This window comes from Acinetobacter sp. P8-3-8, assembly GCF_000214135.1.
Taxonomy (GTDB): Bacteria; Pseudomonadota; Gammaproteobacteria; order Pseudomonadales; family Moraxellaceae; genus Acinetobacter.
The window spans coordinates 1-57671 of the sequence record NZ_AFIE01000018.1 but is presented as its reverse complement, the minus strand read 5'-3'; the positions used below and the strand labels follow the sequence as shown (position 1 = coordinate 57671).

General features: G+C 36.2%; 46 protein-coding genes and 5 pseudogenes (1 of these 51 running past the window's edge). 35 read left to right on the top strand and 16 right to left on the bottom strand.

The window, feature by feature from the left end; translation table 11 throughout:
• Positions 1–769 carry the 5' portion of a DUF262 domain-containing protein gene (locus tag GGG_RS19670; protein WP_010114216.1) on the bottom strand. 245 nt of this gene lie to the left of the window's left edge, so 769 of the gene's 1014 nt are visible here — the first part of the coding sequence; the start codon lies at positions 767–769; the stop codon falls past the left edge of the window.
• Between the two features lie 97 nt (positions 770–866).
• Positions 867–2923, bottom strand: a pseudogene (gene metG, locus GGG_RS19665) (methionine--tRNA ligase).
• Between the two features lie 165 nt (positions 2924–3088).
• On the opposite strand from metG, the gene GGG_RS0109570 reads away from it, so the two are divergent.
• The 6 genes and pseudogenes from GGG_RS0109570 to GGG_RS0109545 all read left to right on the top strand — a co-directional run bounded on the left by GGG_RS0109570 (position 3089) and on the right by GGG_RS0109545 (position 6887).
• A complete protein-coding gene (locus tag GGG_RS0109570; RefSeq protein WP_010114214.1) occupies positions 3089–3889 on the top strand; it encodes a hypothetical protein in 801 nt (266 codons plus the stop codon).
• A 104-nt stretch (positions 3890–3993) separates the two neighbouring features.
• The gene (locus tag GGG_RS0109565) at positions 3994–4497 is read left to right on the top strand and encodes a hypothetical protein (RefSeq protein WP_010114213.1); all 504 of its coding nucleotides are present in this window, start codon (positions 3994–3996) and stop codon (positions 4495–4497) included.
• Between the two features lie 99 nt (positions 4498–4596).
• Positions 4597–4748 (top strand): annotated as a pseudogene (locus GGG_RS19660) (putative quinol monooxygenase); the annotation flags it as partial.
• Positions 4749–4850: 102 nt separating this feature from the next.
• Complete coding sequence (locus GGG_RS0109555) at positions 4851–5288, top strand: MarR family winged helix-turn-helix transcriptional regulator (protein WP_010114211.1); 438 nt, start codon at positions 4851–4853, stop codon at positions 5286–5288.
• Between the two features lie 318 nt (positions 5289–5606).
• Complete coding sequence (locus GGG_RS0109550; RefSeq protein ID WP_010114210.1) at positions 5607–6350, top strand: SDR family oxidoreductase; 744 nt, start codon at positions 5607–5609, stop codon at positions 6348–6350.
• A gap of 342 nt (positions 6351–6692) precedes the next feature.
• On the top strand, positions 6693–6887 hold the full coding sequence (locus tag GGG_RS0109545) for a hypothetical protein (RefSeq protein ID WP_010114208.1): 195 nt from the start codon (positions 6693–6695) through the stop codon (positions 6885–6887).
• Between the two features lie 70 nt (positions 6888–6957).
• Here GGG_RS0109545 and GGG_RS0109540 read toward each other — a convergent pair whose 3' ends face one another.
• The gene (locus tag GGG_RS0109540; protein ID WP_010114206.1) at positions 6958–7257 is read right to left on the bottom strand and encodes a hypothetical protein; all 300 of its coding nucleotides are present in this window, start codon (positions 7255–7257) and stop codon (positions 6958–6960) included.
• Positions 7258–7514: 257 nt separating this feature from the next.
• Between GGG_RS0109540 and apbC the strand changes: the two genes are divergently transcribed.
• Positions 7515–8768, top strand: a complete 1254-nt coding sequence (gene apbC / locus GGG_RS0109535) for an iron-sulfur cluster carrier protein ApbC (RefSeq protein ID WP_010114205.1) — start codon at positions 7515–7517, stop codon at positions 8766–8768.
• A gap of 405 nt (positions 8769–9173) precedes the next feature.
• Here apbC and GGG_RS0109530 read toward each other — a convergent pair whose 3' ends face one another.
• On the bottom strand, positions 9174–9725 hold the full coding sequence (locus GGG_RS0109530; protein ID WP_010114204.1) for a DUF2062 domain-containing protein: 552 nt from the start codon (positions 9723–9725) through the stop codon (positions 9174–9176).
• Positions 9726–10190: 465 nt separating this feature from the next.
• Between GGG_RS0109530 and GGG_RS0109525 the strand changes: the two genes are divergently transcribed.
• The 5 genes from GGG_RS0109525 (at position 10191) to GGG_RS21355 (ending at position 16025) form a co-directional block, all read left to right on the top strand.
• Positions 10191–10784, top strand: coding sequence for a LysE family translocator (locus GGG_RS0109525; protein ID WP_010114203.1), 594 nt, complete (start codon positions 10191–10193; stop codon positions 10782–10784).
• Positions 10785–10931: 147 nt separating this feature from the next.
• The gene (gene dcd, locus GGG_RS0109520) at positions 10932–11501 is read left to right on the top strand and encodes a dCTP deaminase (protein WP_010114202.1); all 570 of its coding nucleotides are present in this window, start codon (positions 10932–10934) and stop codon (positions 11499–11501) included.
• A 342-nt stretch (positions 11502–11843) separates the two neighbouring features.
• On the top strand, positions 11844–13253 hold the full coding sequence (locus tag GGG_RS0109515) for a hypothetical protein (RefSeq protein ID WP_010114200.1): 1410 nt from the start codon (positions 11844–11846) through the stop codon (positions 13251–13253).
• 332 nt (positions 13254–13585) lie between these two features.
• A complete protein-coding gene (locus GGG_RS0109510) occupies positions 13586–15010 on the top strand; it encodes a hypothetical protein (protein ID WP_010114199.1) in 1425 nt (474 codons plus the stop codon).
• Between the two features lie 247 nt (positions 15011–15257).
• Positions 15258–16025, top strand: coding sequence for a DUF4882 family protein (locus GGG_RS21355; RefSeq protein WP_029574525.1), 768 nt, complete (start codon positions 15258–15260; stop codon positions 16023–16025).
• A 118-nt stretch (positions 16026–16143) separates the two neighbouring features.
• On the opposite strand, the gene GGG_RS0109500 is transcribed toward GGG_RS21355, so the two are convergent.
• Entirely contained in the window at positions 16144–16920 is a 777-nt protein-coding gene (locus GGG_RS0109500) for a DUF4882 family protein (protein ID WP_010114197.1), read from the bottom strand.
• Between the two features lie 779 nt (positions 16921–17699).
• On the opposite strand from GGG_RS0109500, the gene GGG_RS0109495 reads away from it, so the two are divergent.
• The 4 genes from GGG_RS0109495 to GGG_RS19655 all read left to right on the top strand — a co-directional run bounded on the left by GGG_RS0109495 (position 17700) and on the right by GGG_RS19655 (position 23979).
• Complete coding sequence (locus tag GGG_RS0109495; RefSeq protein ID WP_010114196.1) at positions 17700–19052, top strand: hypothetical protein; 1353 nt, start codon at positions 17700–17702, stop codon at positions 19050–19052.
• 252 nt (positions 19053–19304) lie between these two features.
• On the top strand, positions 19305–20810 hold the full coding sequence (locus tag GGG_RS0109490; RefSeq protein WP_010114195.1) for a hypothetical protein: 1506 nt from the start codon (positions 19305–19307) through the stop codon (positions 20808–20810).
• A 15-nt stretch (positions 20811–20825) separates the two neighbouring features.
• Entirely contained in the window at positions 20826–21515 is a 690-nt protein-coding gene (locus GGG_RS0109485) for a hypothetical protein (protein WP_010114194.1), read from the top strand.
• A 40-nt stretch (positions 21516–21555) separates the two neighbouring features.
• A complete protein-coding gene (locus GGG_RS19655; RefSeq protein WP_010114192.1) occupies positions 21556–23979 on the top strand; it encodes a DUF6160 family protein in 2424 nt (807 codons plus the stop codon).
• Between the two features lie 57 nt (positions 23980–24036).
• On the opposite strand, the gene GGG_RS0109475 is transcribed toward GGG_RS19655, so the two are convergent.
• Positions 24037–25752: a proline--tRNA ligase gene (locus GGG_RS0109475; RefSeq protein WP_010114190.1), complete on the bottom strand. Its 1716-nt coding sequence runs from the start codon at positions 25750–25752 to the stop codon at positions 24037–24039.
• Positions 25753–26046: 294 nt separating this feature from the next.
• Complete coding sequence (locus GGG_RS0109470; protein WP_010114188.1) at positions 26047–26685, bottom strand: hypothetical protein; 639 nt, start codon at positions 26683–26685, stop codon at positions 26047–26049.
• A 285-nt stretch (positions 26686–26970) separates the two neighbouring features.
• Between GGG_RS0109470 and pilG the strand changes: the two genes are divergently transcribed.
• From pilG to GGG_RS0109440, 6 genes are all read left to right on the top strand, one after another.
• On the top strand, positions 26971–27354 hold the full coding sequence (gene pilG / locus GGG_RS0109465; RefSeq protein WP_004827613.1) for a twitching motility response regulator PilG: 384 nt from the start codon (positions 26971–26973) through the stop codon (positions 27352–27354).
• 25 nt (positions 27355–27379) lie between these two features.
• Positions 27380–27748, top strand: coding sequence for a response regulator (locus tag GGG_RS0109460; RefSeq protein WP_010114187.1), 369 nt, complete (start codon positions 27380–27382; stop codon positions 27746–27748).
• 3 nt (positions 27749–27751) lie between these two features.
• Entirely contained in the window at positions 27752–28288 is a 537-nt protein-coding gene (locus tag GGG_RS0109455) for a chemotaxis protein CheW (protein WP_010114185.1), read from the top strand.
• 43 nt (positions 28289–28331) lie between these two features.
• Entirely contained in the window at positions 28332–30401 is a 2070-nt protein-coding gene (locus GGG_RS0109450; protein ID WP_010114183.1) for a methyl-accepting chemotaxis protein, read from the top strand.
• 145 nt (positions 30402–30546) lie between these two features.
• Positions 30547–34971: an Hpt domain-containing protein gene (locus GGG_RS0109445; RefSeq protein ID WP_010114181.1), complete on the top strand. Its 4425-nt coding sequence runs from the start codon at positions 30547–30549 to the stop codon at positions 34969–34971.
• A gap of 8 nt (positions 34972–34979) precedes the next feature.
• Positions 34980–35447 (top strand): hypothetical protein, encoded by a 468-nt coding sequence (locus tag GGG_RS0109440; protein WP_010114180.1) that lies wholly within the window; start codon positions 34980–34982, stop codon positions 35445–35447.
• 109 nt (positions 35448–35556) lie between these two features.
• Here the strand turns inward: GGG_RS0109440 and dapE are convergent, their stop codons facing one another.
• From dapE to GGG_RS0109400, 7 genes are all read right to left on the bottom strand, one after another.
• The gene (dapE, locus tag GGG_RS0109435; protein WP_010114178.1) at positions 35557–36690 is read right to left on the bottom strand and encodes a succinyl-diaminopimelate desuccinylase; all 1134 of its coding nucleotides are present in this window, start codon (positions 36688–36690) and stop codon (positions 35557–35559) included.
• A gap of 167 nt (positions 36691–36857) precedes the next feature.
• Positions 36858–36998: an entericidin A/B family lipoprotein gene (locus tag GGG_RS0109425; RefSeq protein WP_010114176.1), complete on the bottom strand. Its 141-nt coding sequence runs from the start codon at positions 36996–36998 to the stop codon at positions 36858–36860.
• Positions 36999–37126: 128 nt separating this feature from the next.
• The gene (locus tag GGG_RS0109420) at positions 37127–37972 is read right to left on the bottom strand and encodes a DUF1853 family protein (protein ID WP_010114174.1); all 846 of its coding nucleotides are present in this window, start codon (positions 37970–37972) and stop codon (positions 37127–37129) included.
• 170 nt (positions 37973–38142) lie between these two features.
• Positions 38143–38883, bottom strand: coding sequence for an NUDIX domain-containing protein (locus tag GGG_RS0109415; RefSeq protein ID WP_029574524.1), 741 nt, complete (start codon positions 38881–38883; stop codon positions 38143–38145).
• A 358-nt stretch (positions 38884–39241) separates the two neighbouring features.
• The gene (locus tag GGG_RS0109410) at positions 39242–40738 is read right to left on the bottom strand and encodes a nicotinate phosphoribosyltransferase (protein WP_010114170.1); all 1497 of its coding nucleotides are present in this window, start codon (positions 40736–40738) and stop codon (positions 39242–39244) included.
• Between the two features lie 50 nt (positions 40739–40788).
• Positions 40789–41673: a ribose-phosphate diphosphokinase gene (gene prs, locus GGG_RS0109405; RefSeq protein ID WP_010114168.1), complete on the bottom strand. Its 885-nt coding sequence runs from the start codon at positions 41671–41673 to the stop codon at positions 40789–40791.
• A gap of 286 nt (positions 41674–41959) precedes the next feature.
• On the bottom strand, positions 41960–42664 hold the full coding sequence (locus GGG_RS0109400) for a nitroreductase (protein ID WP_010114166.1): 705 nt from the start codon (positions 42662–42664) through the stop codon (positions 41960–41962).
• A gap of 421 nt (positions 42665–43085) precedes the next feature.
• Here GGG_RS0109400 and GGG_RS0109395 point away from each other — a divergent pair, with 421 nt between their 5' ends.
• The 4 genes from GGG_RS0109395 (at position 43086) to GGG_RS0109375 (ending at position 48393) form a co-directional block, all read left to right on the top strand.
• Complete coding sequence (locus tag GGG_RS0109395) at positions 43086–44324, top strand: DcaP family trimeric outer membrane transporter (protein ID WP_010114165.1); 1239 nt, start codon at positions 43086–43088, stop codon at positions 44322–44324.
• 599 nt (positions 44325–44923) lie between these two features.
• A complete protein-coding gene (gene gltS, locus GGG_RS0109385) occupies positions 44924–46159 on the top strand; it encodes a sodium/glutamate symporter (protein WP_010114163.1) in 1236 nt (411 codons plus the stop codon).
• 344 nt (positions 46160–46503) lie between these two features.
• Positions 46504–47442, top strand: coding sequence for a patatin-like phospholipase family protein (locus tag GGG_RS0109380; protein WP_319795936.1), 939 nt, complete (start codon positions 46504–46506; stop codon positions 47440–47442).
• Positions 47443–47871: 429 nt separating this feature from the next.
• Positions 47872–48393: an acyl-CoA thioesterase gene (locus GGG_RS0109375; protein ID WP_010114158.1), complete on the top strand. Its 522-nt coding sequence runs from the start codon at positions 47872–47874 to the stop codon at positions 48391–48393.
• 66 nt (positions 48394–48459) lie between these two features.
• On the opposite strand, the gene GGG_RS0109370 is transcribed toward GGG_RS0109375, so the two are convergent.
• The gene (locus GGG_RS0109370; protein ID WP_010114156.1) at positions 48460–48804 is read right to left on the bottom strand and encodes a hypothetical protein; all 345 of its coding nucleotides are present in this window, start codon (positions 48802–48804) and stop codon (positions 48460–48462) included.
• 94 nt (positions 48805–48898) lie between these two features.
• Between GGG_RS0109370 and GGG_RS21530 the strand changes: the two genes are divergently transcribed.
• A complete protein-coding gene (locus tag GGG_RS21530; protein WP_264650123.1) occupies positions 48899–49030 on the top strand; it encodes a hypothetical protein in 132 nt (43 codons plus the stop codon).
• A 53-nt stretch (positions 49031–49083) separates the two neighbouring features.
• Here GGG_RS21530 and GGG_RS0109360 read toward each other — a convergent pair whose 3' ends face one another.
• A complete protein-coding gene (locus GGG_RS0109360) occupies positions 49084–49332 on the bottom strand; it encodes a hypothetical protein (protein ID WP_010114154.1) in 249 nt (82 codons plus the stop codon).
• Between the two features lie 442 nt (positions 49333–49774).
• Here GGG_RS0109360 and GGG_RS0109355 point away from each other — a divergent pair, with 442 nt between their 5' ends.
• From GGG_RS0109355 to GGG_RS0109320, 8 genes and pseudogenes are all read left to right on the top strand, one after another.
• Positions 49775–50788, top strand: coding sequence for a GTP-binding protein (locus GGG_RS0109355; RefSeq protein ID WP_010114152.1), 1014 nt, complete (start codon positions 49775–49777; stop codon positions 50786–50788).
• A 61-nt stretch (positions 50789–50849) separates the two neighbouring features.
• Positions 50850–51380, top strand: a complete 531-nt coding sequence (locus GGG_RS0109350; RefSeq protein WP_010114150.1) for a YaeQ family protein — start codon at positions 50850–50852, stop codon at positions 51378–51380.
• Positions 51381–51542: 162 nt separating this feature from the next.
• Positions 51543–51881 (top strand): annotated as a pseudogene (locus GGG_RS19650) (FKBP-type peptidyl-prolyl cis-trans isomerase).
• Positions 51882–52481: 600 nt separating this feature from the next.
• A pseudogene (gene pgaB, locus GGG_RS0109340) lies at positions 52482–54389 on the top strand (poly-beta-1,6-N-acetyl-D-glucosamine N-deacetylase PgaB); the annotation flags it as partial.
• A gap of 7 nt (positions 54390–54396) precedes the next feature.
• Complete coding sequence (pgaC, locus tag GGG_RS0109335; RefSeq protein ID WP_010114145.1) at positions 54397–55662, top strand: poly-beta-1,6-N-acetyl-D-glucosamine synthase; 1266 nt, start codon at positions 54397–54399, stop codon at positions 55660–55662.
• A 16-nt stretch (positions 55663–55678) separates the two neighbouring features.
• Positions 55679–56092: a poly-beta-1,6-N-acetyl-D-glucosamine biosynthesis protein PgaD gene (pgaD, locus tag GGG_RS0109330; RefSeq protein WP_010114143.1), complete on the top strand. Its 414-nt coding sequence runs from the start codon at positions 55679–55681 to the stop codon at positions 56090–56092.
• A gap of 57 nt (positions 56093–56149) precedes the next feature.
• Complete coding sequence (locus GGG_RS0109325) at positions 56150–57289, top strand: acyltransferase (protein WP_010114142.1); 1140 nt, start codon at positions 56150–56152, stop codon at positions 57287–57289.
• A 173-nt stretch (positions 57290–57462) separates the two neighbouring features.
• Positions 57463–57671 (top strand): annotated as a pseudogene (locus GGG_RS0109320) (hypothetical protein); the annotation flags it as partial.

Below are 57671 nucleotides of genomic sequence, written 5' to 3'. Positions count from 1 at the left end.
TAAGCGAGTCATTTAAGAAATCAGAAAAACCATGATCTTTGCTTTTTTTGTATAATTCATACCGATTATTCTTTAATGCAAAAAATCTTAAAACTATTTCAACATCTTCCATTTGTTTAACTTTATTGTTAGTTTCAGGTAGTTCATTATTGATTTGTAGTAACTCTCTGAAATTATTATCTTTTGATAACTCTTTTATAAGGTTATTAAATGGGCCACTATAAATTGCATTTCTAAGCTCTTGAGCCTCTAATTTAACTGATCCTGAATTTAAACGTTCAAAAATATCAAGTTTTACTTGAGCATCTAATGTAGAATCTATTCTTAGACATTTAATACTGCGTTCTTCTAATCGTCTTGTGAGAAAGGGTGGTAAATCATTATAATTACAGCCATTAAGCTCACTAAGAGTTTCTAGTCCTTCTAATGTAAACTTTCCTTTCATAAAATTTTTTATAGCTGTGAGACGCTGTTGACCATCAATTACAGAATAACGAAATTCATCATCATAAGTTTCTTGATCAACATCAACATCTTGCGAAATATAAACGATAGGTATTGGTATGTTAAGAATTAGACTCTCAATAAGTTTAGAGGATGTTTTATTATCCCAACGATGCCTTCTTTGATATTCAGGATCAAGTTTTATAATATTTTTATCTAATTTTTTAATAAGTGTTTCTATATCATATTCAATGCTTTGAGTTTTTACAGTCCGCTCTTTTGCTTTTTCTTGAAGTACAGAAAGATTATATTTTAAGTTTTCCATAAATTATTTCCTAAGTTAAAGAGAAAAATAATATCTTACTCTTTAACTTTAAAATTTGAGTTCATTTGTTAGCGATAGGTTCTTTGCTACTTGAAAATCAAGAAACCTTATCGCCCGCTTTAGCACCAGTTTCAGGTGAAATTACCCAAACACCTTCGCCATTACCCGCAGCGAGTACCATACCATTTGAAATACCAAAACGCATTTTACGTGGTGCAAGGTTAGCAACCATAACCACCAATTTGCCTTTTAAATCTTCAGGTGCATAAAACTCACGAATACCACTAAACACATTACGTGGTTCAGCTTCGCCAACATTTAAAGTGAGTTGAAGAAGCTTGTCAGAACCTTCAACATGCGCTGCTTCAAGGACTTCCGCAACACGAAGATCAACCTTCATAAAGTCTTCGATACCAATCACTTCTGCCTCACCGACTTTAGGTTCAGCCTTCTTCTCAACTTTTTTTCTTTCTTCTTCTCAGCCTTTACAGGTTCAGCCGCAGCAGCCAAAGAGTCTTTAGACGCATCAACCATAGCAGTAACTGCTTTCGGGTCTACACGTTGCATTAACGGTTGGAATAACGCAATTTCATGATTCACTAAAATTGTTTTAGTTGAAGCAAAATCAAAAGATTCTAACTTTAAGAAATCTTGAACTTGAGCCGCTAAAGTTGGAAGTACAGGTGCTAAGTAAACCGCCAATTGACGGAATAAATTAATACCCACAGAACACACGTCATGTACTTGCTGTTCTTCGCCTTCAATTTTTGCTAAAGCCCAAGGCTTTTTCTCATCAATATATTGGTTGGCCTTATCCGCAAGCGCCATGATTTCACGAATTGCAGCTGAGAATTCACGTGCTTCATAGGCTTGAGCAATTGATTCGCCAGCGTCAATAAAGCTTTGTACCAATTCAGGTTCAGCACAGTTTGCACTTAACTTATTATCAAATTTAGTATTGATAAATTTTGCACAACGACTGGCAATATTCACGACTTTACCCACTAAGTCTGAATTCACTTTTTGTACGAAGTCGTCTAAGTTTAAATCTGAATCTTCAACTTTATCAGACAGTTTAGATGCAAAATAATAACGTAAATATTCAGGATTCAAGTGCTGTAAATACGTTTCAGCTTTAATAAACGTACCACGTGACTTCGACATTTTTTGACCATTTACAGTCAAGAAACCATTCACAAACAAACCAGTCGGTGTACGGTAGTTTGCACCTTCTAACATCGCAGGCCAGAACAATGCATGGAAATAAACGATGTCTTTACCAATGAAGTGATAGACCTCATTTTTAGAATCTTTTTTCCAATAGTCTTCAAAGCTCAGTTCTGGGCGTTTGGTTTTGATGTAGTTTTCAAAACTTGACATATAACCGATTGGTGCATCCACCCAGACATAGAAATATTTGTTCGGTGCATCTGGAATTTCAAAACCAAAATAAGGTGCATCACGGGAAATATCCCAATCGTTTAAACCATTATCAAACCATTCATCAAGCTTGTTGGCGATTGAAACAGGTAGACGACCTTCATCACGTGTCCATTTCTGTAAGTATTCTGCGAAATTCGGCAGTTTAAAGAAGTAATGATCAGATGATTTTTCTACAGGTGTTGCACCACTTAAAGTAGAACGTGGATTTAATAATTCTGTTGCATTATAAGTTGTACCGCATACTTCACATGAGTCGCCGTACTGGTCTTCAGACTTACATTTTGGGCAAGTACCCTTAATGAAACGGTCTGAAAGGAACATGCTTTTTTCAGGATCAAACAATTGTGTGACAGGGCGAATTGCAATATTGCCTGCTTCACGGTTTTTGATATAAATTTCAGAAGAACGGTTTTTATTTTCTTCACTATTGGTTGAATCATAGTGGTCAAAATGTACACCAAAGCCATCAAAATCACGGATATGTTCTTTTTGAACATTGGCGATTTGCGCTTCTGGCGTAATGCCATTCGCTTCTGCACGGAGCATGATCGCTGTACCGTGTGCATCATCCGCACATACATAAGTCACGTCATGTCCCATTGCACGCATGGCACGAACCCAGATATCTGCTTGGATGTAGCCGAGTAAGTGACCCATATGAATTGGACCATTTGCGTATGGAAGGGCGTTAGTGACTAAAATATTTCGCACGGATATAACTCTCTTTCTCAAAGTTAATGCAAGGGCAATGATTTTAGCTTAATTGCTATGAAGTTGCACAAAAGAATAAGTGAATTCTTATCAAAAGTAGCTTTTTATGTCACGGCGATCGATTATGATAAAGAATAGAAAGCAATCCCCAAGAGCGACAAGTATATGATTGATGACGAAGATTTTGATTTCGACCAAGCTGTAACCCGTATTCCACAAAATCAACAGTCTAAAACACAACTTGGGAAAAGTATTCTCAATGAGGCTGAGCGTTATCTTGATGGAATTTCTGAGAGCGAACATCAATACTTAATTGAAACACTACAAACGCTTGCGCAAAATGAGCCTTATTTTAATGTCCTTGCCGATGAATTAGATCAACCTGTAGGTGCAAAGGTTGCCAATGATGCTTTGAATTTATTGTATTTTTGGCAGGAAATTCATAACTTTGACGATGTATCTCAATTTAATTTATTAGACTTGATCAATGCTGAGCATTTTCAAACAAAACTATTTAAAGCTTTTGATGCATTGGAAATAGGTGAATCTAAAATACAGCGCCGTCAAGTGATTGAAGAAGCGTTAAAGCTATATGAATTAAAATTTTTTGCAGGTTGTATCCCGCTTCTCTATGCTCAGTTGGAAGGCTTATTGACTGATGTATTAATTCAAAATGGTTTTTTAAAACAACATGACACCAAGTTTGTTGATGTTTATAAAATTGTACCCGGTTTAAAAGGGCATGAAATTAAAAGTTTGTGGCATAAAGCTAAAATTGCCCATGAATTAAATCCGTATTTTTCAGAATTACCAGCTTATAAAATGGACAGCAGTTCAACTGTGACGATGACTCGCCATAACATTTTACATGGCACTGATATGAATCATTTTAATCAAGAACGTAGCTTTGTTTTGTTTATTTGGTTGTTTGCAGCAATTAGTTTTATGAGCACAGTGAGATCGTAAAATATCCATCAATATTTAAAACTTCACTTAAATTTCACATAGACCACGTTCAATACACATTTTAACTTTAGACAATACAACCAAGATCGAAAAAGGAGAATATCATGCGGTCTTGGGCTTTATTCTTTTCGGCAATATTTGCAAGTTTGAGTTCGGTATTGAGCTTGGTTGTCCCATTCTGTTCTTTGCTCCACTTTTATCATGGCAACTTATTTGTTGTGGCCTCGGAACGAATATCTAGTCGTGGCATTGAAGTGATGCTTTATCTAACGCCATTTTTAATGTTTTTTGCCTTTATTATTTTTTTAATCATTTTGAGTGGATTAAAAGCACCAAGTAAAGTATTTGAAATAAAACAAATCCTTAAAGTTGTTGTAATCGTTACTTTGAGTTGGTTGAGCCTCATCTTTTTTATTCAGTTTTTAGATGGCATGATCAATGATGTATTAGAGAGCTTAGTTTTTGGTGTGATTGGTTTATTCATTATTCTACCACCGCTCATTGTAGGTTTAATTAGTGGAAATACGATGTATCTTATTGTCAATAAAAGACGATTTGATCGTTTGCAAGACAATGCAATCAGTAAATATAAATCTTCTCCACTCTGAGCTAAGCTTTGTTAAATTTGAGCTACGTTTTGTTAAAATGAAATATTCACCTGTACAGCTTTAAAAAGAGTTCTGAATAAAATATTGAGAGAAAGTTAAATGTTAAAGCTTGTTGCAGAAGACTTTATTCAAGTGGATCAGATTGATTTAGTCTTACCACTGTACCTAGAACTCGTTGAGAAAACTAAACAAGAACAAGGCTGTCTTGCTTATGACCTTTTTCATGTTTAAGAAACAAAGGACATTTTGTTTTATCGAGGAAAAGTGGGACTTCATGAACCTATTAATCTTTGTACGGATTACACTCATTTAGAGCTATAATAGACTTTGTTTTTACTTTTGGAGATCTAAAATTGTCTGAAAAAGATGCGCTTACTAAGCTCGATAGCCAATTGTTTTTTGCATTTTATGCAACAAATCTTTCTTTAAATAAATACTATAGGAAATTATTAACGCCTTACGGCATCACTTACCCTCAGTATTTGGTGATGTTAATCTTATGGGAAAATGACCAATTGACGGTTTCAGAAATTGGTAAAAAAATATTTTTAGAATCATCTACGCTTACGCCTTTACTAAAAAGATTAGAAACATTGAATTTAATCGAGCGCAAACGTTCATTAACTGATGAAAGAATGGTCTTTATTTCAATCACTGAAAAAGCTAGAGATTTGGAAAAAAAAGTAGCTTACATTCCAGAAAAAATTCTCTCTTCAGTAAAATGTGAACCAGAAAAAATCAATGCGTTAACTGAGGATCTTAGAGTCATTCGCGCTAATTTAGGTGAATAGAAGTAAAAGAATAAAATGAATATTTATCTTTTAAATTGACTCGTTTTTATTCTTTTGTATCGAATTAGACATGTAAATAACCCCAAAAACTTCACTATTTAAAAACAATTATATAAATCTATGTAAATAATTTCATGATTTTACAATGAGTTATATGGTTTTTTATTTTTTCATTAGCCAATCTGCTATCTGAACATAAGCTGTGTTACATAAAATCACTGTAATTTTAGTCGTGCGCGATATAATCATGGGATATTTAATAGTGCATCATATGAATATGCACAGTTCTCCTGAATCCATATCAAAGTGAGTATTTAAATGAATCAATCATTGCAAGGTAAAAGAGTTTTAGTGACTGGTGGTAGTCGTGGTATTGGCGCGGCGATTGTACAAAGACTGGCTCTAGAGGGTGCTGATATTGCATTTACATATCACAGTCGGGAAGCGGATGCTGAAAAGACGATTCAGTCAGTACACGAAGCGGGTCAAAAAGCTGTCGCTATTCGCGCAGATAGTGCAGATCCACAAGCCATTATTAGTGCAGTTCAGCATACCGTACAAGAACTCGGAGGGCTGGATATTCTCGTGAATAATGCTGGAATCGGTACCTTTGCATTAGTTGATGACGTTAGTTTAGCTGAGCTTGATCGTATTTGGGCAATCAATGTCCGTGCTGTCTTTTTAGCAACACAAGAAGCGATTAAACATATGCCATCAGGCAGTCGTATTATTAATATTAGTAGTTGTAATGCTGAACGTATGCCTTTTGCTGGCGGTTCTATTTATGCAATGAGTAAGTCTGCATTAACAGGTTTAGTCAAAGGTTTATCCCGTGATTTAGGTCCAAGGGGAATTACGATTAATAATGTTCAACCTGGTCCCGTTGCAACTGAAATGAATCCAGAAGATGGCGAATTTTCAGATATGATGAAGAGTGTAACCGCAGTATCACGTTATAGTGTTCCAGAAGAAATTGCAGCTTTTGTTGCTTATCTCGCTGGCCCAGAAACAGGCTTTATTACTGGTGCAGGTCTGAATATTGATGGTGGTTTAAGCGCTTAATTTAATATTTTAAGGTTATAATTTATTCGTCTATATGATTATAAATTAATAAATTTTTATAAAGAGTCGAGTTAAATAATTAACTCGACTCTTTTGTTTTTATGGTTAAGAATCTTTAGGTATTATTCAATTTTATGAACTTGATTGTTGATAAAAGAAACAATCATACAAATGAATCGATACATTATGTCGCTATGTAGCTCGATTGTTTCAAATTGCAGTTTTCTCACATTAAACAAGTTTCTCTTGCTATAAATAAATCTCGCTATGACTCAATGAGGAATGTGCTGTTCACTAACGTAGTTTATTTGAACGTTTAATTCGAACAACAGGAAAAAGCCTATGACAAAACTAGATGATCTAAAAAATAAAGCCTCAGAAGTTGCAGATGATTTGAAGCTGAAAGCAAAAGAAGCCAAATTAGGTGCTGAAAAAGCGGCAGATGATTTAAAGCATAAAGCGCAAGAGGCATTACTCAAAGGAGAAAAAGCGATTAACGATTTGAAACACAAGAAAGATGATGATCAAGCCAACTAAGTTGAATTCCATAACATAAAAGCCTTTGTTGTTTATCAGCAAAGGCTTTTATTTTGATCATTTTTTGTCATTAAGGATCTTTACGAACCCATTCAATTTTACGGACCTGATTATTGATGACAGTCAATGTATAAAGAACATTATCAATGTCATAAGTATAATCTGAGGCGGTTACAGTCAGATCACCTTCTTTTACTTCATAAGAATTCATTGAAACGGGTGATTGCGCTATACGCATCATCATTTCAGAGGCAGTGTCGCCAACGTTAACGATTTGTCCAGAAGAGGTTCGGACAGCACTAGTCGATGTCGCTGCAATCACAAAACTAGAAATGAATAAGGAGAGGATTAAAGCTAAAATGCGATTCATAAATTCACCTTCTTATTGTTAGTAGAAAATATTTAAATATGGGAAACAATATAGCGGAAGCTTAACCTCCATTTGTAGCGAAATTGTTGTGCAATATCTGGATGTTTTAATGTATGAAAATCAATAAAATTCAGACTAAATAGGTAGGATAAATAACAACATTCAAAAAGCTGATGAGAACTGAGCTTAACCTAAATACAAAATACAGTTAAACTAGCATTTTAGTATTGTTGAATTTGCAAATTTGGAGCAAATCTATGTCGTGGCTTTCTTCACTTAAATCGGTTTTTTCTCCTGCACAGGAGGTGAAAGAAGAAGAAATCCAAAAGGTGCTTCAAAATTATATTTTGCCGGATTCAAATCATGCATTAAAAGATCGGATTACGCAGATCAATGTTGAAGGACGAGTATTACAACTGACGATCAATACATTTCCTGAAGAAGCAGACCATTTGCAGAAAATTCATGATGATCTTGCTGATGCATTGGAAAAATGCGGTATTCAAGAATTGAATATGCATGTGATTCAACAAAAAATTCAACATGATCAGAGTTGTTCAAGTGAGCAACATAGTCAAGCAGGGCGTAGTTGCTCTTCAAAACCTAAAGCAGAAAAACAAAACTTACCACCAGTGGTCGATGCTTCTGCAGCAGCAGTTCCAGCGGAAGAAGATCCAAATAATCCACCGATTCAAAAAGCTGCACCACAACAACGTGATATTCCTAAACATCCACGAATTAAGAATGTAATTCTGATTTCATCAGGTAAAGGTGGTGTTGGTAAATCAACAACAACGGTAAACATAGCCTTAGCATTGCAAAAATTGGGTCTAAAAGTTGGTGTCTTAGATGCTGATATTTACGGACCAAGTATTCCGACCATGCTTGGAAATGAAGGGCAAACACCTAAAATTGAAGGTGAAAATTTTGTACCTTTAGAAGCATATGGTATGGCTGTGCTTTCAATTGGTCATTTGATTGGTAAGCAAAATACACCCGTCGCATGGCGTGGTGCAAAAGCTACAGGGGCGTTGATGCAATTGTTCAATCAAGCGCTTTGGCCAGATTTAGATGTGTTGGTTATCGATATGCCACCGGGTACAGGTGATATCCAATTGACCCTTGCACAACGTATTCCTGTAACAGGTGCTGTGATTGTAACTACACCGCAAAATGTTGCATTAATGGATGCTGTCAAAGGCATTGAGTTGTTTAATAAAGTTCAGATTCCTGTGATTGGTGTGATTGAAAATATGTCGACACATATCTGTTCAAACTGTGGGCACGAAGAACAAATTTTTGGTACAGGTGGTGGTGATCAACTTTCTCAGCAGTACGAGATTCCATTACTTGGACGTTTACCGTTGAATGTGCAAATCCGTGAAAATGCAGATGCAGGTAAACCATCCGTAGTTGCGGGTGATGATGCTGTTGAAAGTTATATGGCGATTGCAGAAAAAATTGCACAAACATTGCCTAAAGTTGAAAAAGATCCACATCGAATTTTCTAATACTAGATTGATACAAAAGCACTTGAGTAAGTAATACCAGTCAGTTAAGCATTTTTAATCCTCCTCTTGCGGAGCATGCTCCTCACCTTTGAAAAAGGAGGGATGAGCAGCATTGCTGCGCAAGGAATCTAAAATTGTTTTAAATTCTCAATAGTTCCCCTCTTTTGCCTTGCGCCATATATGGCTCAGGGTTAGGGGAGATTTATCAATTAGTAATAATAAAATTACGCTTAACTGATCAGCATTACTTTAAATAAGGGCTGTTGTTCTTTTAGAGCTAAGCAATGTTTAAATTAAAGCTTTATTTTGATAAGAATAAATCATTTCTGGAAAGATCAGCTTAGGTTTAGAAATTACGATTAGTCTTGATTTTAAATGAGATGTTTAAGTTTAAATGTTTAGGGATTAATATTCTTTTAAAGCACGTTCACGCCATTTTTTCACCACACTCCAACGCCAATACAGACGTGTTGCAATAAACAGTAAAGAGGCAAAGACAATCGCTTCAATAAATAAACCTGTTGCAAGGATCTTGGCTAAACTAAAATCAATATGTCCATGACCAAAGTTTTTAATCCAATGAATAATTTGATGAAAAACACCTAGAAGCATGTCTTTATTGATCATATGGACATGATAAATTTTTGAACCAATCCAAAATGCAAAAATTAAAATAGGTACAACTGTAAATGGATTCATGATCCACGCTAAGATTAAACCTATAGGTAAATTTGCTTCAAAGAAAAGTACAGTAAGTACAATCAGAACGGTATGAAAGGGAATGGGTAAAATTCCCCAAAATGTGCCAATAAACATGGCTTTAGAAATGGATTTTCGATTGACGTACCAAAGCTGAGGACTTAAGGCTTTGTCGCCAAAAATCTTCATAAATTTCAAATTGTTGACTTTTTCAGGAGAAGGAAGCCAAGACTGAAAAAAACGCTTTGCCATAAACATAGAAAATACAAGAAAGGTATCTATTGTGCCTCAATAGCGGTTGAAACGACAGCTTTAATCAGGATGAGCCGATGAGTGTGTGGGAAAAACTGTGTAGAGAATAGACAATAAAGCTGAAAGTTTTCTTAAAATATTCAGCTGAAATCAATCAGCATGAATGAGTCATTGATTTTACTCAAATTTCTGATTTATTACTTTGTATTTTGACTTAATCACCAATTGAGTAACTAGACTGATTTTAAAGCAATTATTTGTTCATGCTTCATCTAGTTTTGGATACAAAAAATACATTCAATTGTAAGATGACTTTGCAGTTCTATGACATTTAAGACCATTTAACTGTATGAAATTAAAATAGAAAAAATATTTATGTGACATAATGTAACATGTTCTCTTACAAATAATTTTTTGCCAATTCAATACAACTGATTTAATCTGCAATTAATCCATTGATGAGGTCATTTAATGATTTCATGGTTTTTTATTGGCTTGGTGGTGACGATTCTTTTGACACCAGGACCAACCAATACGCTCTTAGCATCTTCTGGAATCCAAGTTGGAATTCGAAAATCTCTCAATCTTATTCCTGCAGAAGCGCTAGGGTATTTCATCTCCATTAGTGTGTGGGGACTCATTATTGGTACTGTTGCAAAGCAGTTTCCAACTGTGCCTACGATTTTAAAATTATTTAGTGCAGGCTATATCCTATTTTTAGCACTTAAATTATGGCGTACTGCCAATCGTGATGAAAACTTCAACCAGCCGAGTATTCGTGCACGTGAACTTTTTGTCGCAACATTATTGAATCCAAAAGCATTATTATTCGCTTCTGCGATTTTCCCGACCTACGTTTGGCAAAATGCATCTGCATACGTGTCACATATGCTGTGCTTTTTATTGCTTATTGTTCCTATTGCTTTCTTTTGGACTTTTATCGGTTCAATTATTTGTAGTAATCAAGTGAGTTGGTTAAATCAACGTAATATGCAAAGAACTGCATCTTTGGTACTGGTAAGTTTTACTGTGCCATTAAGTTACTCAGCATTGCTAAGCCTCTAATTTATTATTAAATTCTTTATTTTCTCTGTGTCCTAAGTTTGCAACCAAGCGAACTTAGGCATTTCTATTCCTGTTTAAACATTCCTTTCAAAAGCATTTTCAGTTAAAGTACAGCGCAGTATTGAAAATAGATTTTGGGATAGAAAAATGGCAATTAAGTCTGATCGTTGGATTCGTGAAATGAGCGAAAAACACGGCATGATTGAACCGTATGCAGAAAACCAAGTCCGTTATGATGCAAATGGTGAAAAACTCATTTCGTATGGCGTGTCTAGCTATGGTTATGATGTCCGTTGTGCACGTGAGTTTAAAGTATTTACCAATGTTCACTCTGCGATTGTTGATCCTAAAAACTTTGATGATAAAAGCTTTATCGACATTGAGTCTGATGTATGCATCATCCCGCCGAACTCGTTCGCTTTAGCACGTACCGTTGAATATTTCCGTATTCCACGTAATGTTTTGACCGTTTGCTTAGGTAAATCAACCTATGCACGTTGTGGCATTATTGTGAATGTTACGCCACTTGAACCTGAGTGGGAAGGTCATGTGACTTTGGAATTTTCTAATACAACGAACTTGCCTGCACGTATTTATGCAGGCGAAGGTGTGGCTCAAATGTTATTTTTTGAGTCTGATGAAGTCTGCGAAACTTCTTATAAAGACCGTGGTGGTAAATACCAAGGCCAAACAGGTGTTACTTTGCCGAAGGCTTAAAATTCTCTATATATCTTTAAATTTAAAAAGAGTAAATGATCACGATCATTTACTCTTTTTTTTGTTGGAATAAAAATGCGATTTAATTTGCATAATTTTATAGTTTTTTATTTTATTTATTGTTTATTAAAATTATAACTATGATTTAGTTGATATTAAAATATTGTTATTCATCCGAAATATTGCTTTTTATTTTATGTATTTTTTATTTGTATGGTAAAAGCTATCATTCTATATTCGTTAAAATTTACGTGATAGTTTTCATATTTGTATTATTAAAATACAGATTTTAGCGAAGAAATAAAAATAAAATTTAAGCTTGATAGGGGATAGAAGCATACTATGTTTCAGTTTAAACATTTAAGTTTTGCATTATTTGTATTTAATAGTTTTTTGATGAATTGTGTTCATGCTGTTAGTTTAGAGCCCATGACAGAACAGCAAATGTCTGAGGTCACAGGACAGGCTCTGATGAGTTTGACTTATGTGGCTCCCGCAGATACAGATAACCTTGAAGCAAAACGTGCTGGTGGTAATACAAATATCGGGTTTTATAAATTAGGTTTGGAAGCTGATTTAGAGATTAATGCAAATATCAAAAAACTCCAATTGGGTTGCGGTGGGGCAAATGGCCCAGGAGATTGTGATATTGATATTGATAATTTTAGTTTAAGCGGTGTAGTTGATGCAGTTAGTGATACAAGTGCAAATAGACAAGCACGTGTCGCTTCAGATGCTATTTTAAAAAACCCGTTTATACAGTTTGCAATTCAGAATCCTAATCAAGCCTCTACTCGGGAGATAAAGGGGATAAGATTAAGCGCAGAAAATGCTTTAGGAATGCTGACATTTGGGAAAGAAAATTCTGATACACCAAATGGTATTAATTCGATGAGCGGTTATATGCAAATTGCTGCACAAGGATGTAATGCAAGTATGGCTGCATCAAATCCTAATGGTTGTGCAGGAATTGCAACTGTTAACGGTCGTAATATGACACAAGCGGATACTGGTAAAAGCATGACTGGACGAGTAGATGTTGATTTTCTGTGGATTGGTATCCGTAATTATGTCGCTAGTAATTATAATATTACGTTAAATAGTACGACTGCTCCATTTAGTACAAATGAAACAACAGTTTATGGAAGCCGATTGAAATCGGTACCTGTGACTGGCACAGCATATATTCAACCAATGAGCTTTTTCCAAAAAGGATTAGCTATTAATATTCAGGACGTTATTGGAGCTATAGATCTCAATATGACGAAAGATATTGATGGTACGATAACTGGATTGCAGGCAGCTTTAAGTATGGATGAAAGTTTGGGTTATGTTCATAAAGTTAAAGTAGATAGCCCTTTTTCGTTATCTTTGCAAAGTCAAACGCTTCAATGGCCTGGAATGAAAGCTGCTGCTTTAAAGGGGTGGTGGATGGCTTTTGATAATCCTGTAGAGGTTGGTAAGTTGACACCTGCCAATAATTTAGATATTCCAAACTCTGTCTTAGCAGATGCGATGGGACCTCAAGGCTGTTCGAATGGAAATGCGGCAGGTATCAATTGTGCATTATATAAACATTATAATGAAGGTGGGGCGATGGCTTATTGTTCTGGGTTCAGCTGCTTTGGTGGTAGCTTATCTATAGGTACAGTTAATCTACCAAATACGTCAGTTCCGTTTAAACTCGATCCAATCAAGCTTGCGGGGCAAAGTTTCGTGCCTAACTGTTATGGTTCTTTAAAATTTTGCTAATTTAATATTTATATAAGCAGCTTTGGCTGCTTTTTTATTTAATTTTTGAAAAGTTAAGTGTGATTTTATTTTTATTATTCATATAATATTTTATTTAGTTTTTATTTAATTATTATTTAGATTTAATTAATTTTTTGTTTTTTATCGGGAATTTCTTTTTTAATTTCGGTTTTTAAATTTTTTATGGTAAAAATGACCATTATATATACGCTAAAATTTATGTGATAGATTTCATGTTATTTATTCAAATTGTTATATACATGGTTTGAATAAACATTTTTAGCAAAGGAATAAAAATAAAGCCAAAGCTTTACTAAGGATGGAAGCATATTATGTTCCAGTTAAAACATTTAAATATTGCATTGTTAGTATTTGGTAGCTTAGCAATCAATTCTTCTCATGCTGGTAACCTACAACCGATGACAGATCAGCAATTGTCTAATACCACGGGTCAGGCATTGATGAGTTTGTCTTATATTGCGCCTAGTGATACAGCTAATTTAGAAGCAAAACGTAGTGGTGGTGATACTGGTATTGGCTTTTATAGATTAGGCTTGGAAGCTGATTTATCAATTAATGCGAATATTAAAAAAATGCAGTTAGGATGTGGTGGTGTAAATGGTGCAGGGGCTTGTGACATTGATATTGATAATTTCAGTTTAAGTGGAATTGTTAGCGATACTGTAGATACTGCGGCAAATAGACAAGCAAGGGTTGCATCTGATGCTGTGTTAACAAATCCTTTCATAGAGTTCGCAATTAAAAATCCCAACTCAGCCTCTACTCGTTCTATTCAAGGATTACGTTTAAGCGCTGAAAGTGTTCTGGGAATGCTAACGTTCGGTACAGAAAACTCACAAACAGCTCAAAAAGTTGGTATACCGAATGGTATTAACAGCTTAAGTGGTTATATGGAGCTAAATTCTGCAAGTGGTACAGCTGTAACAAATCCAAGAAATATGACCCAAGTTATTGGAAATATGACTGGGCGTGTGGAAATGTGTATCGGTTTTGTGGCCTTCGGGACATGTGTGGGAGGGTGGGCGCCTGTAGATTATACGGCTTCCACTTATAATATTGAGCTCAGTAGTGCTCAAGCAAACTTTACAACTAACCCAGCATTGGTTAATGGTAAGCGTCAGACAGCAGTACAGCTTACAGGTATTGCCAATATTGGTAATATCACATTCAAATGCCCAGCAGGGCAGGAAACGAGTTGTGTTACAGCTACTGCTTTGGGCTTACCTTTGAAGGAAGGTGTAAGTGGGACGATTGCTAACCTTAAAGCGAATGTGAATGTCAATCAAAATTTAGGGCTAATTCATAAAATACCAGTGAATGGTAACTCTTTTTCTTTGTCACTTCAGAGTAAAAATATTCAATGGCCTGGTGCAGCAGCAGCAAATATTGCACAACAAGGATGGTGGTTAGCATTTGGTGGCGGTGTAGATATTGGTAATATTAGTCCAAGTAATAATGTGGATATTCCTGATTCTAGTTTAAAACAAGCTTTGGGAAATCCAGGTGATACAGGTAATACAACAATTAATGGCGCATTATATAATTATCCTCCACGGTGTAGTCTTACTGGGTGTTTATTTGGAACAGTTTTAAATATACCAACAGTATATCTAGGTCCAGGAAATGGAGCTCCAGTTGGGACGCCGCAAACTTTTGTAGATTTTCCATTGAATAATCAGGTTTTGAGTGCTCAGAGTTTTGTTCCTAACTGTTATGGATCAATGAAATTCTGCTAGTCTAGAGCCTTAATTTTTATAAGCAGCTTCGGCTGCTTTTTTATTGTTTAAGTTTGAGTAGTCTTATTAAGATTAAAGTTGAACGATCGAAGTAGTTTTCGGCCAGGAGTGTAAAGATGCTTTTGGTAGTTTTTTATTCTCAAAATTATATAAATATAAATAACATTTGCCTTTCATCTGAAGTTTTAATAAAAAATAAATTTTTATTTTATAGTTTTAATTCACAATAAGTAATGAGTATATAACGATGAAGAAAATATTATTAGGATTTATGGTAGGTGCAATAAGTACAAGTGGATGGTCAGTGTGTAATTACAGTTTTAATGCAACTCAACAAGATTTGCAAGCTGGTGGTGCTAATCGTTTTCAAGCAGTTTTAGGTAGTAAAGTTTCATACAAGATTGAGTTGGGTGAAAAAGTTTATGCGGCGATGAGTAAAACGATAGCCCGCAGAATGTTAAATTCACCACCTAATACTCAGGTTGTAAATGGTGATAGAAATCTAACAATAAATGGTATTAAAGCTTTTGAGTTTAAAATTAAATTACCAAAAATTTCAGACAGCGGAACAATGTTAAATATGTTTCCTGCAGGTGCAATGGGTAAAATGGAAAATGGTGATGGGCTTGCCATTATGCTTATGTATCAAAAATTAGGTGCAACGAATAGCTTTTATGTCTCAGTAATGGAGAGTGGCACAAATAACAGTGTGGGGGCTCCAATTGTGCTACAGCCTCAAAATACTGCAGATGGTTATCAACATTTTGGTATTTATTTTAATCAAAACTCACAGCAAGTGGGTGTGATATTTAATGGTGTAAATCAAGGCTATGCGCATTCTTATTCTTCAAAATTAAAAAATATATACTTTATGGTCGGTTCAAACTATACAGGTGCAACTGCACAGGATGCGAATAAAGAACTTTCTGTTGAATTAATTACCGACGCTACTTTACTGAAGAAAAATTACCCAACTGGAGCAACAGATATTTGTAATGCGCTTTTAATATTTTAAGTTATTGAAGTTAGTAAAAAGAGGAATCTTAGCTTAAGGCAACAAGTAAGATGTTTAACTTGTTGCTTTAAGTGTCTTATATAAATTTAAAATTATATTTTTAAAAGAGAATGGTCAATTAAATAACATTCCCACAAATATCTTTTGAGCCTAAAGGAAATGGTTCCGTTAAACTATTATGATCGGTAATAAGTTCAAGTGAAACATTTTGATCTAAAACTGAAGCATTTGTTGCTAATGGTTTTATTAGAGCGGTAAAGTCAGCAGCAAAATTTGTTGCTGGAGTAGAGTAGGTTCCGATATAGCCTTTATTTACACCATTGACTGTTAAGCCAATTTGTTTGGTATCTTGATTAATGTAAAAACCGAACTTTTGGAAACCAGAAAGTGTTGTTACAAGGGGTTCTGTAACTTGTGAAGTACTTCCGTAAGCCCCTGCTGCAATATGAAATGCAGTAGAATCATCATTATTATTTCCTTGCATGATCATGATCATGAATGAGTTTTGATTTCCACTTGTTGTCCCACTCACTCCTATTGGAAATAAAATAAGTGTTTCACCTTGAGGTAAAGTGTAATTGGGTACTTTTATTTTAAATTCAAAAGCTAATATTCCTGTTGTTTGAATAAGTTTATCACCAGTTGTTTGCCAAAAGCTTTTTCTAGATTGAGCTAAAGCATTGGCAAATGTACTGCTAAAAGCGGCATAAACTATGTCATTTGTAGAGGGTGTGAAGTTGAAATCTACTTTTGAACTATTCACATTTGGGAATTTTGAGGCTCCATTAAATGCTTGTGTAATCTGTGTTTGATTTGCATCAAAATTATATGTACAAGCACTCCATCCACTCGTGCTAATCAAACCCGTTAATAATGCTATTGTTAATTTTTTCATTTTAATACCCTTATAATTGTGAAATTGGAGTCTAGGTTAAAAATCAAGCAATAGCAAAAACTGATAAATTTAACTATATGAGGGTGTCTACAATTTTGATTACAACTTCTTTTGTAAAATTACCGTAAAAATATACAAATCAAAAGCTGTGTTTTTACTAACTTTGAATCTGAGTACGCTTTATCTGATAATGATTTTTTATAAATGAAAAAAACTATAACTATATGATTTTAATTTAGTAATTATTTTTATTAACTATTGTCTGTTTGAATGTTTGATTCGATGCAAATAATTACTTGAGTCGTTTATAGCTCAAAACTTAAAGGGATAAAATTATTCTTTTTATTGTGTGTTTTATATTTTTACAAAACGGGCACTTTACCATTTATCTTGTTTAAAGACACTTTTTGTATCATTTTTTCTAATCTAACTTTTATGATGATAATAGAGTAAAAAGATAGTCACCTTGAGGCTTGAAGTATTAAAAATCATATAAAAATCTTTAATGTATTAATTTAATCTCCGTAATTTTAGCTTAAATAATAAAATATTTTTAATGTTAATAATTAAGTAAAATTAATTAATTTTCGGTTTGCTCATCGGGAAAAAATGTACTTATAAGTTTTTAATGTTAAATTTGTCACATAATTATTAATTTTTGAATAAAAAAGGATCTTGGTAGCTGTGTGTTTTGAATTTTATAAAGTTTATCTAAACTTTTAGGGTTTGAGCTGTATAGCTCGATTTTCAGCACAGTTGATCAAAATAAGGAGATGTTCATGTTTAGAATAAAACCATTATATTTAACACTCTTGACTCTAAGTGCTTTTGCAATGCCTTTGACGCATGCCACGTCAACGACGTTGATGAGTCTGTCTGATGAGCAGCTTTCTGAAACAACAGGTCAAGCACTTATGAGTTTGTCATATATTGCACCTACAGATACAGCAAATTTGGAAAGACAGCGTGCAGGTGGAAGCGCAAACATTGGTTTTTATAAATTAGGCCTCGAAGCTGAACTAGAGCTGAATACTAATATCAAAAAATTGCAATTAGGTTGTGGTGGTTCAAATGGTGCAGATGCTTGCGATTTGGATTTAGATAATATCTCATTCGGTTGTATAACAGGAGCATCTGGTTACTGTATTACAACTACAACGACAAATCCGAAGCAACCTACGGGTCTTGATAGTAATAACTCTATTGGTAATCAGAAAAATATGAAGGATTTTGTTTTAACAAATCCATATTTTCAATTTGCGATTAAAAATCCGAATAGCGCCTCTACTCGAGAGGTGGTTGGTGTTCGTATTGGTGCAGAAAAAGCAGAAGGTCCATTATCTATTGGGAGTTTAAATACTTTTAGTGGTTATTTTACAGGAAAATCAAACTTAACAATGCAAGGTGAGACGAATGTTTCTCCTGTGAGATCAGATACATGGAATCAGAGGGCGATATCTACACCAAGTGCTTTTTTAGGTTTGGATGATGCAACAATTTTAAACCTAGGCTTGGCTTCGGTTAAATATAGTGAAATTACGGCGAATTATTCAACTGTTAGTCGGAATGGTTTGATTGTTTCTGTGGTCGGAAATCGTGTAACTCAGGCAAAAATACAAGGTTTGAATTTGAGTGCTGTTGTGGATGATATTATGTATGGTACTTCAACATCTCCAGCGCTAGAGCTGAATACGAGTAACTCTTGTGTAAGGATCATTGGTATTTGCTCTGGATCTTTTGGTGCTAACATCGGTAATGCACTATTACCAGTATTAAGAGGAGGGATTTCTGATTATATTAAGCAACAGTTAGCGACAGGTTTAGGAACTACAGTTTCGGGTTTAAGCACCTATCAAATGCCTTATAACTTAAGTAATGTTCATCAAATAGATGTGAATTCAAATACATTTGGTATTGCGCTATCTGCACAAAATATACAATATCCAGATTATGCTGCTGCCGTGAGTAAAGGTTGGAGTATGTATCTTCAAGATGCTTTTACACTGAATATTTCAGACAAAGTAAGTAGTTTAGTAAGTAATATCGCTTCTAGTTCAAATGCAAGAGATGGAAATATTACTTTATTGGAACAACCTTATCGTAATTGTTATGGTAATTTAAAATTTTGTTAATTCATTTAGTGTTCTTCAAAAGCAATAAAAGTTAATTATTATTGCTTTTTTATTGGTTAAAATTCGTTTATCGGAAAGTTATATATTTTGTCCAAAAAGTTTTGTCATAATACAAAATATTGCATATGATAAAGTGTGATATAGATAACAAAACTGTATAAACAAGGATTGAGGTTTGTACAGGTTAATCTGAAAATATAGAAATAAAATAAAATATGGTGCGGAGCATCGTATAACACAGGAAGGTCACAGATGACTACACTCAATTATACGGTAACATTTCATAAAACCGTTTTGGCGAGTTTTATAGGTTTATGTATAAGCAGTTCTTGCTTCGCACTTGAAGCGATGAGTGATGAAAAACTAAGTGATACCACAGGTGAGGGGATAGCGCTATTGCCTCAGGACGCTTATATGGTATTCCGTGGTGCGGGTCCAAATGAGACCAAAGCTACACTTTTTTCAGACCGTACTAAAGATACAGGTTATATTCATTACATTCCTGTAGGTCCTCTTACACAAACAACGCAAGACACAAACAAAGATAATCTTGTGAATAGTTCAGATCACTCTGTAGGAAAAGCAGATTTATATCTTTATGGTTTGGCGCTTTCAAAATCTGATGGAAATAGCAACTCGAGAATTGCATCGAGTGAAGCTGCTGCAAAAATTTCAAGTTGGGGTACTGCTGCAAACCCGTGGTTGTTAAGAGTGGGTACGCAAAATAATGTTCCTACATTTACACCGGATGGAACAACACCAAATACGGATAAAGGTTCGGTTTCTTTTTTAGCACTTGAAGCGCCATTATATGAATATACTTATAACAGTAGTGGTACGGTAGTGACAAATCCAGATCCTCTTGGAGCAGATGCTTATCGTTTAAAACTTGGTTTATGGGCGGATGCTTTTGTTTTAGATCAAAGCAAAGGGGAAACTGATCCAGCACTATATAATCTAGGTCAAATGTATGGAGGGGCATCAGATGCAACTCGTGCAAATAGATTGCGATTACAAGCTGTTTGGAATGATTTTAGTATCAATGGTAGCCGAATCCAATTGTTTCAAACGCTTAATGGTGCGACCAATAGTAATGGTTTAAGTACGTTCTATAACAATACTTTAGGTTTGGCTGGTGTTATACGATTAAATAGTGGCGATTCTAGAGGGTTGAATATAAGTTCTCCTAATATGTCTAGAGTCTTAAGATTAAGTACGCAAGAGTGTGGTGTTGGGAATGTAAATGGTTGTACTACACCAGTGGCTCAAGGGTTATTAACCACACCTGCTTTGAATGCAACAACTGCTCCAGTCTTTGATGCTACTGAAGGTATATATATTTATAATCTGAATAGCAATTTAGTTTTGGGGTCGCTTTATCAACCACTTATTTTGGGTACCGATGGGACGAACTTTAGTTTAGAGCTTGCTCGAATCCCAAATAAAGCTGATATCTATAATAAAATTTACACGGACTATGATAATCCAACATCAACAACGTATTTAGGTTCAACGTGTAATGTTTTTCAATGTGGGACGAGTGCTTTGGCTGGATATCAAGGGCTGAATGCAACACATAGTAGTATCACCATCGGAAGTACCTTATATGATCCAGTTAAAAATTTAGTCACTGCAGATAAATCAGCATCAGCTGTGGGTGTATCATTTGGTAAAGGTGCATCAGCGGTGAACTTAGGATCAGCTGCTATCGATGGTATGCTGATTCAGCATATGAAAATAACAACCAAAGGTTTATAAATAAGGAAAAGTACAATGAAAAAAAATATGCTTTTTATTTTTATGAGTCTTGTGAGTGTGTCTACATTTGCTTTAGAGCCATTGTCAGATCAAGAGCTACAATCAGTAGAAGGTCAAGCTGGAGCTGATTTATCTTTAAAATTGTCACTTAACCAAAAAGGTGATGGAAGCTTTGATTCTACTTTATGTGCGAATGTTGAATATTGTCGATTGGCTATGTCATTAAATAAGCGTTTTGTGAGTCAAAAAGCAGGGGATGTGAATAATATTTTTTCAGATGCCAATAGTGACTCTGGACATAAATTGTGGCTTGTATTTAAAGGGATACAAGGAACGATTAATATTCAAAAATTAGGTATAGATGGTGCTGATCTTACGTATAAAAATGATAGTGGCACACAAATTATTAAACCAGCAATTCAATTAAGCACGACAGCATCAATTCCGATCCAAGTAAGAAATTTTGGTTTTAATGCATTATCGATTGAACAGGATAGTTTTAATAGTACTTCGACAACTGAGGGTGTTGGTGCTAATGCTTCAGATTATGGTTACTTAAAAACATCAACCTACTCATCTACAAATGCATCAGTATATGATCGAAATAAAGAAACAGGTTTCACAGGGATGATGATGAATGGAAATATTGCACTGAATGGCAAAGTAATGGTGTTCAGTTGTGATGCGTCACATCCACGTTGTTAATGAAAGCATGTTTCTAAAAGCTGGATATAAGGATAGTAAAATGAATCAGGATATTAGAAAAACAAAAAGATTTCTTCTTTCAACTTTGACGTTGAGTATGTATTTTTGTCTAAATTCAGCACATGCATTACAAGCAATGACAGAGAGTGATATGCGAGCTGTAGATGGGCAGGACGGTATCACAGCGAGTATTAATTATAATAATGTAAATATTGATCAAGTTGCGTGGATAGAGCAATCTGGTTTATCTACTGGAACTGGCGAACAGCAATTAAAGGCTGCGATTAATGGTGTGAAGATTAATAGGGGGACGTTGGCAGACCCTTCAGTGAAATTAGGTACAACAGCCACTTTGGATGTTTATAGTAATGCATCAGGGAATGTAGGATTAGGGATTTCTACGAGTACGATTTTAGGGAAACTCACCACAGACAGTATAAAAATATGTGCAAACAGTACAAAGTGTGATGGTGCAGATGCTACAGCGGCTTCATTAGGCGCTTTGTCTATAGAGGCTTATGATCCCCTTACATTTGAATTGGTAACATCTAAAGGTTTATTTTCTGGTAATGATTTAGCAAGCTTGGTTTTGGGTATTCAAAACGTCAATATAGGGCTTGCTCAAAAACAACCTTCGGGTGGTTCAGGTTCGACAATCAATACCCTTGCAATGAAAAATTTTAACTTTAATTTTAAAGCAAATGGATATGTGTATGTAGATCCAGTCAAAGGGTTGACGATTGCAACAAACTCGCCATCAGCAACGACGACTACAAAAGGATATGCAGATTTACTTCGTACTGCAAATAATAGACCAGGTTTAAATTTAGAATATGCCATCAATGATCGTGGATTAATTCAAGCGGGTGCAAGTGGGCGAATCCTAAACGGTATTGTGCAAGTGGGTTCAGGTAGCGTAGACCAAGGTCTATTGGGTAATGCAAATAGAAATGGTTCAACTACAGCAAACTCAATTGTTGGTTCAACGGGTATTAAGTTGAAAATTGCAGGTGATTTTACCAATGATCGTGATGTTGCAAATAATTTGATTACTGCAGATCAGGCAACAACTTTGGAGTTAGGTGGAGCTGGTGCTTTTGGTTATGGCTTTAGATTCCAAAATATTACACCATTGGTCACACGTAAAGGTGTCTTAGGAAGCGAAAGTGGAGCCACAAGTATTGCTCTCAATTCAGTTGACCGTGGTGGTTTGAATATGGATGGTATTTATGTCAACCTTGTTGATAGTAATACCATTAAATTACCTGAAAATACCAGTTTAACTGCAGTTAGTTTAGGTGGTACGAATAAGCTCGCAACAGCAAACGATTATATACAAACGATTGCTAGTACAGCTGCAGGCACAGCAAACCCTTATAGTACAGTGATTGCGATCAGAGATATGGATTTCGCTTCACTTTCTCGTCGAGGGCAATTTATAGCATCATCTGATGTAACGGATGCTACTAAGCTACCTTCAACAACCGCCGCAAAATGGGGGCTGGGTTTACCTATTTATAATTTAAATGCCAATTTGGCGATATATGGTAAACAGTCAAATGGATCATCTGATTTTATTATTGGCAGAAATGCAGTAACGGCAAATGGAACAACGACATATTATTCACCTACACTGACTGGGGTAACGGGTTCTGAACGTCTAGGTTTTAGTGCTTCTATTAGTACCAAAGGTGTAAGTGCTGATGGTTCTAAAACAACCTCTATTTTATTAATTGATGGTGGTGATAATAATAACTATACAGGTGGAACGATTACACCTACCGATTATTATTTTGGTTTACGTAATATTGATATGCTTTTGAATGGCTATGGTTCGATTGGCTTGGAAAATGGTCAATTGAATGTCAGTATGCCTGATTTAAAAATGATCATGTCAGCACAATTGGCTGCAGGTTATCTACCTGGTGCAAAATATAAGACTTGTCCTACTGGAACAAGTGTAGGGGGCTGTTTTGCTCCGTCAAATAACTTCTTGACCAATAATGATGTATTGGCAGGTATAAAGGTTCGTTTAAACGGAAGTATTTATTTTGCCTTGATTCCTCGTGCATTATTAACAGACCAAAATCAATTGGTTGATGGTGTAAATGCCTTGAATGTCGTCGGTGTAATGAACTTAAATTCAGGTCAGGCAATGAATAATGTTATACAAATTGCTGATCCAGATGGTTCAACATTAGGGTTAGATAATCTGGCAGGTAAAGTTGGTTTTGATAACAGTATTGTTGTGAATAAAGATAATGTTGGATTTAACTATAACTTCATTTTCAATCCAGATAAGAATAAAGATGGTGTGTTTAGAGCAAAAGATGTGAATTTATACCCTGCAACTGGCGGTACGATAGGAAGCCCTCAGCGTTTAGGAGAGATTGCAGTTACAGGTGGGCGTTTAAGCTCAAGCATGGCAATTACACCACGTGATGGCGCCTTTAACTTTAATTAAAATAAGCCTGCACAAAAAACCCGCATTAAGCGGGTTTTTTATTCACAAAATAAAAAATTATTTCACTAATTTAGCCAATAACTCTTCTTTGCTTAAATTTACAGACTCGGCATCAGTACGACCTTTATATTCAAAAGTACCTGCATCCAAGCCTTTTTCACCAATCACGATACGGTGTGGAATACCTGTAAGTTCAAGATCAGAGAATTTAACCCCTGGACGTTCATTACGATCATCTAAAAGTACGTCATAGCCAGCAGCTTGCAATTCAGCATACAAAGCTTCTGCTGCTTCAACAGTACGTGGAGATTTGTGTGCATTCATTGGAACAATCGCAACTTCAAAAGGTGCAATAGCAGCAGGCCAAATAATACCTTTATCATCAAAGTTTTGTTCAATCGCAGAAGCAACAACACGTGTTACGCCAATACCATAACAGCCCATAGTCACGACTAAAGGTCTACCATCTTCACCCAAAACTTTACAGTTGAGTGCCTCTGAGTATTTCTGACCTAATTGGAAGATATGACCAACTTCGATACCACGTTTAATTAAAATCGTGCCTTTGCCATCTGGAGAAGGATCGCCTTCAACTACGTTGCGTAGGTCATATACTTCAGTAAACTGCGCATCACGCTCCCAGTTTACACCTACAGCATGTTTGTCCACTTCATTTGCACCTGCAACAAAGTCAGATAGAACAGAAGCAGCACGATCTATGATAACGGTTAAGCCTTTTTCTACGAGACCTTGAGGACCGCAGAAACCTGTGACTAAGCCATTTTCTTGAATTTGTTGTTCTGTTGCAAAAGTTAAAGGACTCGCAATCAACGGATGCTTTTCAGCTTTAATTTCATTGAGTTCGTGATCGCCACGAAGGAACAATGCAACAACAGGAGTTTTGCCATTTTCATCAGCAATACCTTGAACCAATAATGCTTTTACAGAATGCGCAGGATCAGCGTTCAAAAAAGCAGAAACATCAGCAATGGTTTTTTGATTCGGTGTATCGACAACTTCTAGTGTTTTCGTTGGTGCAAGACGCTCACCGACTAAAATCGCTTCAGCCATTTCAACGTTAGCTGCAAAATCTGATTCTGTAGAGAATGCAATATCATCTTCGCCACTTGAAGCAAGCACATGAAACTCATGTGAGCCTGAACCACCAATTGAGCCTGTATCTGCTTGAACAGGGCGGAAGTTAAGACCTAAACGTGTAAAAATACGGCAATAAGTGTCATACATGACATCATAAGTTTCTTGTAAAGATGCTTGATCAACATGGAATGAATAAGCATCTTTCATAATAAATTCACGTGAACGCATTACACCGAAACGTGGGCGAATTTCATCACGGAATTTGGTCTGAATTTGATAGAAATTTATTGGAAGTTGTTTATAACTTTGCAGTTCATTGCGCGCTAAGTCAGTAATCACTTCTTCATGTGTCGGGCCAAGTACAAAATCATTGTTATGGCGATCTTTAAAACGTAATAATTCAGGACCGTATTGCACATAACGACCAGACTCTTCCCAAAGAGAAGCAGGTTGAGTCACAGGCATTAAAGTTTCCAAAGCGCCAGCACGGTTCATTTCTTCACGAACAATGGCTTCAACTTTATTTAACACACGTACACCCATCGGCAACCAATTGTATAAACCTGAAGCCAATTTACGAATCATCCCAGCACGTAACATCAGTTGATGTGAAATAACTTCAGCATCGTTTGGGGTTTCTCTTAACGTTGCAAATAAAAAGCGACTCGCGCGCATGGAAACTATCCTAAAATTCTTAGATTTAAAGCAGAGATTATACGATAAAAAAATTAGCTGAACATTGATAATGTTAGTTTGATTTAAAATAACAATCTTGCTGGTTTTAATATTGCAATAATTTTATTGTGAAAGATCTATTTTTAAAATACTTTTAAAGACTTGGTTGATGGTTGTAAAAGAGCTAAAAACAACCAAATATAACATTTTGGGGAAAGTATTTTGTAAGTTTATTTATTAGGATATCTTAAAAATTAGAGTGATCAAACCTATTCTACTTAACCACTATTTTCATCATTCTTGCTTTTTTAAGCGATTGATAATGTCGTCATAAAAGGTTTGAGTATACTGATAATTGCTTTGTAAACTTTCAATATAACCTTTGCTACGTGTAATATTTTCCGAATTGTATTTGATACGATCTTTGAGAATGACAGGCACGGTATTGCCTTTGCGGTAATACTCCATCTCTTGCCTTTTTAAAGAGATACGGTCATTTTGAAGCTGTTTAAGATTTTGATTTTGCAGTGTAATTTGCTGTTTAATATTTTGTAGAATTTCATTCTTTTTGTTCGTAGCAACAGTTGAATTACCATAGGCACGTTTTAAGCGAGCATCTTGTTCTAATTTACGAACTTCTGAGGCACGTGATGTCGATTGTTGTAAGTCACGTTCAACACTATAGGCTTTATTGCGTTTAATGACCTGCATGTTACGGTCCAAAGCCTCATATCCATATTTGATATGTGTTGGAGTTACAGAGGTACTAATATTAGCAACCCCATTTTTATCATAATATCTGTACCATGCTGCTTTCTGTTGTTGCTCTGCATAGACTGTTGCACAGGTGCTGAGCAGAATAGCCGATAAAAAAACATGTGTGATTTTTTTTGTTTTTATACCTAGACTTTGGCAATTGATTTTTTTGTTCATTTAAAGCCTACCATTCCCCAAAAAACTAAATTGATTTACTTGGTTTTGAAATCAGTCTATGATCATCTTATGTGTTTACAAAATTTTAATAAACAATAAACTGATAAAACAAGACAGAATATTTTTTTTAATGTGAGCTTTATAATGTTTTTTTAGTCTAATGCGATTTATGACAAGAAATGTTTGTTGGTAAAGTTAGTTAATTTATGTTAAAAAAAGCTGATTAATTGTAAAAATAAATCTGTTCAGCACAATTCAATCCAAGCTAGCGCAAAGGGGCATTAAATGGACGATAAATTTCAAAATCTAAAAGTCATGGTTATCGATGATTCAAAAACTATTCGTCGTACTGCTGAAACATTATTGCAAAGAGAGGGTTGTGAAGTTGTCACTGCTGTAGATGGTTTCGAAGCGCTGTCTAAAATCGCTGAAGCAAATCCTGATATCGTATTTGTTGATATTATGATGCCGCGTTTAGATGGCTATCAAACTTGTGCTTTAATTAAAAATTCTCAAAATTATCAAAATATTCCGGTCATTATGCTTTCGAGCAAAGATGGTCTGTTTGATCAGGCAAAAGGACGTGTTGTTGGTTCAGATGAATATTTAACGAAACCATTTAGTAAAGATGAATTATTAAATGCGATTCGCAATCATGTAAGTGCATAAAGATTAATTTTGGGGAAAGAAAGTAATGGCGAGAATCTTAATTGTTGATGATTCACCAACTGAAATGTTTCGATTTAAAGAAATTCTAACAAAACATGGATTTGAGGTGCTTGAAGCAACAAATGGTGCAGATGGTGTAACGTTGGCTCAAGCTGAATTACCTGACCTTGTGTTGATGGATGTTGTGATGCCTGGTGTAAATGGATTTCAAGCAACACGACAAATTGCACGTAGTGCGACGACAAAACATATTCCAATCGTGATTGTAAGTACAAAAGACCAAGAAACAGATCGTGTTTGGGGCAAACGCCAAGGTGCTTGCGATTATCTAACAAAACCTATAGATGAGAATCAGCTGATCAATACGATTAAGCAATATCTCCAAGCAGGATAATATATGGCAGCAAATGGATTTATCGAATTACTTCGACTGTCAAAGCGGGGCAATAAAAATTACGCAGACAGCGACAGTGAAGTAAATCGATGGTCAGGCATTGCATTTGAAATGATGGGGCAATATTTTGTTGCACCATTAGGGGAGGTTTCGGAAGTTATATACCCGCCGAAATATACACCCGTTCCAAATGTGCAGGGATGGGTGAAAGGTTTAGCGAATATTCGTGGACGGTTATTGTCAGTTTCCGATTTGGCTTTTTATTTAACGGGGCAGAGAAGCCAATTTTTACCTACTCAAAAAGTCTTATGCATTAGCCATAATGACCATTATGTCGGTTTGGTCGTAGATCAAGTCTTGGGGATTCAGCATTTTAATAAAAAAGGTTTTTTTTCTAAAAATAATCATTTAGAAGAAAATCTTCAATCGTATTGTCAAGGATATTTCCAACAGCACAATCAAGCATGGAACGTGTTCTTATTTAGTCGTTTGTTGAATGATCCTCAATACATGAATGCATCAGAAAAATTTATAAACTAGCTTTGACGCCTAATTAAGAGTTAAGCGAATCGGGAGAAGCTGAATGGGCTTTAAACTAAAAAAGAAAAATACAGGGGATACTGCTCAAAAAAGTAGTTCGGGCGTATTAACAAAAACGAAATCAAGAATTGATGAGTTTGCTAAGTTATTTGGAGAAAGCGATAAATCTAAGCCTTTCATTCAAATGGCGATCGTCAGTATTGTGATCGCACTTATTGTACTTTTAATTTTGTTCTACACGGTTCCTCGAAATAACGACTTAACTCGTAGTTTGGGTGAATTAAAACTTTTGTCTCAAACATTATCGCGTCAAGCTAAAGATGCGACAGACTCTGGTTCTAAAGAATCGATTCAGGCACTTGTTGCTTCTCAGAAAAAATTCCAAGAAAACTTGGATGTTGTAAAAGATATTCACTCGTCTTCTAAAGAGCTTGAGAATATTGAAAAAATTTGGGGCAAGGTTTCTGGTGATATCGATCAGATTTCATCAAATCAAAAAATCATTAACCAGTTATATGACACCAACATTGCAGTTGCAGATGCGATCCCAGGGATGCAGGCTGAATACAACTTAATGGTTGACCAAATGGCACGTGAAAACATGCCAAGTACGCAGGTGGTTATTGCGAAAAACCAAGTATTTATTGCAGAACGTATTTTACGTTCGATTGGTTCTGTATTAGGTGGTTCTGATAATACGCGTGCGTCAGCAGAAGATTTTAACGCTGATACTGAAACTTTTGGTACGTATTTGAATGCGCAACTAAATGGTAATGCGGATTTAGGTGTAACACGTATTGATCAGCCTGAATTACGTGAATCATTAGAAAGCATTAAATCTGACTATAATGAAATTGTTCAGTTGGCATCGACTTCGGTATTAAAAAACTCAGACCAAATTTTCAAAGTACGCCAAGCTGCTTCAAGTATTTTTGCTGAATCGGATACTTTGTTAACGAGTTTAAACCGTCTTTCGGTGAATACGGGTGTTGGAACAGTTTTACCTGCATTGGTTTTATTGTTGGCTTTAGCTGGTTTCTTATTTGCAGTATTCAAATTGCTTTCATTACGTAGTGTGTCAGATAAAGTTCGTGTAACTCGCTTACAGGATGAGTATGACCGTAACCAGAACGCGATTTTACGTTTACTGGACGAGATTGCTGACTTAGCAGACGGTGACTTGCGTTCATATGCAACGGTATCGGAAGACTTTACAGGTGCGATTGCCGACTCGATTAACTTCGCGATCGACCAATTACGTGACCTTGTATCTCGAATCAATGAAACGTCTCAAGAAGTTGCGCAATATACGCAAAATACGCAAGAGATTACCAACCAGCTTGCTGAAGCATCTGAGCATCAAGCGCAAGAGATTGCGGGCGCATCGACTGCGATTAATGAAATTGCACAGTCGATTGATGACGTATCTGCAAATGCTGCTGAGTCAGCAGAAGTAGCACAACGTTCAGTACAAATTGCATCAAATGGTGCGAATGTTGTAAACCGTTCGATTGAAGGTATGGATACCATTCGTGAGCAGATTCAAGAAACATCTAAACGTATTAAACGATTGGGTGAATCTTCTCAAGAGATTGGTAACATTGTCTCGCTGATTAACGATATTGCCGATCAAACAAACATCTTGGCATTGAATGCTGCAATTCAAGCATCGATGGCAGGGGAAGCTGGTCGTGGTTTCGCCGTGGTAGCCGATGAAGTACAGCGTCTTGCGGAACGTTCAGCGTCTGCGACAAAACAGATCGAAACACTGGTGAAAACGATTCAGACAGATACTAACGAAGCTGTAATCTCGATGGAACAAACCACTTCAGAAGTTGTACGTGGTGCGAACCTTGCGAAAGATGCGGGTGTTGCACTGGATGAGATTCAAACAGTATCGAGTAACTTGGCGAAATTGATTGAGAGTATTTCTGAGTCTGCGAAATTACAGTCTGCTTCTGCAGGTCATATCGCAAATACGATGAATGTCGTACAAGAAATTACTTCACAAACAACAGGTGCTACGTTTGATACTGCACGTTCGGTTTCTGAATTGGCGAACATGGCGGATTCATTACGTCAATCTGTTTCAGACTTTAAATTACCTGAATAAAACGATTGGTACTCTATATACACGCAATATCTACTGCAAAGTAGATATTGCATAGAGGAATGATAGCCTTCTAAAGTTATTCAGTCTGACTGAATGTTTAAAGGTTTTAGTCCCATAGAAGGGAACTAACATAGAAGCCTAAGCTATGAAAGAAATATTAAAAAATTTAGTGGAACATGTCACTTTACCTGAAGATGCTTATCTTGATCAGGACGATGAAATTTTAGAAATTTTTGTAGAAGAACTCGAAGAAATTTTTGAAATGTTAGAGCGTTCGCTTGGTCTATGGAAAACTGAAAGCGCTCAAGCAGAAGAATTGGTCAATGTTCGCCGTTATTTCCATACGCTCAAAGGTTCTGGTCGTATGGTGGGGGCAAAGCAATCAGGTGAGCTCGCTTGGACTGTTGAAGATACTTTAAATCGCGTTATTGCAAAAAATTTAGAACTGACAACAACAATTCAGCAGTATGTAGATGCTGTATTTAATGTTTATAAATTTAAACTTTATCCAGAGTTTGTAAATAAAAAAGCTCATCATCTTAGTTTGGCACCCTTGGTTCTTTTGGGGCAACAATTACAACAAAAACAAAGTTTAGAGCCTGCGCTTGAAGATTTATTGACGTTGTCTAAAACATTAAACAATGCAGAAGTGACGACAGGTTTAGAGTTGGATGATGCGCTTGAAGCTTCTCAAACTGTTGACGTTGCGATTGAACAGACTGCTCCAGTCGCCGTGGAACTCAGCTCGGATGACAGTTTAATTTCTGAAACATTGGCTATTTTTGTTGAAGAATCAGAAGATCATTTGGCTGTTATTAATGAGTTTTTACACTTAGAACAGCATACCCCTGAGCAATATAATCGATTGATTCGTGCTTTACATACCTTACGTGGTAGCTCTTCAATGGCGCATGTGAGCCATGTATTTGAAGCCAGTAGCAAGGTAGAGCAATTATTTAAAATATTGGTTCAAGAAGATACTGAATCCTCGAACAATGAAAATACTTTACTGACGCATTATGCGGAATTTGTCAGCGATTATTTACATGTGCTTAAACAAAAAGGCCATGATGATTTAGAGCTACAAAATATTTATCAGAAGTTTAATGAAGCTTGGGATCGTTACGACTTCCAAAATGAATATCAGCATGAAAATGAACAACAAGTTGGTCTGGTTTCTCAACTGGTCGATTTGGAAATTGACTTATTGCTGGATGCTGAATTTGAGTTTGAAAAGCGTGCACAAGCTGAATATCCTGAATATTTCCAACAGCTCAGCCAACAAGCACAATTGCTGATTGAGCATACTGATAATCGTGCAGCGCAAGGGATTCATGAGTTTAGCTTGGCGTTGAAGGATGGTTATGATCAAGTATTGAAGCAACATGCTTTATTAAATACAGATTATGCATTTGAAATTTTCGCTAAAGCTCATCAAGAATTCATTCATTTATTCGATACTTTAGCTTCAGGGCAACGTGTTATTTTAGATGAACGCACACAAGCGATTTTACTTGAATTACATGATTACCTACATCAAGAAATTGATGCAAGTACGCTTATTCAGGCAGATGATAAGCAGCCTATTGCTGTTGCAAGCCTTGAAGCAAGCCCAGTTGAATCAGTTGGTAATTTTGTTTCTACTCAAATCAGTAAAGATAAGCAAAACATTGATTCCGAGTACAGTCAAAAAGAGTTCGATGCAGACGTACTTGATATCTTTATTGAAGAAGCCGATGAACTCTTGGTTGAGATGGATCAAGACCTAAATACTTGGTCTAGTCATCCTAAAGATACGACAGCGTTGAATAATTTAATGCGTTATTTGCATACCCTAAAAGGTGGTGCAAATATGGTGCAAGCGACGCATATCGGTTTGATTGCACATGAGTTAGAAACAATTTATGAGCGAGTAATCAAAGGTCAATTGAATGTTACTCCGCAAATCGTTCAATCTATTCGTTTGATTCAGGATGATGTAGCAGACCGTATTCAGTTGATTCGTGAGAAATCGATTGATTATCCAGCAGATCACATTCTCAAAGTTCTACAAAATATTGATCAACAACTTGAAGGTTCTGAAACTGAAAATACAACAACGCCAGCAGATCTACAGCCACAATTTACCACTGTAGTTGACGATTTGGTTGAAGTTGATTCTATAACAGATACAGATGATCTTGTCCTTGCAACTGATCAAAAAGTCGTTGAACAAAAGCCTGCTGATGTTGATTTGGATCCAGCTGAGCTGATTGCTCAAGAAACCTTTATCGAAGAAGCACGTGAACTGATTGATGATGGTTTAAGACTTTTATCTCATTGGTTTGAACAACGTAGCAACCGTAGTCTATTGCTCCAATTACAACGTATTGCGCACAGCTTAAAAGGTGGTGCGAAGATGGTGAAATTGGATCAGGTAGCTGACATTGCTTATGAATTAGAAAATGCTTTCGAACAATTCGGTTTGCATAATTTTAATTCGAATGTCTATGACGGCTTACTCGAGAAAACCTTTAATTGGTTAGACTCAGCAATTTTTGAGCACCATTATGATAATTTTGATGGCTTAAAAGCAAAACTACATAACATTGAATATGTGGATGTTTCTGCACAACTTCCAGATAAATTGTCCCGTACCAATTTGATTTTCGATACAGCTGAAAGTGAATTCATTCACGGTGATGGTACTGAACCACCTTCAATGTTAGGTGAGTGGGATCTTTCTGAAAAAACTGAAACCAGTAATGAGATGATTCGTATCTCTGCTGATTTGGTTGAGAAGATGATTGATCTTTCGGGCGAAAATGCAATCAACCGTTCACGTATTGAAATGGATCTTGGTCAGTTAGGAAATACCCTAACGGATATGGAATTGGCCATTCAGCGTTTAGCAGATCAGTTACGTCGAATGGAAGGCGAATTAGAATCTCAAATTATTGCCAAACATGGTGATTTAGGTTCACGCTATGCAGACTTTGACCCATTAGAGATGGACCAATATTCATCGCTGAATCAATTGTCAAAATCATTGGCGGAATCTGCATCTGACTTGGTCGACTTTAAGACGACTCTGGCTGAAAAAATCCGTGATACAGAAGGTTTATTACTACAACAGTCACGTATTCAAGCTGAAATTCAAGAAAGCTTGATGCGTACACGTTTGGTACCATTCTCTCGTTTATTACCTCGTTTACAGCGTTTAGTACGTCAAACTTCTTCGGCTTTGAACAAACCGACTGAACTTTTGGTGAACAATACTGAAGGTGAATTGGATCGTAATATTCTCGAAAAATTGGTTTCGCCTTTGGAGCATATGCTTCGTAACGCGATTGACCACGGTATTGAAGACACCGAAGTCCGTCAAAAGCTAGGTAAGTCACTAACAGGGCAGATTGATTTAAATATTACCCGTCAAGGAACTGATGTTCTGGTTTCATTCAGTGATGACGGTAAAGGTATTAATCCTGAAATCATTCGTACTAAAGCGGTTGAGAAAGGTTTAATCAGTGCTGACCAAGCGTTAGTCGCAGAAGAAATTTTACAATTCATTTTCCATCCTGGGTTTAGTACAGCGCAACAAGTGACACAGATTTCAGGCCGTGGTGTTGGCTTGGATGTTGTACAGAGCGAGATCAAACTACTGGGCGGACAGGTGAGTGTAAGCTCAGAATTAGGTAAGGGTTCAACATTTACCATTCGCGTACCGACCACTGTAGCAGTAAGTGACGCCTTGATGGTGAAAGTGGGCGATCAACAATTTGCTGTACCATTGTCGCAAATTGACCGTATTGTTCGTATTTCTCCAGCGGCATTGGAAGAATTCTTTGAAAGTCAAAATGACTATTTCGACATCGACTTCCAACGTTATAAATTACGTTATTTAGGTGAATACACGGCCAATCAAATTGCACCACGCTTGCATGGTATTGGACATTCATTGCCTGTGTTATTGATTAAAGGCAGTATGGGACAATCGATTGCGATTCTGGTTGATCAGTTAATTGGCTCTCGTTCACAAATTGTTGTGAAACCAATCGGATCACAATTTGCTACGGTAAACGTGATTGCAGGGGCAACGATTCTAGGTGATGGTCAAGTGTGCTTGATTTTGGACGGTCAAAGTATCGCACGACAAGTTCAAGCTTCAACACGTAGTCATGCATTGAATGCGCATCAAGATAAACAACGTCATCGTGATCAACGTCGTTTGATTATGATTGTCGATGACTCAGTGACTGTACGTAAGGTTACGTCTCGTCTGTTAGAGCGACAAGGTTTTGACGTGATCACTGCAAAAGATGGTGTTGATGCAATTGAACAGCTTGAAAATGTTAAGCCTGATTTGATGTTGTTGGATATTGAAATGCCACGTATGGATGGTTTCGAAGTCACCAACTTGATACGCCACCATGAAGTACATCGTGATTTACCGATTATTATGATCACATCACGAACTGGTGAAAAACATCGTGAGCGTGCATTCAGCTTAGGTGTGACAAATTACATGGGTAAACCATTCCAAGAAGCTGATTTATTAGAAAATATTGATGCTTTATTAGCAGTTAAATAGGAGGAATCATGGCTAAAGATATTAAAAAGTCTGCCATTGATAAAATTAGTGCACAGGAATTACAACATCTTATTACTGTGTCTACTGGTTTTATCGATGCCTATATTATTGATTGCTATAAGAAAGCACCGATGTTGTTACCACAAAATATCGTACTTTCTGCTCAGGATAGTCCAACGCATGTAAAAACTGTTGAATGGCATGAAAAGAAATTACCGACGTTTAGTGTTAGCGATCCTAAGAAAACCTTAGGTGTTGCATTAATCATTGAAGGCGAGGAAGCGGATGAACATTTTGCTTTGATGTGCAATGAGATGCCGACTTCAATTCGTTTGCGTATTTCTGAAGTGGTTGATGCAGAAAATAATTCTAATGATAAAACCGTTTTACAGCATGTAAAAATTGGTGAAAGAATTTATCATGTGCCGAACTTAGATCAAATTCAGCAACAGATTGGGTTATCAGTCAGTGCCTGAGTGCAATCAACAGTAAAATCAACTGAGTCATTCATATAAGATCAAAACAAAGGACGCTTGAAGCGTCCTTTGTTTTTTAACTTAGTTCAAAATTGATTTTAAAACTGTATTAAGCAAGTAACTCTATCAAAATTTGTTCATAAATCTCAGCCAAAGGCTCTAATTCATCAATATTCACATGTTCATTGATTTGGTGAATGGTGGCATTTAAAACACCCAATTCAAGTACCTGAGCGCCTGTAGGGGCAATAAAGCGACCATCAGATGTACCACCACTGGTAGATAACTCAGTTTCAGTTCCTGTAACATTTTTAATTGCAGTTTTTGCTGCATTCACCAATTCGCCAACAGGGGTTAAAAATGGTAAACCTGAAAGCGTCCATTTGATTTCGTATTCAAGATTGTTTCGATCTAAAATTTCTAAAACACGTGCTTTTAATTGATCCGCAGTCACTTCTGTTGAATAACGGAAGTTAAAGGTGACGGTCATTGTTCCTGGAACAACATTGGTTGCCCCTGTACCTGCATGAATATTCGAAACTTGGAAAGAAGTCGCAGGGAAGTATTCATTACCATTGTCCCACACCGTATCACATAGCTCAGTAATCGCATGCGATGCGATATGAATCGGGTTAATGGCTAAATGTGGATAGGCAACATGACCTTGTTTACCTTTTACTGTTAAAACAGCATTGAGTGAGCCACGACGACCATTTTTGACGATATCCCCAAGCGTATGCGTACTTGAAGGCTCACCGACTAAACACCACGTCATTTTCTCATTACGTGCTTCTAAAGTTTCGATTACTTTAACTGTACCGTTAATCGAAGGGCCTTCTTCGTCTGATGTAATCAGAAAAGCAATTGAACCTTTGTGGTCTGGGTGCTTTTTCACAAAACGTTCAGAAGCAACAACCATAGCTGCTAAAGCAGTTTTCATATCTGCACTGCCACGTCCATATAGTTTACCGTCACGTATTTCAGGTAAAAATGGATCGGAATGCCAAGCATCTAAATGACCTGTAGGAACAACGTCGGTGTGACCCGCAAAACAAAATACAGGAGCTTGCGTACCACGTCTTGCCCAAAGATTATCAACATCTTCAAAACGCATATTTTCAATATTGAAACCAATCGCTGCTAAACGCTCTGCCATGATGGTTTGGCAGTTATGATCAACAGGAGTGACAGAAGGTTGGCGTAGAAGTTGTAAACTTAGGTCTAGGGTATCCGAATGATTCATCGATGGCGGTCAAATTAAGTAAATTGAGCGCTATAATAGAGGAAGATAAAACTGAAAGAAAACACAAAAGCATCAGAAGCTTTAAAACTATTGTAAATTTGCATAAAAAAGCTCAATCAGAAGATTGAGCTTAATTGTCTAACTAAACCATCATGTAATCATAAAAATTACATTTTGTTTTCAGCTTTTTCAGCAGTATTCGTTACAGCATCACCTGCTTTAGAAACATCTTTACCCACACCTTTAAAAGTGTTGCAACCTGTTAAAACAAATGCAACAAGCATTGAAGCAGCTAAAATTTTTTTCATTCACATCTCCATTTGTAATCTATTCTGATGTTTTTCAAGTCTAATGAATGATCCGCTATAGAAATATGATTTTTTATAAGACAATTGGTTAAGCTATGTATATAAATATGTGAAAAATTACATATTATTTACAGTGTAAATGATTTTGAATGAAGCAAAGTTGCTTGACGAAACATGTAAAACTCTTGTGATTCGATATTGTGATATAGACCATTACACCACCATTGTGCCGCAGGTGACGATTGTTCTAAGTTCGGACAAATCCATTCGAGTCGTTGTAGGCGATATAAGTTTTGATCAATATGATGCCCCCATGTTCCAATTCTTCTCGTAGGGTTGAGCCAAGCAGGAAGTGTTGCAGTTTCTGTGGAATGGGGCGTAAAAAGTTGTCCTTTCATCACTGCAAATTTTTGTTCAATTTTCAAATCTAAAGCATGTGTAAACTGAAATTGTTGAGCTGAAAAATGATTGAGTTTGCGAAATAAAGTATCGCTACGGTTTAGACCATACCAATTGGGCAGACTCAAATCTGCTTCGCCTAGATAATATTTTAAAGCGACTTCCCATTGTTCAAGCTGTTGTGTTTTTAGGTTCAAAACTAAAAAATCAATTTCGCCTAAAGTATTTTTTCCTTCAATGATTTGGATGCTGTGTTGAATCAGTTTGAAATGTGGATTGGCTTCATCTTGTAGCCAAAACCAAAATAGATATTCAAAACGGAGACCGAGTCTAGTGCTTTTTAATTGCTGCAAAAATAGGATTAAGGGTTCAGGATTTTGATCTAATTCAGTTAATCTATCTTGATAAAGATGATATTGCTGCTGCCAAAATTGACAATTGTGTAATTCAAATGGGTTTTTAATTGTTAATGCTTGAGGAAGGCTTTGAATGATATTAGGACTGGCAATACAGAACGCAAGTTGTCGAACGATTGGGTGTTTATAACTTAGCCAAGGTTCAAAATAAGTGTCCATATCGTTTTTAGACTTCCTTTAAAGAATATACGTTTTGATTTCATGCTGAAGTAAGCAGCATGTACGGTTGAGCTTATCCGTCTCAATGCGTAATCAATGTATCATTTATAACGTTTAATATTGATAACATTTGGTATTGTCCAGACTATTTTTTAGCTCAAAAAAACAAACTAATGATTTTCTCTTGGATACTCTAAAGTACGTGGGAAATGAAAATCATAGTTTTCTAAAGCATATTTATACAATTGGGCAGGGCGTTTGCCTGCTATTTTAGATTGATCAGTTTCTTCAACTGCACCAGCTTCAAGCATACGGCGTCTAAAAGATTTCTTTTCTAAGCGTTGTCCTAAAATAATTTCGTAAATCTGTTGTAACTCAGTGAGCGTAAATAATTTTGGCATTAAACTTACAGGTAAAGCCGTATAGCGAGTTTTATTGGTCAAACGTTCAACCGCCAAATTTAGCAGTTGCAAATGGTCAAAAGCTAAATCTAATGTCTTGGCTTCACTGATCGAAATCCATTCGCTATATTCAGTTTGCTCAGTTGCATTTTTTTGAAACTCTTTAAAATCGATTAAAGCAAAATACAAAACAGTCACAGACCAACCCCTTGGGTCACGTGTGGCATTGCCGATACTTGCCACTTGTTCCAAATAGGGGGACTGAATTCCTGTTTTTTCAACGAGTTTACGATGTGCTGATGCCATCAGGTCAGGGTCATGTGACAAATTGACAAAACCACCGGGTAAAGCCCATTTATCTTTTTGTGGGTAATTAGAACGCTTGATCAGTAAAACTTGCAGTTGTCCTGCATCGACAGAGAAAATAGCCATATCCACGGTTAAGAGTGGAGATTCATAATCCTTCTTATTGTAATTCGAGAGAAAGTCCTTTTCAGAAGTAAATATCACAGTTCGGCTCACTTGATTTTTTAAATGAAATAGGTCGTAAGATTATTACAGGGTGAGGGTAATCCGCCAAGTAGAAATTTAAAAACACCATTGATAAATATATTCATTGAATGATTTGTAAAGACATTCATTGAAAAATTGTTGATTCTGTACGTTCATTGTTCCTTTAATAGCTTCAGTTTTTACATGTTCATTGTTCCTTTAATAGCTTCAGTTTTTACATGTTCATAGTGTCTATATATTTAAGGATTTAGCTATTTAAGCTGAATAGTCCCTCTTTACAGAGGGACTATGATGATGACCAAGAGATAGAGGTGCTCATAGATAGAGAGTGATAAAAATTATGATTGGATGAGCATTATAAATATGCTGCAATTCTTTCTCGAATTTCGTTTAGATTACATCTGCGCACTAAACTGCCATTTTCAAATACTGTTTTTAACTCACCTTGTTGTTCTTGCTCAACACTTTGTTGATCGAACAAGACAAAACCATGTTCAGATTGCTCAACACGTAATAAGCCTTTGGCAGATTTTTTTACACCTGAATCGGTGATCGGGTCTTTAAATAATTCACGAGATACACCATTTACTTGCCCCCAAGTTGCTTTGACTGCAAAACCAAAAGTATCACGTGTCAAATAATTATAGGTATAGCTACCGATGCCAAATACGATGTTATTCGATGCAAAACCTTTGGCTTCCAGTCCCTGCAATATACTCAATGCACGATCTAATGTGATTGAATCGCCGTAAATTAGCCCAACACGTTCATTGAGAACTTTGTAGCCTTTTTCAGTGATAGTTCCAGAAAATATTTCCCATAAACATTCCACTGCGCCTTTATAAGCAGGGCTACCGATTTCAGCTTCTGGATCACCACAAATAATTTTAACAGGGTCACCTGAGTCAGGGCGAAAAACCAATTTTGCTAAGCCTAAAGCATTGACTTGGCGTGCTAAAATTTCATCTTTAAGTTCGACTGTGAACTCAGTGATCACTCTCCAAAAGTCCCAAGTATCAGACACGATACTCACCACTCCAGAAGGATATAATTCACAAATCAAACGTCTGAAGGTGTCAATTTCTTGTTCTTCGCTTCCCATACACATTACGCTGTGTTCAGTTGCAGGGACAGAGACCCCAACGACACCATCTGCATCATAGTATTCTTCGGCATAGTCGATAGCAGATACAGCGTCTGTACCGATAAAACTGGTTAAGTGACCAACACCATTTTGTGTTGCATCATAAATACCGCTCATGCCACGACTACTAAAATCATGTCCTTGTATAGCTACAAAATCGAGAGGTGCACCAGTTTTTAATGCGTATTCAGTAAGCAGACGTTTGTATTCATAAGCAATCGTTGCAGTAGTACAACTTTTCCAAAGTTCAGCACTGAGCACAGTTTCTAAATAATTGGTCAGCCAAAAGAACTCAGGCAATGTATTGATAATCGTCAATACAGGAACTCGAATATTAACTCGACGACCTTCTTCCAATGCTTTGATGCGAATAGGTAAATAGCCCAAATCATGCAAAGCTTCAATGTGTTCAACAGGAACAGCACCATCACCCAATGCACCGTCCATTCGGCGTTTATAAGCTGTGATCACTTTGTTTTTATCTTGCTGAAAAAAGCCTTCGTTCCAAGTTTCGATCAAAAAATGCTGTATAAATCCTTGTAAACCAAAGAAAACGATTTTTTCGTCAAAATCTGGCAACATATTGGCTAAGCGTGAAGAGCGTGGTGTGAAGTTCGCATATACGTATTCTGTACCAGTAGGATATTGGCGTCTGTGGTCTGCTTTATAAAAATCGATTGCATTTAAAGGGTTTATTTTAAAGCTCATTGTTATTCTCCAAGTTTCAATATTTCATTCATTTTTAATGTTTAACGTGATCAGTTACGACAAAACTGGATGACATTTAAGTTTTGATGTTGCTGTTGAGCTAAGCTGTTTGTAGTAAAAATTTGATCGACAAGACCATCAAAGACTTGCATACCTTTACTAAAAATCCCGTGAGTGACATATAAAATCACATGTTGGCAATTGAGTTTTTTTAATTCCTCAGCAATGCCAATAAAAGTTGCACCACCATCACAAATGTCATCACAAATCACGGCAGTTTTTCCGGTTAAATCTGTCGCATTCACATGAGAATTCATGATTTTTCCTGTCGAAGCATCTCGTTTTTTCTCACAATAAATCAGTTCAATTGTTTGATTGCGTAAAGGGTTAATCGCTGTTGCGATTTTTGCTGTTCTCGCTTTTGCACCTGCATCAGGGCAAACCAAAACTGTATTTTCAGCTTTTAAAATGTCAGTCAGTTTTGAATCATGCAAAATAATTTCACTGGGTTGAACATTCTCAATGTTAAAAAAATGAGTATTTTCATTGAGTAGTTTTTCTGTGACTGCACTGTGTGCATCCCATACAGTGAGCGATTTACGTTGTTGTGGAAATTTTTCTGTATTGATATTCAATAGCTTCGTCATAATGTCCAAAGAAAAAGCTTGTCCTGCTGCACAAACACGATCTTGGCGTGCATAAGGAAAGTAAGGCATTTCTACATGTAGTTCTAAGCCTTGATTTAACAAAACATTTTCTATGAGTAGGTAGTCCATCAAGTCTTGACTGCTATTCAGTTGTGTATGAATGAAAACCTGACCTTTTAATTGTTTTAGTCTGGTTGCATCAATTTGAACATGTCTTTCACCACCTGCAAATTGCATCATTTGGATTGCAACATTTTCGTTATTTCTATCTTTTACTTGAATAGACATTTTATATCTCTATAAAGTGGCTTATTGCCAATACATATATGGTGTCATAAAGACATTATATATGGCAAGTGTATATTTACATAAAATTACATATTGATGAGAGTTGTGCTTGGTATAGATACATTGACTGTGGAGTAATACATTGTTTTATTTGTATATAGTTTATTGATAGGGCATAAAAAAGCGGATATGAAGTTAATTCTTATCCGCTTGAATGCTATTTTATTTGTTTCTTGGATTTGTTTTTAAATGTGCCTTTTACACACGATATTTCAAATCTAAAAAATTAGTCCAAAAATATCGTGAAGTTTTCAGCAGGCTCACGTGGTGTAATAAATGTATTTACGATGTGATCCGGATCTGCATAACCCAATGCTACAGTACAGACTAATTCTTCGTCATCAGGTGCATCCAAAACATCTAAAACGATGGTATGGAAATGATTCCATGCTGCTTGTGGACAGGTGTCTAAACCTCGTGCTTTTGCAGCGACCATGACATTTTGAATCATCATGGAAATGTCCATTTTAGAGCCAATACCCATGGCTTTATTCACAGTAAAATATAGAGCGACAGGGGCATCAAAAAGTTGATAATTACGCAATTGTTGCGCTGCCATTTTTTCTTTTTCACCTTTCTGAATCCCAAGAAGACCATAAAGTCCCCAACCATTTTCTCGACGACGATCAATAAAAGGTGAAATCCAAGTTTCTGGATAATAAGGGAAAGTTTCTTGATATTGTGCTGTAAGTTCAGGTTGGTTAAATAATTCGATTTGTGCAGCACAAACACGGTCAATCATTTCTTGACGTTTTGTCCCAGTGACAACGTAGACCTTCCACGGTTGGGTATTTGTCCCAGAGGGTGCTCGACAAGCTACGTTTAAAATATCTTTAATGGTTTGAGTATCCACTGCTTTATTTAAGAAAGCACGTACTGAATGACGACTGCTAATGGCTTGGTCAACTGCCTGAGTTTGTTCCGAACTCATAAAAACTCCGATTTATATGGCTTTTCCCATTGTTTAAACTATAATACGATAGTCGTATAAGCGAATTTTAAAAATCTTATAAAATTCTCTAAACTACAGATTATATAACGATTATAGAAATACTAATCTGAAAAAAGAATTGAAAATAAACTTTTATTCGGTAAAACTGATTTTAATAAAGGGGTTGAGTTACGCTAGATTACAACAGTGTAAGAATTATACACAAATTGTTACTTTTGAGTTATAACTTGGTTTCAACGCTTTCATAATTTAATAGCAGGCATAAAAGTGCGATGTTTTTGAATGTGGTGTTTGAATAACTACTGAAGAAAACAACAAAAATTTGATTTTTTAGCAAATGATTGGGGTTAAAAAATTAAATTGTACGGATGCACAACATAAATAAGACTAGGAGTATTTCATGGGTCTATTCACGAACAGCAAGTCATTTGTCATTAAAAGCTTAGCATTAACCGTAACCGCTTTAATGGTAACTACTGCTCAGGCTGCTACAGACAGCGCAGAAATTCAGCAATTACGTGCTGAAGTTCAAGAGCTTAAGACTTTACTTCAACAGCAACAACAAGTTCAACAACAGCAACAAGTTCGTCTTGCTGAAGTTGCTGCACAACCTCAAGCATCGTCTCCATTGGCAAGTTTAAAATCTAAAGCTGGTGCAGATGTGAATCTTTACGGATTTATTCGTGCTGATGGTGAATATCAATTCAAAGGTGGGCCAAACGGTATTTTCAACGATATCAACCGTGTTGATTTGAACGGTAATACTGCAAATGAAGATAAACTTTATGGTACTGCAACAACTTCACGTATCGGTTTAGACTTTAAAGCACCAGTTCAAGGCGCAAATGTTGGTGGTAAAGTTGAAATTGACTTCCGTGGTTCAGGTGAAACTGTTCGTATCCGCCATGCATATTTAACGTATAACAACTGGTTATTCGGTCAAACAACGTCTTCGTTTGTATCGACTGAAACTCAGCCAGAAATGATGGACTTTAACTCACCATTAGGTATTGGTACTAAACGTACACCAATGGTTCGTTATAGCGACAAAATTGATGCAAATACACAGTACTTTGTTGGTTTAGAAAAAGGTCGTGACGAAAACCGTTTACCTGCTGCTACAGCTAAAATCAACCATAAGTTTGGCGATCAAGCGACAGTTACAGGCCGTGCTTTAGTTCAAGAAGTTCGTGGTCGTGCTGCTGATGATGCAACTGAATTTGGTTGGGGTGTAGGTCTAGGTGCAAACCTGAAAGTAACCGATCAATTGGTATTGAATGCTGATTACTCACATGTAAAAGGCGATAACTTCTATATCCTTTACACAGAAAATCCTTATCAACAAACATCTGCTGATGAAATTGATTTGACTGAATTTGATGCAGTAACTGTTGGTGCAACGTATAAAATCACGCCAAAACTTCGCAGTACTTTAGGTTATGGCGCTGTATTCTATGATGACAGCACTTTAGGCGCATCTGCAAACGAAAAATTGCAACAAGGCTGGTTAAACGTAATGTATAGCCCAGTTAAACCAATCACATTTGGTACTGAATATGTTTACGGTGAGCGTGAAACTGTTTCTGGTGCAAAAGGTCGTGATAGCCGTTTAGGTGTTATGGCGAAATATGACTTCTAAATAGAAATTTAGTTTCTATATACAAAATGAGTTCAGAAAAACCGAGGATTAATCCTCGGTTTTTTATGCTAGTAAAACTGGAAATTAAAGCTAAATTTACCCAAATAACAGAAAAAATTGTAAAAAATGAAGACTTTTATCAAAAAAAAGGGATAATAAGTACTCTTTTTGGAAATGGATGATTTCCGAAATTTTTCAAATGATCTGATGATCGCTTTGTGCAAAGTAACCCTTTAAGCATTGTTTGATTTCACGATATTTTGTTTTTCTCATTATTTGATGAAACGATCTTTTATCATTAATTGGAGTAACGCCATGACTCGACGTTTCTTTTTAAAGTTGCTGAAATACAGCATCTCAGTTCATATTTAAGTCACTTACTCCAATTCATTTTAATTTTGACTTTTTCATTTTGTTAAAGTTACTTTTTCTCCATTACCTTTAATTTAACTTTAAATCATTTCAATTTATAAATTAGTTCTTTTTAAGATCAACACATTGGATCTTTTTAAGATGGTAAATTGTTTGTAGATTGAATAATCTAATTAGATGATTTAAATGTAAAACTTTAGGTATTTTATATAGCATGGATCAGTTCGATGGAATTTACTTTTAATGCTTTCTATACGCTCATAGCCGCAGTTATTGTGCTTTTATTGGGGCGATTTCTGGTTAATCGAATAGATTTTCTTCGTAGATATAATATTCCAGAACCAGTAGCGGGTGGTTTAGTTGCCGCAATCATTTCTTTACTCGTGCATAACCTTTGGGGTTATAGCATTACCACAAGTAGTGAATTACAAACCAGTTTCATGTTGGTGTTTTTTGCCTCAATTGGTTTAAGCGCTAACTTTGCAAAGCTCAGAGAAGGTGGGATTGGTTTAGTTATATTCCTGATCTGTGTTGCATCATTTATTGTGGTACAAGATTTTGTCGGTATTGGTTTAGCTACTTTACTTGGTCTAGATCCATTGATTGGCTTAATCGCAGGTTCAATTACACTTACAGGTGGTCATGGTACTGCTGGCGCTTGGGGTGAAATTCTTGAAACTCAACATGGCATACAAGGTGCTTTAGCGTTGGGTATGGCAAGTGCGACATTTGGTTTGATCATTGGTGGTATTATTGGTGGTCCATTAGCTAAGCTTCTGATTAACCGTTATAAATTATCAAATATTAAAACTCAAAAAGAAGTTGATGAAACCAATGAACATCCTGCAACTGAGTTAGGTGAATATATTCCTTTTGAATATCCACACCAAGTTCGTTTAATTACTGCGGATAATGCTATTACCACTTTAGGTTTATTTGCGGCTTGTTTAGCATTTGCTGAATTTATGACAGGTTATAGCAAAGGGCAGTGGTTTGAATTACCTACATTTGTATGGGCACTTGCAGGCGGTGTGATTCTAAGAAATATCTTGGAAGGCGTTCTTCGTGTAAAAATATTTGATCGTGCAATTGACGTTTTTGGTAATGCTTCGCTTTCACTTTATCTTGCGATGGCATTGCTATCACTAAAATTATGGCAATTAGCAGACCTTGCTGGTCCATTGGTCATCATTCTAAGTGCGCAGACATTAACGATGGCGCTGTATGCTGCATTTGTAACTTTCCGTGTGATGGGGAAAAATTACGATGCTGCAGTTTTAGCAGCAGGGCATTGTGGTTTTGGTATGGGTGCAACACCAACTGCGGTTGCAAACATGCAAGCCATTACCAATATGTATGGACCTTCGCATAAAGCTTTCCTGATTGTGCCACTTTGCGGTGCTTTCTTTGTTGATATCATTAATGCGACAGTGATTCAGTTAATTCTGAAATTCGTTGCTTAAACATTAGCATCACTTTTATTAAGCCAGTCACATGACTGGCTTTTTATTATTTTAAAAACAATCAGGTAGAGAGTTTTTAATATTTAAGTGATTGATCACCATAATAATGCTGTAGATGTTGAAATTAGAAAGCTAAGAAAACTGTATACTTTTAATCCAAAAATAAATAGTTATTTTTTAGCAATATAATTGCTAATCTATCGAAAAATGATGACAGTTTAAATAAATACAACAGCAATATATTGTAAATTATGCTTATATACCGAATCATTTCGGTTAGTCCTAAATCTGAGTTTATGTCTTTGTTCAACAAAATTTTTATTTCTTTGGTATGTAGTTCAACTTTGGTTGCTTGTGCGTATTCACCTGTTAAAAAAGAGCAGGCTGTAGTTGCACCTTCACAGCAAGTATCTGAGGCGGCATCAAAGTTAGATAAAAGTTTTTATCAGTTCAAGAAAATGTCGAATACAAAACCTGTGATTGCACTTGTACTAGGCAGTGGCGGCGCGCGTGGTTATGCGCATATCGGTGTAATAGAAGCGCTTGAACAACATGGAATTAAACCTGATTTTATTGTAGGAACCAGCGCAGGTAGTATTGTTGGATCGATTTATGCCAGTGGTAAATCGCCTGAGCAACTACGTGAAATTGCTTTAAATATGAAAGTTGGCGATGTTCGTGATTTTAAAATAGGGCTAAAAGGCTTTTTTGATGGTCAAAAAGTTGAAGATTATGTCAATAAACAAGTCAGCGAAATACCATTAGAGCAGATGAAAATTCCAATGTATGTGGTTGCAACGGAATTACAAAATGGGGAACGAACCGTTTTTAATTATGGTAATACAGGACAGGCCGTTCGAGCGTCTGTGTCTATTCCAAGTATGTTCATTCCGACCGTTATTCAAGGCAAAGAATATGTCGATGGCGGTTTAGTCAGTCCAGTACCTGTAAATATTGCAAAAGAATTGGGTGCAGACATCGTTATTGCCGTAGATATTTTGGCACAACCTGTAAACACTGAAACAAACAATGTTTGGGGCTTGTTTAACCAAAACATTAACATCATGCAGAATAAATTGGCTGCGGATGAATTAAAAAATGCAGATATTGTGATTCAACCTGACCTACATGAAAAAGCGCATATTTTTGATGTCAAAGGTCGTCAAGATACCATGCAAGCGGGTGTAGATGCAGCCAATTTGCGCATGCATGATTTAGATGTTGTGATTGAAAGTAAGACAAAAAGTGAGATTGAAAATGCGCAATATCGTGTGCGTAATTAAGAGATTTAATTTTTATTTGTATTTCAGTCTTTGATTATAAATATTTTTACTGAAAATAGATTTCTATCTATTTTGAGATACGATTAAAAACTTAATTTTTGCATGCACGAATACTTCATTCGTGCATTTTCGAATGTGCATATTCTATCCCTCAATACGATTTCATACGGCATCTGCCTTTATTGGCGTTATGATGCAGTTGATCATATATTGTCGAATCGGTAAGTATTGTAGAGCACATCGCTTTACTGAAATGGGCAAAAATCTAAAAATATATGATAAATCAATAGAATATATTTTAAATAAATGAATCTGTATCTAATTATCAAGCTAGGGAATGCCCAATTGCCGAATTAAACATGTTTTTTGCATGAAAAGATATATAATAATAAACGTAAATCTCCTGTCCCAAATAGAGTCTAGAATACGATGTCTCCATTAGATCAAATGATCCGAGCTACAGATGATCAGTCCGAATTAACCATGTCTTTTTTAATGACCCCAGACATGGCAAACTTTTCAGGTAATGTACATGGTGGAACCATCCTCAAGTTTCTTGACCAAGTCGCGTATGCATGCGCAAGCCGTTATTCAGGAAGTTATGTTGTGACACTTTCTGTTGATAAAGTGAATTTTAAAGAACCGATCCATGTCGGTGAGTTGGTGACTTTTTTAGCCTGTGTGAACCATGTAGGTCGTACTTCTATGGAAATTGGTATTCGTGTTGAAGCTCAAAATATTCAAAAGCGTACAGTTCGCCATACCAACAGTTGCTACTTCACCATGGTTGCTGTGGATGAAAATGGTAAGCCACAACAAATTCCATCATTAAATTTAGACAATGATTGGAAACGTTGCCGTTTTGAAGCTGCTGAACAGCGTAAAGTTGCACGTTTACAAGAAAATCATCATCCTTCTTGCAGTATTTATAAAAAAACGTCACATCAGTAATGAGACGTTAGGCTAAAAAACCTCCTTCGCGGAGGTTTTTTTTTGATTGGACGTTTTCGGTTGCTTTTATTCATCAAGCTTTTTTAATTGGTGTCCATCGACAGTCATTGTCCATGTGCCATCTGCATTTTGTTGCGGTGCTTGAGTGACTTTAAAATAAGTCGAAAGTGAACCAAGACCTGCACTAAAACTAGAGCCATTAAACTCAGTAATCGGTGCGGAAACAGAAGTACTTGAATTGGGTTGTTTATTTTTATATTCCAGTCGTCCCTCTGAGCTAATGTTCAAATGGATTCGACCATCCGCACTTAGCCATGTCCCTACATAATCTTTTTTATCTACAGGTAAAGGTTTTGAACAGGCTATAAGTAAGATTGATAATAATCCAATCGCGATTAATTTTTTTAGCATTTTATGTTTATCCTTGAATAGTGTTTTATTCATTCCAAAATATATAACTCAAATATCCTTAAAAATTAACTTCTCAGCAAGTTCTGATATGTAAATGGGTGCAAATGGCTTAGAACAAAGCGATTATAAAAAACGATTATTAAGAAATGGCTATAAAAAAAGACTGTATCGCAGCAATGATACAGTCTTTTTTATTTCAAGCATTGCTTTAAAAAAGCAAGAGTAGGTCATGGAACTCTGGAGGAGTTATATTTTCATGACACAAAATTTATCCATCAATTATTGTCTTGCTTTAGGTGCAGGCGTTGCAGGTGCTTCTGCTGCACTTTCAGATGAAGGTTGATTTGCATTCGATGTACCTGCAGCAGTTTCATCGGCTGGTGTAGCATCACTTGGTTGCTCTTGGGTTGATACAATAACTTTTTCAGTGCTTTCAGCAGACTGAGTGGTTTTTTCAGAAGCTGCGAATGTTGCTGTCGCAGCAGTTAATGCAAAAGTAGTTGCTAAAAGTGTTTTAACTAAATTCATTGGAGGCATCCTTATTCATTAAATAATAAAACCTACGCTACAAAGTCTGAGTCGACTGAGCTGCAAGGCGTGAACTCATGCTAAGGGCGGAATGAAAATTCGGCAATATTTTCAACAAAGGGAAACAGTTTGGGTTACGTGTTTAAAACAAAGCACTGTCTTGTGTAAGAATTTTGTGAGAAATCGACATTTGCCTAATGATTTAAATGTATGGAAATATGAAAAATTGCCTAAAATTTAAGCGTAATGGTTACTTGAATAAAACAATAACTTCAAATTTTCTTATTTTTTTCGATTTATATTTTTGAGAAATGTAACAATTTAAGCTTAAAAACAGATTAATCGCTTGATCTTGTCTGTAAAATCTTAACAATAGACTGGGTATGATCAGCTTTACAGCACATTGTATTTTCAATTTATAATCGCAACTTGAGTGGTATCTGTGAAAATTATTTCCCAAAAAGTCGTAAAGACCCACATTATTTCTGGCTTTTTAGGTGCAGGTAAAACCACTTTATTGCAGCATCTATTGCAACAAAAGCCCGAAGGAGAAACTTGGGCAATCCTGATGAATGAGTTCGGTCAAATTGGTATAGATCAACAATTATTGCCACAAGATACGGGTTATGAAGTCAAAGAACTGTTGGGAGGTTGTTTGTGCTGTGCAGGGCAATTACCCATGCAAATTGCATTATCTCGATTGATTCAAGAAAAACAGCCAGACCGTCTTTTTATTGAACCAACTGGTTTGGGGCATCCCGCACAGTTATTAGAACAATTAACAGAACCGCATTGGCAATCTCAAATTGATATGCGAGCTTTAGTCACAGTCGTGGATGGTTCACGCTTACAAGATGAAGCATGGATTCAACAAGAACTTTATCAAGATCAATTAAAAGCAGCGCAAATTGTTGTGGTTTCACATGCAGACATGATGACTGAACTTGATCAAAAACAATTAGATCAGTTTAAAAATGATTATTTGGCTTATATTCAAACCTGGCTATTGGCTGAAAAGGGCAATATTCAACTTGAACAAATTGATGTTCCGCACCAAGGTATTCAACGTAAAATTGTGCCTTTAATTCATATTCAAAAACAACACAATTCAACAGATGATTTACCTGTGATTAAGCAATTGCCTTACCACTATGTAGAGTCTTCCAATGGTTATACCGTTGCAGGTTGGAAATTTTCAAAGCGTTGGCAATTTGATTTTTATGTGCTTTTAGATGCGTTGTGTGATCAAAAAGACTGGCTCAGAATAAAAGGTATTTTTAATACCAATCAAGGTTGGATGAGTTTTAATTTTAATCCTGAAAATTTGAATTATAAATCGACTGAAGCAAGTATCGACAATCGCGTGGAAATCATTACTCAACAAGATCGAGATTGGGAAGGTTTTGAATCTGAACTTTTAAAATGTCGAATAGATCAATCTGAAAATTCTCAGTAATTCGATTGAAAATCTTATAGACTGAGCGGCATATTTTAGAACTTCATTTTTTGGATTGGACATGGCATTAAAAGCAACCATTTATAAAGCAGATTTAAATATTGCCAATATGGATGTGCATCAATATGGTGACTATCAACTCACTATTGCTTTGCATCCTTCGGAAACGATTGAACGATTAATGGTTCGAATTTTGGCCTATGCACGTTTTGCCGATGAGCATTTGGAATTCACCAAAGATTTATTTGAAACCGATGAACCTGCGCTTTGGGAAAAAGACTTAACAGGTCAATTGGTGAAATGGATTGAGGTTGGTTTGCCAGATGAAGATAAAGTTAAAAAAGCAGCTGCACGTTGTAAAGAGGTCGCTGTGATTGCTTATGGTTCAGCGGTTGCAGAATGGTATAAACGCAGTTCAAAGCTTAAAACGTTATCCAATGTTCAAGTGTGGCAATTGTCTGAGCAAACTACAGCAGCGATTCAACAATTATGTGAACGAACCATGCAATTACAATTGAATGTCATGGATGGTGAATGGACATTGATCGGGGATCATGCTCAAGCTGTTGTTGAATGGACTCAACTGCAATAAAAACGTTTAGATTGAAGAGGATATACATCTAGCTTGTATCTTCTTCGAATGATTTAAAAGGTTAACTGTTGAAAATTTAACATGCAAAAATAACAGAATTAAGCACTTTTACGGATACCTGTTTATAATCGAACGAGAAAATTGAAAATTTAGGTAATCGCTATGTCGAATGAATTAGAAATCATTGATTTAAAAATTGGTGAAGGTAAAGAAGCTGTAAAAGGTGCTTTGATCACCACGCATTAAACGGGTTGGTTAGAAGACGGCACCAAGTTTGACTCTTCAATTGATCGTGGTAATTATTTTGAAACCGTGATTGGTACTGGTCGTGTGATTAAAGGTTGGGATCAAGGGATTATGGGAATGAAAGTTGGTGGTAAGCGTAAGCTGATCGTTCCTGCTCATTTGGCTTATGGTGAGCGCAAAATGGGGAAAGTGATTCCTGCAAATTCTAACCTCATTTTTGAAATTGAATTATTTGATGTGAAAACACGTGATTAAGTCACTTTACTGATAAGTGAATTTTGGAATTCTTGAGAATAGAGATCAATTTGATCTCTATTTTTTATGTACCTTTGGATAGCTAATTTTAATCTGTATGATTTTGAGTTTTATTATTTTTACTCTTAATTCAATACTATAAAGGTACAAAGCGTTCACTTTTGATTTTGTTATCTGGTTATAATTTATTTTAAGTAACGTGAAATTTAACACGATATGTATATTATTTTGTACATAAAATGTCCAAAATTTAACAATCACCTACAATATTTTTGTGCTAAAAGTGTTTAAATGTTGCAAATAAATAATTCTATTCAGGGTTATTTTTTAAGATTCGTTTCAGCTTTATTCTTTTAAATCATCGTTGTAAAACGCTTGATTCAATTCGTCTAGAAAAAGGATTTTTAGTATTTCAATTTTGGAATGCTATAGATGAGTTCAGGTCTAAACAATGATGATAGAGTATTTAAATTTATGGTAACTCGTTACTTTCCTGCTACAGCAATGCTGTGTGCATCACTATTCTTTTCATCCTTTTTGAATAGTGCATTTGCTGAAGAAAACCAAACACTGCAAGACGCTACCGTTGAGCAGGAAGCACCTAAAATTAATTTAAATACACTGACAATCATCGGTTATCATGAAATTACGGCTGAAAAAAATGCTGTTATTCCAGATTATGCGGTGACGACAAAGCAATTCGAATTACATTTAGATTGGCTGATTAAAAATGGCTATCATTTTGTGACGGTCAATCAGATCATCAATGCCAAAGAAGGCAAGTTTAAATTACCGTCTAAGCCTGTATTATTGACGGTTGATGATGGTTATCAATCTTTTTACCAATATGCCTATCCTATTATCAAACAAAGAAAAATTCCTGTTGTTCTTTCGGTTGTCGGTAGTTGGTTAGAAACCAAACCGAATCAGATGGTTCAATTCGGTGATGAAAAGCTCGAACGTAGCAAGTTGCTCACATGGGATGAGCTTAAAACGATGCAAAAGAGTGGCTTAGTTGAAATTGGTAGCCATAGCTATAATCTACATCGTGGAATTATGGGTAATCCTCAAGGTAACTCAGAACCTGCAGCAACCACGCGTGAATACAATCCAAAAACCAAACAGTATGAATCTGATCAAGCTTATGCAGATCGTATTTACAATGATTTAAAGAAAAATAATAAGGTTTTAAAAGCGCATGGCCTAAAAGCACCACGCATCATGGTATGGCCTTATGGGCGATACAATATGGAAGCTGTGGCGATTGCAAAAAAAGTCGGCATGCCAATTACAATCAGTTTGGATGATGGCCCCGATCATATTGAAAAGTCATTAGGGCATCTCAACCGAATTTTAGTTGAAGGCAACATGACCACTGATGCTTTGGCGCAAGAAATTCAAAGTCGTCAAATGAGTTTGACGGATAATAATCGTCCGCAAAAAATCATGCATGTCGATTTAGATTACATTTACGATCCAGATCCTGTACAACAAGAGCGTAATCTCGGTCATCTACTCGATCGTATTCGTGCAATGAATGTCACCACAGTGTTCTTGCAAGCATTTTCAGATCCAGATGCCAACGGTTCTGCGGACATGGTGTATTTCCCAAACCGTTATTTACCCATGCGTGCGGACTTGTTTAACCGTGTTGCTTGGCAAATTCAAACCCGTACTCAAGTCAGTCGCCTATATGCGTGGATGCCTTTATTGGCGTGGGAATTGCCAAAATCTAATCCTGTTTCAAATGATCTAGTCGTGACTCAGCAAGCCAAAGCAGGGGATCACTTAAACATGGGTTATCTTCGTTTAAGCCCGTATTCGGCAGATGCACGTAAGACGATTGAAGGAATTTATCAAGATTTAGCAAAATCGGCGACTTTTGATGGAATCTTATTCCATGATGATGCGACATTGTCTGATTATGAAGATGTTAGCCCAGAAGCACTCAAAGCGTATCAAAAGATAGGTTTACCTACAGATTTAGCTGAGATCCGTAATGATGACGCAAAACTGCAAAAATGGACGGCATTTAAGACACAAACGATCGATTCATTTGCTTTAGATTTGGCTCAAAAGGTACGTTATTACCAACCCTTCTTATTAACTGCACGTAATTTATACGCACAAGTTGCGTTATCGGCGTATTCTGAAAATTGGTATGCGCAATCTTTAGAGCAATCGATTAAAAACTATGATTTTACAGCCATTATGGCAATGCCATATATGGAGCAAGCCCCTGATAAGGATAAGTTTTATCGAGATTTAGTACAGAGGGTGAAACAACAACCGAATGGTATGAAAAAGACCGTTTTCGAATTGCAAGCGGTGAATTGGCGAAACAATGAGAAAATACCGACAACGGAACTGATGCAAACCATTCAATCGTTGTATCAACAAGGCGTGATTCATGTTGGCTATTATCCAGATGATCCGATTCAAGATCATCCTGATGCGACTGAAATGCGTAAAGTGTTTGATTCTAAATCATCACGTTTGATTCCGTAGGCGACCTATGCACTCATTTCAGCATCTGTGGCAATCCATACTGAATTTTATCTTCTATTATCCACTGTTCATGTCGTATTTGTGGATGATCGGTGCGCTTATTTTCTATTGGAAAGAGCGTAAAGAGCCCCCATATAAACAACCAGAGGCATTGTCTGAATACCCATTGGTTGCAGTATTAATTCCTTGTTTCAATGAGCAGGATAATGCTGTCGAAACCATTACGCATGCACTTCGTTTGAACTATCCGAACTTTGAAGTGATCGCAATCAATGATGGGAGTTCAGACCGAACAGCGGACATTCTCAATGAGCTTGCTGAAAAGCATGAGAAATTACGTGTTGTGCATTTGGCCGAAAACCAAGGTAAAGCAATGGCTTTGCAGGCAGGGAGTTTATTGACGGATGCAGAATATTTAATTGGTATCGATGGTGATGCTTTATTAGACCCACATGCAGCGCAGTGGATGATTCGCCATTTTCTACAAAGCCCGTCTGTTGCAGCGGTAACGGGTAATCCTCGTATTCGGACACGTTCAACTTTACTTGGACGTATTCAGGTTGGGGAGTTTTCTTCGATTGTCGGCATGATCAAACGTGCTCAAACAACGTTTGGTCGATTATTTACAGTATCAGGTGTAATTACTGCATTTCGTAAAAGTGCAGTACATGAGGTCGGTTATTGGTCGCCCAATATGTTGACTGAAGATATTGATATCACTTGGAAATTGCACCGTGCTGGTTGGGATGTGAGGTTTGAGCCGAATGCCTTGGTTTGGATTCTCATGCCTGAAACTTTGAATGGTTTATGGAAACAACGGTTACGTTGGGCAATGGGCGGCGCGCAAGTATTAATTAAAAATATTGATGTGCTGTTTAAACCGAAATTAAATTATTTATGGCCACTGATCATCGAGTTATGTCTGACTTTGGTGTGGTCATATTTGATGTTGATTATGGTGATTTTGTGGATTCTGCATTTGATTTTACCTTATGCAGGTTTTCCAGCCGTCAATTCACCATTACTCCCAATGGGAACAGGAATTTTACTCGGTACGACTTGTTTGCTCCAATTTGCCATCAGTAAATGGATGGACAGTCGTTACGAATCAAATCTAGCGAAAAACTTTTACTGGATGATTTGGTATCCAATTGTTTTTTGGCTGATAACAGTGACTGCAAGCATCATCGCATTTCCGAAGGTTTTGCTACGCGGCCGTGGTAAGAGAGCACGATGGGTTAGCCCAGATCGTGGAATGCGGAATGATGACTAGTTTTTAGAGAAACATGATGAAAATCGAAACGTTAATTATCGATATGCGTAATCAGTTGCCTTGGCACAAACGCTATCTATCCAATACCAGCACCGCAATGTTATGGGGATTCTGGCTGTTTTTGTGGCGTCCTTTGGTGATTTTGATTAGCTTTATTGCGATTCAAAAACCACATCTGATCAAATACTTTTTTGGTACGATGGCGCATGTTTTGGAAAATGGTTTTACCGCACTATTAGCATGTGCCGTTTCGTTATGGTTATGGAGTCACTTCATTCCATCAAAAACCAAAGCACAAGCTAAAGATAAAAGTACAGATGAATATGCACGTTCATTTAATTTGGATATGCAAGCATTGAAAATGTCGCGGTTACAAAAGGTTGCGACTGTTCACCATGATGCCAATGGTCGAATTACCCATATTGACTAAAGGCTTGATTCATAAAAGTCCCACAGGTTGGGACTTTTGTTTTGTTAGGAAAAATAGATGTCAGGTAAAATAAACTCAGCAGAAAGCATACGTGGTTTAGCATGTCTTGCTGTGGTATTTTCACATCTAGCGATGAGTTTTTTCCCGTTTTTACACCATTTTGATGCCAATGAAACCACAGATATAAAGTGGGTCAATGCGATGCATCACTCACCATTTGGTTTTTTATATTCGGGTGATGCTGCTGTTTTTGTATTTTTTGTGCTGAGTGGCTTTGTGTTGAGCTATGCTATTTTAAAAAGCCCTGATCAATTTAGCTATAAAATTAAAAGTATGATGATTAAGCGTTATCCTCGCTTAATGATTCCTGCGCTAACCTCATGTTTAATCATTTGGTCAGTCTTTCAATTCATTCATATTGATAGCCAATATGTCGGCGGATGGCTGCAAGCATTTACAGCGCAGAACTTTAGTTTAAAACAAGCCTTCTATGAAGGTACCGTCGGCGCATTTTTATTTTCGGACAGTAATATCAATTGGGTATTGTGGACAATGACCATTGAGTTGATGGGTTCATTCGCATTGTTTTTTCTGCTTTATCTTTATCATGATAAAAAAACTGTATTTTTTATCGCTTCCTTACTGATTTCATGTTTGGCTTATTATTGGCGTGGACAAGGTTTCTGTTTTGGAATATCTAGTTTTATCTTTGGGATGTATATCTATCTTTATGCTAAACCGCTTAAAACGATGACTGCGGTGATGATGCTATTACTGGGTTTATATTTTGCTGGGGCACATAATACCAGTAGTGCTTATTCTTGGATTCATCAAATCTTAGGTGAAGCGACTTATGACTATTGTAATTTTTTTGCAGGCGTTCTGATCGTTTATAGTATTTTAATGAATCCTGTACTGTCTAAAGCTTTGGATCATCCTATTTTAGTATGGTTAGGGAAGTTATCTTTTTCTATCTATTTGCTCCATTTATTGATGCTGTATTTAATCTGTATTCCTTTATTTAATCTTTTTTTGAGTTGGCAATGGAACTATTCACTATCCGTGATTATTTCAGCAAGTGGTGCAATTTTAATGACTTTATTAGTGGCGAATTTATATAGTCGTTATGTAGATCAATTTGCAATTACTGCGAGTAATTGGTTGGCAAATACAGTATTAGGTAAAGGTTTTAAATAATTTGAGTTGTGCTATTTATTTTAGCTATTTATTTTATAAGTCGAACTACTTTTTATGCATTGCTCAGCGTATAATTTAACAGATGATCATTCAAGATATTGATACTTAAATAATAAATAATTGAATGTTTTGTCGATATAGTTAATTTAGAACAAATAAATGAGTAAATTAAAATGCGAAAAATATTAATGCTGAGTGTACTCAGTTGTATTTCTTCATTAAGTTTGGCCGATCCAGTGGTTCAACCCGTGATTCAAGGGAAAAGCTATAACAGTTTTCAAATAACAAATGTGACGCCGAAGAAAATATTTGGAACGCCATTAAAAATTGTTAAAGGTGAAGTTGATGAGTGTAATGGTGGATATTTCCCTGATCAATGGAT

Excerpts from the sequence above, each read along its gene's own strand:
- GGG_RS0109570 (WP_010114214.1), top strand. The coding sequence starts at position 3,089 with ATGATTGATGACGAAGATTTTGATTTCGACCAAGCTGTAACCCGTATT.
- GGG_RS0109565 (WP_010114213.1), top strand. The coding sequence starts at position 3,994 with ATGCGGTCTTGGGCTTTATTCTTTTCGGCAATATTTGCAAGTTTGAGT.
- GGG_RS0109550 (WP_010114210.1), top strand. The coding sequence starts at position 5,607 with ATGAATCAATCATTGCAAGGTAAAAGAGTTTTAGTGACTGGTGGTAGT.
- GGG_RS0109545 (WP_010114208.1), top strand. The coding sequence starts at position 6,693 with ATGACAAAACTAGATGATCTAAAAAATAAAGCCTCAGAAGTTGCAGAT.
- GGG_RS0109540 (WP_010114206.1), bottom strand. The coding sequence starts at position 7,257 with ATGAATCGCATTTTAGCTTTAATCCTCTCCTTATTCATTTCTAGTTTT.
- apbC (WP_010114205.1), top strand. The coding sequence starts at position 7,515 with ATGTCGTGGCTTTCTTCACTTAAATCGGTTTTTTCTCCTGCACAGGAG.
- GGG_RS0109530 (WP_010114204.1), bottom strand. The coding sequence starts at position 9,725 with ATGTTTATGGCAAAGCGTTTTTTTCAGTCTTGGCTTCCTTCTCCTGAA.
- GGG_RS0109525 (WP_010114203.1), top strand. The coding sequence starts at position 10,191 with ATGATTTCATGGTTTTTTATTGGCTTGGTGGTGACGATTCTTTTGACA.
- dcd (WP_010114202.1), top strand. The coding sequence starts at position 10,932 with ATGGCAATTAAGTCTGATCGTTGGATTCGTGAAATGAGCGAAAAACAC.
- GGG_RS0109515 (WP_010114200.1), top strand. The coding sequence starts at position 11,844 with ATGTTTCAGTTTAAACATTTAAGTTTTGCATTATTTGTATTTAATAGT.
- GGG_RS0109510 (WP_010114199.1), top strand. The coding sequence starts at position 13,586 with ATGTTCCAGTTAAAACATTTAAATATTGCATTGTTAGTATTTGGTAGC.
- GGG_RS21355 (WP_029574525.1), top strand. The coding sequence starts at position 15,258 with ATGAAGAAAATATTATTAGGATTTATGGTAGGTGCAATAAGTACAAGT.
- GGG_RS0109500 (WP_010114197.1), bottom strand. The coding sequence starts at position 16,920 with ATGAAAAAATTAACAATAGCATTATTAACGGGTTTGATTAGCACGAGT.
- GGG_RS0109495 (WP_010114196.1), top strand. The coding sequence starts at position 17,700 with ATGTTTAGAATAAAACCATTATATTTAACACTCTTGACTCTAAGTGCT.
- GGG_RS0109490 (WP_010114195.1), top strand. The coding sequence starts at position 19,305 with ATGACTACACTCAATTATACGGTAACATTTCATAAAACCGTTTTGGCG.
- GGG_RS0109485 (WP_010114194.1), top strand. The coding sequence starts at position 20,826 with ATGAAAAAAAATATGCTTTTTATTTTTATGAGTCTTGTGAGTGTGTCT.
- GGG_RS19655 (WP_010114192.1), top strand. The coding sequence starts at position 21,556 with ATGAATCAGGATATTAGAAAAACAAAAAGATTTCTTCTTTCAACTTTG.
- GGG_RS0109475 (WP_010114190.1), bottom strand. The coding sequence starts at position 25,752 with ATGCGCGCGAGTCGCTTTTTATTTGCAACGTTAAGAGAAACCCCAAAC.
- GGG_RS0109470 (WP_010114188.1), bottom strand. The coding sequence starts at position 26,685 with ATGAACAAAAAAATCAATTGCCAAAGTCTAGGTATAAAAACAAAAAAA.
- pilG (WP_004827613.1), top strand. The coding sequence starts at position 26,971 with ATGGACGATAAATTTCAAAATCTAAAAGTCATGGTTATCGATGATTCA.
- GGG_RS0109460 (WP_010114187.1), top strand. The coding sequence starts at position 27,380 with ATGGCGAGAATCTTAATTGTTGATGATTCACCAACTGAAATGTTTCGA.
- GGG_RS0109455 (WP_010114185.1), top strand. The coding sequence starts at position 27,752 with ATGGCAGCAAATGGATTTATCGAATTACTTCGACTGTCAAAGCGGGGC.
- GGG_RS0109450 (WP_010114183.1), top strand. The coding sequence starts at position 28,332 with ATGGGCTTTAAACTAAAAAAGAAAAATACAGGGGATACTGCTCAAAAA.
- GGG_RS0109445 (WP_010114181.1), top strand. The coding sequence starts at position 30,547 with ATGAAAGAAATATTAAAAAATTTAGTGGAACATGTCACTTTACCTGAA.
- GGG_RS0109440 (WP_010114180.1), top strand. The coding sequence starts at position 34,980 with ATGGCTAAAGATATTAAAAAGTCTGCCATTGATAAAATTAGTGCACAG.
- dapE (WP_010114178.1), bottom strand. The coding sequence starts at position 36,690 with ATGAATCATTCGGATACCCTAGACCTAAGTTTACAACTTCTACGCCAA.
- GGG_RS0109425 (WP_010114176.1), bottom strand. The coding sequence starts at position 36,998 with ATGAAAAAAATTTTAGCTGCTTCAATGCTTGTTGCATTTGTTTTAACA.
- GGG_RS0109420 (WP_010114174.1), bottom strand. The coding sequence starts at position 37,972 with ATGGACACTTATTTTGAACCTTGGCTAAGTTATAAACACCCAATCGTT.
- GGG_RS0109410 (WP_010114170.1), bottom strand. The coding sequence starts at position 40,738 with ATGAGCTTTAAAATAAACCCTTTAAATGCAATCGATTTTTATAAAGCA.
- prs (WP_010114168.1), bottom strand. The coding sequence starts at position 41,673 with ATGTCTATTCAAGTAAAAGATAGAAATAACGAAAATGTTGCAATCCAA.
- GGG_RS0109400 (WP_010114166.1), bottom strand. The coding sequence starts at position 42,664 with ATGAGTTCGGAACAAACTCAGGCAGTTGACCAAGCCATTAGCAGTCGT.
- GGG_RS0109395 (WP_010114165.1), top strand. The coding sequence starts at position 43,086 with ATGGGTCTATTCACGAACAGCAAGTCATTTGTCATTAAAAGCTTAGCA.
- gltS (WP_010114163.1), top strand. The coding sequence starts at position 44,924 with ATGGAATTTACTTTTAATGCTTTCTATACGCTCATAGCCGCAGTTATT.
- GGG_RS0109375 (WP_010114158.1), top strand. The coding sequence starts at position 47,872 with ATGTCTCCATTAGATCAAATGATCCGAGCTACAGATGATCAGTCCGAA.
- GGG_RS0109370 (WP_010114156.1), bottom strand. The coding sequence starts at position 48,804 with ATGCTAAAAAAATTAATCGCGATTGGATTATTATCAATCTTACTTATA.
- GGG_RS21530 (WP_264650123.1), top strand. The coding sequence starts at position 48,899 with ATGGGTGCAAATGGCTTAGAACAAAGCGATTATAAAAAACGATTATTA.
- GGG_RS0109360 (WP_010114154.1), bottom strand. The coding sequence starts at position 49,332 with ATGAATTTAGTTAAAACACTTTTAGCAACTACTTTTGCATTAACTGCT.
- GGG_RS0109350 (WP_010114150.1), top strand. The coding sequence starts at position 50,850 with ATGGCATTAAAAGCAACCATTTATAAAGCAGATTTAAATATTGCCAAT.
- pgaC (WP_010114145.1), top strand. The coding sequence starts at position 54,397 with ATGCACTCATTTCAGCATCTGTGGCAATCCATACTGAATTTTATCTTC.
- pgaD (WP_010114143.1), top strand. The coding sequence starts at position 55,679 with ATGAAAATCGAAACGTTAATTATCGATATGCGTAATCAGTTGCCTTGG.
- GGG_RS0109325 (WP_010114142.1), top strand. The coding sequence starts at position 56,150 with ATGTCAGGTAAAATAAACTCAGCAGAAAGCATACGTGGTTTAGCATGT.